41 protein-coding genes, 2 rRNA genes and 1 pseudogene (1 of these 44 only partly in view) are annotated in these 52216 nt (G+C 73.9%); 33 read left to right on the top strand and 11 right to left on the bottom strand.

The features are described 5' to 3' along the window. Both QBL21_RS22760 and rrf read left to right on the top strand, forming a co-directional pair. Window positions 1-1898: ribosomal RNA gene (locus QBL21_RS22760) — 23S ribosomal RNA — on the top strand (it extends 1232 nt beyond the left edge of the window). A gap of 113 nt (window positions 1899-2011) precedes the next feature. Beyond that, window positions 2012-2128, top strand: a 5S ribosomal RNA gene (rrf, locus tag QBL21_RS22755). A gap of 2 nt (window positions 2129-2130) precedes the next feature. On the opposite strand, the gene QBL21_RS22750 is transcribed toward rrf, so the two are convergent. Continuing rightward, complete coding sequence (locus tag QBL21_RS22750) at window positions 2131-3099, bottom strand: hypothetical protein (protein WP_407564069.1); 969 nt, start codon at window positions 3097-3099, stop codon at window positions 2131-2133. Window positions 3100-3348: 249 nt separating this feature from the next. Here QBL21_RS22750 and QBL21_RS22745 point away from each other — a divergent pair, with 249 nt between their 5' ends. Next, entirely contained in the window at window positions 3349-4149 is an 801-nt protein-coding gene (locus tag QBL21_RS22745) for a hypothetical protein (RefSeq protein WP_407566521.1), read from the top strand. Window position 4150: 1 nt separating this feature from the next. On the opposite strand, the gene QBL21_RS22740 is transcribed toward QBL21_RS22745, so the two are convergent. After that, window positions 4151-5422: a DUF1015 family protein gene (locus QBL21_RS22740; RefSeq protein ID WP_407564068.1), complete on the bottom strand. Its 1272-nt coding sequence runs from the start codon at window positions 5420-5422 to the stop codon at window positions 4151-4153. Window positions 5423-5497: 75 nt separating this feature from the next. Here QBL21_RS22740 and QBL21_RS22735 point away from each other — a divergent pair, with 75 nt between their 5' ends. The 9 genes from QBL21_RS22735 to QBL21_RS22695 all read left to right on the top strand — a co-directional run bounded on the left by QBL21_RS22735 (window position 5498) and on the right by QBL21_RS22695 (window position 15327). Beyond that, window positions 5498-6553: an HAD hydrolase-like protein gene (locus QBL21_RS22735; protein WP_407564067.1), complete on the top strand. Its 1056-nt coding sequence runs from the start codon at window positions 5498-5500 to the stop codon at window positions 6551-6553. A 50-nt stretch (window positions 6554-6603) separates the two neighbouring features. Then, window positions 6604-7653: a FecCD family ABC transporter permease gene (locus tag QBL21_RS22730; RefSeq protein ID WP_407566520.1), complete on the top strand. Its 1050-nt coding sequence runs from the start codon at window positions 6604-6606 to the stop codon at window positions 7651-7653. Further along, the gene (locus QBL21_RS22725; protein WP_407564066.1) at window positions 7650-8687 is read left to right on the top strand and encodes a FecCD family ABC transporter permease; all 1038 of its coding nucleotides are present in this window, start codon (window positions 7650-7652) and stop codon (window positions 8685-8687) included. Before QBL21_RS22730 ends, QBL21_RS22725 begins: the two co-directional genes overlap by 4 nt. After that, entirely contained in the window at window positions 8684-9526 is an 843-nt protein-coding gene (locus QBL21_RS22720) for an ABC transporter ATP-binding protein (protein ID WP_407564065.1), read from the top strand. The genes QBL21_RS22725 and QBL21_RS22720 overlap by 4 nt, the downstream gene beginning before the upstream one ends. A gap of 38 nt (window positions 9527-9564) precedes the next feature. Then, window positions 9565-10218, top strand: coding sequence for a hypothetical protein (locus QBL21_RS22715; protein ID WP_407564064.1), 654 nt, complete (start codon window positions 9565-9567; stop codon window positions 10216-10218). After that, entirely contained in the window at window positions 10215-11030 is an 816-nt protein-coding gene (locus tag QBL21_RS22710; RefSeq protein ID WP_407564063.1) for a TlyA family RNA methyltransferase, read from the top strand. The genes QBL21_RS22715 and QBL21_RS22710 overlap by 4 nt, the downstream gene beginning before the upstream one ends. Beyond that, window positions 11027-11920: an NAD kinase gene (locus tag QBL21_RS22705; RefSeq protein WP_407564062.1), complete on the top strand. Its 894-nt coding sequence runs from the start codon at window positions 11027-11029 to the stop codon at window positions 11918-11920. Before QBL21_RS22710 ends, QBL21_RS22705 begins: the two co-directional genes overlap by 4 nt. A gap of 146 nt (window positions 11921-12066) precedes the next feature. Next, a complete protein-coding gene (recN, locus tag QBL21_RS22700) occupies window positions 12067-13842 on the top strand; it encodes a DNA repair protein RecN (RefSeq protein WP_407566519.1) in 1776 nt (591 codons plus the stop codon). A gap of 336 nt (window positions 13843-14178) precedes the next feature. Beyond that, window positions 14179-15327, top strand: a complete 1149-nt coding sequence (locus tag QBL21_RS22695; RefSeq protein WP_407564061.1) for a glycosyltransferase family 4 protein — start codon at window positions 14179-14181, stop codon at window positions 15325-15327. A 73-nt stretch (window positions 15328-15400) separates the two neighbouring features. On the opposite strand, the gene QBL21_RS22690 is transcribed toward QBL21_RS22695, so the two are convergent. Then, the gene (locus tag QBL21_RS22690) at window positions 15401-17206 is read right to left on the bottom strand and encodes a glycoside hydrolase family 15 protein (RefSeq protein WP_407564060.1); all 1806 of its coding nucleotides are present in this window, start codon (window positions 17204-17206) and stop codon (window positions 15401-15403) included. 271 nt (window positions 17207-17477) lie between these two features. Here QBL21_RS22690 and QBL21_RS22685 point away from each other — a divergent pair, with 271 nt between their 5' ends. From QBL21_RS22685 to der, 13 genes are all read left to right on the top strand, one after another. Then, window positions 17478-19244: a CTP synthase gene (locus QBL21_RS22685; protein WP_407564059.1), complete on the top strand. Its 1767-nt coding sequence runs from the start codon at window positions 17478-17480 to the stop codon at window positions 19242-19244. Then, a complete protein-coding gene (locus tag QBL21_RS22680; RefSeq protein WP_407564058.1) occupies window positions 19244-19876 on the top strand; it encodes an NUDIX domain-containing protein in 633 nt (210 codons plus the stop codon). Before QBL21_RS22685 ends, QBL21_RS22680 begins: the two co-directional genes overlap by 1 nt. 117 nt (window positions 19877-19993) lie before the next feature. Then, complete coding sequence (locus tag QBL21_RS22675) at window positions 19994-22426, top strand: tetratricopeptide repeat protein (RefSeq protein WP_407564057.1); 2433 nt, start codon at window positions 19994-19996, stop codon at window positions 22424-22426. Between the two features lie 139 nt (window positions 22427-22565). Beyond that, the gene (gene ald / locus QBL21_RS22670) at window positions 22566-23681 is read left to right on the top strand and encodes an alanine dehydrogenase (RefSeq protein WP_407564056.1); all 1116 of its coding nucleotides are present in this window, start codon (window positions 22566-22568) and stop codon (window positions 23679-23681) included. A 267-nt stretch (window positions 23682-23948) separates the two neighbouring features. Then, the gene (locus tag QBL21_RS22665) at window positions 23949-25133 is read left to right on the top strand and encodes a ParA family protein (protein WP_407564055.1); all 1185 of its coding nucleotides are present in this window, start codon (window positions 23949-23951) and stop codon (window positions 25131-25133) included. Continuing rightward, window positions 25130-25864 carry a hypothetical protein gene (locus QBL21_RS22660; RefSeq protein ID WP_407566518.1) on the top strand — a complete coding sequence of 245 codons (735 nt, stop codon included), beginning with the start codon at window positions 25130-25132 and terminating at the stop codon, window positions 25862-25864. Before QBL21_RS22665 ends, QBL21_RS22660 begins: the two co-directional genes overlap by 4 nt. 119 nt (window positions 25865-25983) lie before the next feature. Next, window positions 25984-27387 carry a segregation/condensation protein A gene (locus QBL21_RS22655; protein WP_407564054.1) on the top strand — a complete coding sequence of 468 codons (1404 nt, stop codon included), beginning with the start codon at window positions 25984-25986 and terminating at the stop codon, window positions 27385-27387. Next, window positions 27384-28079: an SMC-Scp complex subunit ScpB gene (gene scpB, locus QBL21_RS22650; protein WP_407564053.1), complete on the top strand. Its 696-nt coding sequence runs from the start codon at window positions 27384-27386 to the stop codon at window positions 28077-28079. The genes QBL21_RS22655 and scpB overlap by 4 nt, the downstream gene beginning before the upstream one ends. A gap of 27 nt (window positions 28080-28106) precedes the next feature. Then, window positions 28107-29129, top strand: a complete 1023-nt coding sequence (locus QBL21_RS22645; protein ID WP_407564052.1) for a pseudouridine synthase — start codon at window positions 28107-28109, stop codon at window positions 29127-29129. 133 nt (window positions 29130-29262) lie between these two features. After that, window positions 29263-30348: a prephenate dehydrogenase gene (locus tag QBL21_RS22640; RefSeq protein WP_407564051.1), complete on the top strand. Its 1086-nt coding sequence runs from the start codon at window positions 29263-29265 to the stop codon at window positions 30346-30348. A gap of 91 nt (window positions 30349-30439) precedes the next feature. Next, entirely contained in the window at window positions 30440-31150 is a 711-nt protein-coding gene (gene cmk, locus QBL21_RS22635; protein WP_407564050.1) for a (d)CMP kinase, read from the top strand. Between the two features lie 53 nt (window positions 31151-31203). Further along, window positions 31204-31806, top strand: a complete 603-nt coding sequence (locus QBL21_RS22630; RefSeq protein WP_407566517.1) for a lysophospholipid acyltransferase family protein — start codon at window positions 31204-31206, stop codon at window positions 31804-31806. Between the two features lie 70 nt (window positions 31807-31876). Beyond that, window positions 31877-33367 carry a ribosome biogenesis GTPase Der gene (der, locus tag QBL21_RS22625; RefSeq protein WP_407564049.1) on the top strand — a complete coding sequence of 497 codons (1491 nt, stop codon included), beginning with the start codon at window positions 31877-31879 and terminating at the stop codon, window positions 33365-33367. A 78-nt stretch (window positions 33368-33445) separates the two neighbouring features. On the opposite strand, the gene QBL21_RS22620 is transcribed toward der, so the two are convergent. Next, window positions 33446-33673 carry a hypothetical protein gene (locus tag QBL21_RS22620; RefSeq protein ID WP_407566681.1) on the bottom strand — a complete coding sequence of 76 codons (228 nt, stop codon included), beginning with the start codon at window positions 33671-33673 and terminating at the stop codon, window positions 33446-33448. A gap of 93 nt (window positions 33674-33766) precedes the next feature. After that, window positions 33767-34750 carry a hypothetical protein gene (locus QBL21_RS22615; protein ID WP_407564048.1) on the bottom strand — a complete coding sequence of 328 codons (984 nt, stop codon included), beginning with the start codon at window positions 34748-34750 and terminating at the stop codon, window positions 33767-33769. A 355-nt stretch (window positions 34751-35105) separates the two neighbouring features. Here QBL21_RS22615 and QBL21_RS22610 point away from each other — a divergent pair, with 355 nt between their 5' ends. Next, window positions 35106-35792 (top strand): transglycosylase family protein, encoded by a 687-nt coding sequence (locus tag QBL21_RS22610; protein ID WP_407564047.1) that lies wholly within the window; start codon window positions 35106-35108, stop codon window positions 35790-35792. Between the two features lie 8 nt (window positions 35793-35800). Here the strand turns inward: QBL21_RS22610 and QBL21_RS22605 are convergent, their stop codons facing one another. The 3 genes from QBL21_RS22605 to QBL21_RS22595 are packed head-to-tail and all read right to left on the bottom strand — an operon-like array spanning window position 35801 to window position 39913. Further along, entirely contained in the window at window positions 35801-36472 is a 672-nt protein-coding gene (locus QBL21_RS22605; RefSeq protein ID WP_407564046.1) for an ABC transporter ATP-binding protein, read from the bottom strand. Beyond that, window positions 36469-39468, bottom strand: a complete 3000-nt coding sequence (locus tag QBL21_RS22600; RefSeq protein ID WP_407564045.1) for an ABC transporter permease subunit — start codon at window positions 39466-39468, stop codon at window positions 36469-36471. The genes QBL21_RS22605 and QBL21_RS22600 overlap by 4 nt, the downstream gene beginning before the upstream one ends. Window position 39469: 1 nt before the next feature. Next, complete coding sequence (locus QBL21_RS22595; protein ID WP_407566516.1) at window positions 39470-39913, bottom strand: hypothetical protein; 444 nt, start codon at window positions 39911-39913, stop codon at window positions 39470-39472. 208 nt (window positions 39914-40121) lie between these two features. Here QBL21_RS22595 and QBL21_RS22590 point away from each other — a divergent pair, with 208 nt between their 5' ends. From QBL21_RS22590 to QBL21_RS22575, 4 genes and pseudogenes are all read left to right on the top strand, one after another. Next, on the top strand, window positions 40122-40676 hold the full coding sequence (locus QBL21_RS22590) for a hypothetical protein (protein ID WP_407564044.1): 555 nt from the start codon (window positions 40122-40124) through the stop codon (window positions 40674-40676). 1 nt (window position 40677) lies between these two features. Continuing rightward, window positions 40678-42000: an ABC transporter substrate-binding protein gene (locus QBL21_RS22585; protein ID WP_407564043.1), complete on the top strand. Its 1323-nt coding sequence runs from the start codon at window positions 40678-40680 to the stop codon at window positions 41998-42000. A 137-nt stretch (window positions 42001-42137) separates the two neighbouring features. Beyond that, window positions 42138-43361, top strand: a complete 1224-nt coding sequence (locus QBL21_RS22580) for a glycosyltransferase family 4 protein (RefSeq protein WP_407564042.1) — start codon at window positions 42138-42140, stop codon at window positions 43359-43361. 87 nt (window positions 43362-43448) lie between these two features. Then, a pseudogene (locus QBL21_RS22575) lies at window positions 43449-44405 on the top strand (helix-turn-helix transcriptional regulator); the annotation flags it as partial. Between the two features lie 52 nt (window positions 44406-44457). Here QBL21_RS22575 and ctaD read toward each other — a convergent pair. Further along, the gene (ctaD, locus tag QBL21_RS22570) at window positions 44458-46158 is read right to left on the bottom strand and encodes a cytochrome c oxidase subunit I (protein WP_407564041.1); all 1701 of its coding nucleotides are present in this window, start codon (window positions 46156-46158) and stop codon (window positions 44458-44460) included. A gap of 409 nt (window positions 46159-46567) precedes the next feature. Here ctaD and QBL21_RS22565 point away from each other — a divergent pair, with 409 nt between their 5' ends. Then, entirely contained in the window at window positions 46568-46792 is a 225-nt protein-coding gene (locus tag QBL21_RS22565) for an I78 family peptidase inhibitor (RefSeq protein ID WP_407564040.1), read from the top strand. A gap of 6 nt (window positions 46793-46798) precedes the next feature. Here the strand turns inward: QBL21_RS22565 and QBL21_RS22560 are convergent, their stop codons facing one another. Then, entirely contained in the window at window positions 46799-47752 is a 954-nt protein-coding gene (locus tag QBL21_RS22560) for a phosphatase PAP2 family protein (RefSeq protein WP_407564039.1), read from the bottom strand. Window positions 47753-48280: 528 nt separating this feature from the next. On the opposite strand from QBL21_RS22560, the gene QBL21_RS22555 reads away from it, so the two are divergent. After that, a complete protein-coding gene (locus QBL21_RS22555) occupies window positions 48281-50140 on the top strand; it encodes an MFS transporter (RefSeq protein ID WP_407564038.1) in 1860 nt (619 codons plus the stop codon). Beyond that, window positions 50088-51278 carry an acyl-CoA dehydrogenase family protein gene (locus tag QBL21_RS22550; protein WP_407564037.1) on the top strand — a complete coding sequence of 397 codons (1191 nt, stop codon included), beginning with the start codon at window positions 50088-50090 and terminating at the stop codon, window positions 51276-51278. The genes QBL21_RS22555 and QBL21_RS22550 overlap by 53 nt, the downstream gene beginning before the upstream one ends. 56 nt (window positions 51279-51334) lie before the next feature. Here QBL21_RS22550 and QBL21_RS22545 read toward each other — a convergent pair whose 3' ends face one another. Further along, window positions 51335-51778, bottom strand: coding sequence for a cell division protein SepF (locus QBL21_RS22545; RefSeq protein WP_407564036.1), 444 nt, complete (start codon window positions 51776-51778; stop codon window positions 51335-51337). Window positions 51779-52216 lie beyond the last annotated feature (438 nt).

Genomic DNA, 52216 nt, shown 5'->3' with positions numbered 1-52216 from the left:
CAATGTAGCGGGGCTCAAGCGTACCGCCGAAGTCGTGTCAGCAGCACAATAGCTCTAACGGGTGTGTTGTTGGGTAGGGGAGCGTCGTGTGCCGGGTGAAGCCGCACTGTAAGGTAGTGGTGGACGGTTCGCGAGTGAGAATGCAGGCATGAGTAGCGATACACACGTGGGAAACGTGTGCGCCGATTGACTAAGGGTTCCTGGGTCAAGTTGATCTGCCCAGGGTAAGTCGGGGCCTAAGGCGAGGCCGACAGGCGTAGTCGATGGATAACCGGTTGATATTCCGGTACCCGCTGTGAAGCGCCAAACATCGAATCAGGTGATGCTAAGCCCGTGAAGCCCCCCGCCGGGTCCTTCGGGATGTGGTGGGTGTGGTGGAGCCGGTGATCCGAGCTTGTAGTAGGTGAGTGATGGGGTGACGCAGGAAGGTAGTCCAGCCCGGGCGGTGGTTGTCCCGGGGTAAGGGTGTGGCCCGTTGTGCAGGTAAATCCGCGCAACATTATGGGTGAGACCTGATGCCGAGCCGATTGTGGTGAAGTGGATGATCCTATGCTGTCGAGAAAAGCCTCTAGCGATGTTTCATGGCGGCCCGTACCCTAAACCGACTCAGGTGGTCAGGTAGAGTATACCGAGGCGTTCGGGTGAACTATGGTTAAGGAACTCGGCAAAATGCCCCCGTAACTTCGGGAGAAGGGGGGCCGCTTCCGGTGAACCACTTTACGTGGGGAGCTGGGGGTGGCCGCAGAGACCAGCGAGAAGCGACTGTTTACTAAAAACACAGGTCCGTGCGAAGCTGTAAGGCGATGTATACGGACTGACGCCTGCCCGGTGCTGGAACGTTAAGGGGACCGGTTAGTCACTCTTCGGGGTGGCGAAGCTGAGAACTTAAGCGCCAGTAAACGGCGGTGGTAACTATAACCATCCTAAGGTAGCGAAATTCCTTGTCGGGTAAGTTCCGACCTGCACGAATGGCGTAACGACTTCTCGACTGTCTCAACCATAGGCCCGGTGAAATTGCATTACGAGTAAAGATGCTCGTTTCGCGCAGCAGGACGGAAAGACCCCGGGACCTTTACTATAGCTTGATATTGGTGTTCGGTTCGGCTTGTGTAGGATAGGTGGGAGACTGTGAAGCGGCCACGCCAGTGGTTGTGGAGTCGTCGTTGAAATACCACTCTGGTCGTGTTGGATGTCTAACCTGGGTCCGTGATCCGGATCGGGGACAGTGTCTGGTGGGTAGTTTAACTGGGGCGGTTGCCTCCTAAAATGTAACGGAGGCGCCCAAAGGTTCCCTCAGCCTGGTTGGTCATCAGGTGGTGAGTGTAAGTGCACAAGGGAGCTTGACTGCGAGACTGACGGGTCGAGCAGGTGCGAAAGCAGGGACTAGTGATCCGGCGGTGGCTTGTGGGAGCGCCGTCGCTCAACGGATAAAAGGTACCCCGGGGATAACAGGCTGATCTTCCCCAAGAGTCCATATCGACGGGATGGTTTGGCACCTCGATGTCGGCTCGTCGCATCCTGGGGCTGGAGTCGGTCCCAAGGGTTGGGCTGTTCGCCCATTAAAGCGGCACGCGAGCTGGGTTTAGAACGTCGTGAGACAGTTCGGTCCCTATCCGCTGCGCGCGTAGGAGTCTTGAGAAGGGCTGTCCCTAGTACGAGAGGACCGGGACGGACGGACCTCTGGTGTGCCAGTTGTTCTGCCAAGGGCATGGCTGGTTGGCTACGTTCGGGAGGGATAACCGCTGAAAGCATCTAAGCGGGAAGCCTGCTTCGAGATGAGGACTCCCACCCCCTAGTGGGGTTAAGGCCCCCTGTAGACGACGGGGTTGATAGGCCGGATCTGGAAGCCCTGTGAGGGGTGGAGGTGACCGGTACTAATAGGCCGAGGGCTTGTCCATAGCTGCTTGCGTCCACTGTGTTGTTCCCAGACAACAAACCATTGTTTGTCAGGGTTGGCTTGAGTTTGTTCACTTAACTGAAGAGTGTGCTTGTTCGCTGACCCTTTGAGGGTTTCGGTGGTCATAGCGTTGGGGAAACGCCCGGTCTCATTCCGAACCCGGAAGCTAAGCCCGACCGCGCCGATGGTACTGCATGGGGGACCGTGTGGGAGAGTAGGTCACCGCCGAACAATTATTGAGGACCTGTGGGTCCCAGCGTGAGCGCTGGGACCCACAGGTCCTTTTTGTTTTGTCGTTCCGGTACCACCGGAGTTAGAGGAGCGTAGTGATGACCACCAACGAACCTGACCGGCGTGACGAGGACCGTGACGGCCGCGGCCGGCGTCGTGACGGTGACGGGCGTGGTTTCGACCGGCGGGACCGGGACGGAGAGCGGCGCGGGGCGCCGCGGCGTACGGACGGGGACCGGCAGGGGCGCGGATCGGCGTGGCGGCAGGATGACCGGCCGCGGCGGGACTTCCGCCGTGACGACGACCGTTCCCGTGGCCCCCGGCGTGAAGACGACCGCCCCCGGCGGGATTTCCGCCGTGACGACGACCGTCCGCGTGGGCCCCGTCGTGACGACGACCGGCGTGGAGACGACCGGTCGCGGGGGTTCCGGCGCGACGACGACCGGCCTCGTCCTGCCTTCCGGCGCGACGACGAGCGTCCGCGGCGCGACTTCGGCCGCGGTGACGACCGGCCGCGTCGCGACTTCCGCCGGGATGGCGATCGTCCCGCCGGTCCCCGTCGTGACGACGACCGTCCGCGGCGGGACTTCCGGCGCGATGACGATAGGCCGCGTGGCCCTCGTCGTGATGATGACCGTCCCCGTCGTGATTTTCGCCGGGATGATGACCGTCCGCGTGGTCCGCGTCGTGATGATGACCGTCCCCGTCGTGACTTTCGGCGTGATGACGACCGTCCGCGTGGTCCGCGTCGTGATGATGACCGTCCCCGTCGTGATTTTCGCCGGGATGACGACCGTCCGCGTGGTCCGCGTCGTGATGATGACCGTCCCCGTCGTGACTTTCGGCGTGATGACGACCGTCCGCGTGGTCCGCGTCGTGATGATGACCGTCCCCGTCGTGACTTCAGGCGTGACGACGACCGTTCCCGCGGTCCGCGTCGTGACGACGACCGTCCCCGTCGTGACTTCCACCGCGGTGATGACCGTCCGCGTGGTCCGCGTCGTGACGACGACCGCCCGCGGCGGGACTTCCGCCGTGACGACGACCGGTCCCGCGGGCCCCGGCGTGACGGGGACCGTGACGGGCGTGGAGGGCGCTTCGAGCGGCGTGACGATCGGCGGGGGGATCGGCCCCGTGGGCCGCGGCGTGAGGGCGAGCGGCCGCCCGTGCGGCGGTTGTTCATCCCCGAGGACGTCACCGGGTATGAGATCGACAAGTCCGTGCGGCAGGAGTTGCAGAGCCTGCCCAAGACCCTTGCCGAGGACGTCGCCAAGAACCTCGTCATGGTCGCCCGGCTGCTCGACGAAGACGCGCCCAGGGCCTACGAGCACGCCAAGGTGGCGCTGCGGCTCGCCTCCCGGGTCGGGGCCGTGCGGGAGGCCGCCGGCTTCGCCGCGTACCACACGCAGCGTTACCAGGAGGCGCTGGCGGAGTTCCGGGCCGCGCGGCGGATGAGCGGGCGTCCCGACCTCTGGCCGGTGATGGCCGACTGCGAGCGCGGCATGGGGCGACCGGAGCGTGCGCTGGCGATGGCCGGTGAGCCCGAGGTGCAGCGGCTGGACAAGGCCGGGCAGGTGGAGATGCGGCTGGTCGCCGCCGGGGCGCGGCGCGACCTGGGGCAGGCCGACGCCGCCGTCGTCACCTTGCAGAGCCCGGAGTTGGCGTCGACCGGTGTGCACCCGTGGACCGCGCGGCTACGGTACGCCTACGCCGACGCGCTGCTGGAGGTCGGCCGCGAGGAGGACGCGCGGGAGTGGTTCGCGAAGGCCGTCGAAGCCGACCACGAGGGGCTGACGGACGCCTCCGACCGGCTGGCCGAGCTGGACGGCATCGAGTTCACCGACGCGCTTGACCCGGATGCGGAGGAGATCGGGGACGCCGAGGACACCGCGGACGGCGAGGACGTCGAGGACCTGGGGGAGGAAGCGGAGGACTCGTCGGCGGAGGGTGCCGTGGTGGGTGACGCGGATTTCACCGACGAGGACGATCCGGCGGTTGCCGACGAGGACTCCCAGCGCTGACCTAACCCAGGTCCAGCGCCCTCAGCACCAGCCCCGTGGCCGGCTTCGGGCCGAACGACGTGGACTTGCGCGGCATCGTCACCCCGTCCCGCGCAAGCTCCCGTACGACGTCCTCCGCCACCGGCTTCATCAGCACCGCCGTGCCGCCCAGGCGCTCCGCCTGGGCGGCTGCGGCTGCCGCGTCGTGGACGTAGCCGATGTGCTCGGGGTCGTCGGGGAGTTGCCAGACGTGCTCGATGAGCGTGGCGTGCAGCACCGTGGCGTCCAGGTCGCGCCATGCCTCCGGGCGGTCGGTTCGTACGGTACGGGCCAGCAGGTCCGGGTCCGGGTGGTCGACCAGGTGCAGGCCGTCCGCGCCCGCGAGGAGGAAGGCGTTGCCCTTCGTCTCTTCGAGCGCCGTCAGCGCGGCGGGCAGCGGTACGGCGAGCGGCCGGACGCGGGCGGCGGGGCCGAGGAGGCGCAGTGCGTCGGCGGGCGGGAGCGTGCGCAGGACGCGGTGGATGCCGCGGACGACGAGCGGGTGGCGTGCCGTGTCGACCAGCAGGACGAGCCCGTAGCCCCACGGCCCGGCCGCGTCCGGGCCCGCCGGCTGCTCGGCCCGTAGCCGCAGGTACGTCGCCCAGCGGTGGTGGCCGTCCGCGATGAGCGCCTGCCGCCGCGCCAGGTCGGCGCGTACCGCCGCGATGTCGTCCGCGTCGGTCACCGCCCACAGCCGGTGCGCGAAGCCGTCTTCCGTCGTGGTGGCCAGCAGCGGGGTGCTCGCGGTCGTGCGGTCGACGACGGCGGCCGTGCCGGTGGCCGCGCCGTCGCTGCGGTACGACAGCAGCAGCGGTTCGAGGTTGGCGGCGGTCTCGCGCATCAGGCCCGCGCGGTCGGCGACGACCTCCTCCATCACGTCCTCGTGCGGCAGCACCACGCCCGCCGCCGGCTCGCTCAGCGCCAGCAAGCCGATGACGCCCCGCTGGAGGAGTCCGCCCCTGCGCTGCTCGTACACGTAGAGCGCGGGACGGGGGTCAGGCACGAGCACGCCTTCCGCGCGCCACCGGCGCAGGGTGTCGGCGGCCAGGCGGTGCCGGGTGGCGGGGGCGTCGGCCTGCGGGAGGATGAGGCGGACGATGTTGTACGGGTCGGCGGTCTCCAGGTGGTGCAGCCCGTCGGGCCGGACGACGACGTCGTACGGCGGGGACGTGACGGCGGCGAGGCTGCGCACCCGGGACGGCGCGTAGCGCAGCCCGCGGAAGGGGCGGAGGTCGAGGCCGGGTGAACGCTGCATGGACCGGATCGTATGCGCCGCGGCCGATGCGCGATGATCGAGGCGTCGATATCGTCCGTCCGAGGAGCCGCCGCCGTGACCAGCCCGCCCGTGAGGACCCGCACCGACGCCTGTGCGGAGCCGCTGTGCACGGCGTACGACACGGCGCTGCTGGACCTTGACGGCGTGGTCTACATCGGCGGCGCGGCCGTCGAGCACGCCGCCGGCGCGCTGGCCTGCGCCCGGGCGCGCGGGATGCGGCTGGCGTACGTCACGAACAACGCCTCCCGCCCCGCGGACGTCGTCGCCGGGCGGCTGACGGCGATGGGCGTGCACGCGGAGCCGGCGGACGTGGTCACCTCGGGGCAGGCCGTGGCGCGGCTCGTGGCCGAGGCGGTGCCGCCGGGGGCGCGGGTGCTGGTGGTCGGCGGGAAGGGGCTGTACGGGCCGCTGCGTGAGCGCGGGCTGCGGATCGTGGAGTCGGCGGACGACGACCCGGCGGCGGTGGTGCAGGGGCACGGCGGGCCGGAGATGACGTGGGGGCGGCTGAGCGAGGCGGCGTTCGCGGTGCAGCGCGGGGTGCCGTGGTTCGCGTCGAACGCCGACCTGACGATTCCCACCCCCCGCGGCATCGCCCCGGGCAACGGCGCGGCGCTGGCCGTGGTGCGGCTGGCCACCGGCGCGGAGCCGCGGGTGGCGGGGAAGCCGGAGCCGCCGATGCACCGGGAGACGATCATCAGGACCGGGGCGCGGCGGCCGTTGGTCGTCGGCGACCGGCTCGACACCGACATCGAGGGCGCGTACAACGGCGGTGTCGACGCGCTGCTGGTGCTGACCGGCGTCACCGGTGCCGCGGAGCTGCTGGCGGCGCTTCCGCGGCACCGGCCGGCGTATGTGGCGGCGGACCTGCGCGGGCTGTCGGCCGCCCAGCCGGAGGTGGCGGTGGCGGGCGGAGGCGAGGGCGGGGGCTGCGTCGCGCGGTGCGGGGGCTGGAGCGCGTCGGTTCGCGGTACGGAGCCGGAGCTGCGGCTCGACGGCGAGGGGCAACCGCTGGACGGGCTGCGGGCGTTGTGCGCGGCGGCGTGGACGTACGCGGGGGAGGGCTCCTGCGGCCTCGACCCGGGGAAGGCTCTGGCCCGCCTCGGGCTGTGAGCGTCCGCCCTCTCCACCGTATGATCAGGGTAGGCTAACCTAACTGGGTGTTGGTCGACGCCGCTCCCCGTACGGACTCCGCAATCAAGGACGCCCCGCCGCGCCGCCGGTGGTTCTCGCCGCGCGCCGCCGGACTGGTCGCCTCCGTGGCCGCGCTGCTGCTCGTCTGCGTGGCGAGCATCGCCATCGGCGCCAAGCCCATCCCGCTGGACCAGGTCTGGCACGGCCTCTTCGGCTACGACGGCAGCGACACCGACGTCGTCATCCGCGACATGCGCGTCCCGCGCACCGTCCTCGGCCTCCTCGTCGGCGCCGCGCTCGGCCTGTCCGGTGCCGTGATGCAGGCCCTCACCCGCAACCCCCTCGCCGAACCCGGTCTCCTCGGCATCAACGCCGGCGCCTCCGCCGCCGTCGTCAGCGCCATCAGCTTCTTCGGCATCACCTCCGTCGCCGGCTACGTCTGGTTCGCGTTCGCCGGCGCCGCCGCCGTCTCCGTCGTCGTCTACGCCCTCGGCGGCAGCCGCAGCGCCACGCCCGTGCGCCTCGCGCTCGCCGGGACCGCCGCCACCGCCGCGCTCTTCGGCTACGTACGCGCCGTCGAGCTGACGGACACCGCGGCGCTGGACAAGATGCGCTTCTGGACCACCGGTTCGCTCGCCTCCGCCAACATGACCACCATCCGGCAGGTGCTGCCGTTCCTCGCCGTCGGCATCGTCCTCGCGCTGCTGCTGGCGCGCCCGCTGAACGCCATGGCCATGGGCGACGACACCGCCCGCGCCCTCGGCGCGAACCTCGCGCGGACCCGCGTGACCGCCATGCTCGCCGTCACGCTGCTGTGCGGCGCCGCGACCGCCGCCTGCGGCCCCATCGTCTTCGTCGGGCTGATGATCCCGCACATGGTGCGCGCCGTGACCGGGCCCGACATGCGCTGGATCCTGCCGTACGCGGCCGTCCTCGCGCCCGTGCTGCTGCTCGGCGCCGACGTGCTCGGCCGGGTGCTGGCCCGGCCCGCGGAGGTACAGGTCGGGATCGTCACCGTGATCCTCGGCGGACCGGTGTTCATCCATCTCGTACGACGCCGGAGGATGGCGAAGCTGTGAGAACGCTCAACGTACGCGGCACGAAGGGCGATCTGTCGGTCCGCCTCGACCTGCGTGCCCTGCTCGTCTGCCTGCTGCTCACCGCCGCCGCGCTGGCCGCCGCCGTGGTCCTCGTCGGCACCGGCGACTTCCCCATCTCCTTCGGCGATGTGGTGCGCACGCTGCTCGGCGGCGGCGAGCCCGGGCAGGAGTTCATCGTCCGGGAACTGCGGCTGCCGCGGGTGCTGGTGGGACTGCTCGTCGGCGCGGCGCTGGGGCTGGCCGGGGCCGTGTTCCAGGCCATCTCCCGCAACCCGCTGGGCAGCCCGGACGTCCTGGGCATCTCGCACGGCTCCGCGGTGGGCGCGCTGGTGGTCATCGTGCTCTTCAAGGGCGGCTCGGAGGCGGTCGCGCTCGGCGCCGTCGCGGGCGGGATCGCCACCGGCGTGGCGATCTACGTGCTCGCCTGGCAGCGGGGCGTGGCCGGCTACCGGCTCGTCCTCGTCGGCATCGGCGCCGCCGCCATCCTCACCGGCGTCATCAACTACCTCCTCACCAAGGCCGACCTGGTCGACGCCGCCCGCGCCACCCTGTGGATCACCGGCTCGCTCGGCGGGCGCGACTGGACGCACGTGTGGCCGCTGGCCGCGGTCTGCGCGGTGCTGGTGCCGCTCGTGCTGGCCTGCGGCCGGCCGTTGCGGATGATGGAGATGGGCGACGACACGGCGTACGCGCTGGGCGTGCCCGTCGAGAAGGTACGGCTCGTGGTGCTGCTGGCCGCCGTGCTGCTCACCGCCGCCGCCACCGCCGCCGCGGGGCCGGTCGCCTTCGTCGCCCTCACCGCGCCCCAGCTCGCCCGCCGGCTGACCCGCGCGCCCGGCCCCAACCTGGTGCCCGCCGCGCTCATGGGCGCCACGCTGCTGGTCGTCGCCGACTGGGGGGCGCAGCGCGCCTTCGGTGCCGACCAGGTGCCCGTGGGCGTCGTCACCGGCGTGCTCGGCGGCGTCTACCTCCTCTGGCTGCTCGCCGCGGAACGACGGGCGGGCCGGATATGAAAGACCGTACGCCGAACAGGAGTCCCGCAGTGAGCCGTCTCGCCGCCGAGAACGTCACCCTCGCCTACGACAGCAGGGTCGTCGCCGAGCACCTGTCGGTGACGGTGCCCGACTCCTCGTTCACCGTCGTCGTCGGGCCCAACGCCTGCGGCAAGTCGACGCTGCTGCGGGCGCTGGCGCGGATGCTGAAGCCGAGCACCGGCGCGGTGCTGCTGGACGGCGACGCGATCGGCACGCTGCCGGCGCGCAAGGTGGCGCGGATACTCGGGCTGCTGCCGCAGTCGTCCGTGGCGCCCGACGGCATCACCGTCGCCGACCTCGTCGCCCGCGGGCGCTACCCGCACCAGGGGCTGCTGCGGCAGTGGTCGCGGGAGGACGAGCGGGTCGTCCAGGAGTCCATGGCCGCCACCGGGGTGGTGGAGCTGGCGGACCGCTATGTCGACGAACTGTCCGGCGGGCAGCGGCAGCGGGTGTGGATCGCGATGGCGCTGGCGCAGCAGACGCCGCTGCTGCTGCTCGACGAGCCGACGACGTACCTCGACATCCAGCACCAGATCGAGGTCCTCGACCTGTGCGCAGAACTCCACGAGACCCAGGGCCGCACACTTGTCGCCGTGCTGCACGACCTCAACCACGCCGCGCGCTACGCCACGCACCTGATCGCCATGCGCGAGGGGCGGATCGTGGCGGAGGGGCATCCGAACGAGATCGTCGACGCCGAGCTGGTCGAGGACGTCTTCGGGCTCAAGTGCCAGGTGATAGACGACCCGGAGACCGGCACGCCGCTGGTCGTCCCGGCGGCGCGCAAGGCGCGGGCGGCGGCGGCCGGCTGGGTCTGACCGGGGTCCTGTCAGTGGTTCGGGGTACGGTCTGTGGCATGAGCGAGCCGACGCCGATGCCCGCAGCGGAGCCCGAGACCGCGACCCTGCCGCCGTACGTGCGGCAGCCGGCGCCGCGGTGGCCGGAGCCGGGCGCGGGGGGCGCGGCGGAGCCGGGCGGCGGGGCCGTAGCGGAACGGGGCCACGGGGCCGTAGTGGAACCGGGCTTCGGGGGCGGGGCAGAGACCGCCGGCGGGCCCGCGGCGCCTGCCGCGACGGAACCGGAACCGGCACCGGAGGCCCGGCCGGAACCGGTGCCCGAGCCGGAGCCCGTGCCCGAACCGGCCGAGGCCGGGCCGGTGCCGCTCGGCGTCGGGCGCACCCCCACCGGCAACGCCGGCGTCGACGCCGCGCTCGACCGCCTCGCCGACGCCGACGAGCTGCCGACCGGCAGCCACCTGGAGGTCTACGAGGACGCCCACGCCCGGATGCGCGAGGCCCTGGAGGACCTGGACCGCGCCGAGGGGCCGTCCCCGCCCGCCCCCGCGCCGGGCGGCGCCCCGGCCGCGGCCCCCGCGCACGCGCCCGGGAGCCCCGCGCCGTACGGGCAGGGCCACGCCCGCCCCGCGCCGCCCGGCCCCCCGCCGCCCGCGCCCTACGGCCACACCCCGCCCCGCCCCGGCGCACACCCGTACCGCCCGGGGAACCCGTGAGCGGTGCTCGGCGGCGCCGGCTCGACGCCGAGCTGGTGAGCCGCGAGCTGGCCCGCTCCCGCGAGCACGCCGGGCGCCTCATCGCCGCCGGCCGGGTCACCGTCGGCGGCCTGGTCGCCAGCAAGCCCGCCACCCAGGTCGCGACGTCCGCCGCCGTCGTCGTCGTCCCCGACGACGCCGACCCCGACTACGTCTCCCGCGGCGGCCACAAGCTCGCCGGCGCGCTGGCCGCGTTCGGGCCCCGCGGGCTGCGCGTCGAAGGCCGGCGCGCCCTGGACGCCGGCGCCTCCACCGGCGGCTTCACCGACGTGCTGCTGCGCGCCGGCGCCGCCCACGTCGTCGCCGCGGACGTCGGCTACGGCCAGCTCGCCTGGAAGCTCCAGAGCGACGACCGGGTCACCGTCCGGGACCGTACGAACGTCCGCGAGCTGACGCTCGACCACCTCGACGGCACCCCCGCAGAACTCGTCGTCGGCGACCTGTCGTTCATCCCGCTCGGGCTCGTGCTGCCCGCGCTGGTGCGCTGCGCCACGCCCGACGCGGACCTCGTGCTGATGGTCAAGCCGCAGTTCGAGGTCGGCAAGGAGCGCCTGGGCAGCGGCGGCGTGGTGCGCAGCGCGGAGCTGCGCGCCGAGGCCGTGCGCGGTGTCGCCGGGCAGGGGGCGGCGCTCGGGCTCGGGGTGCTCGGGGTGGCGGCCAGCCCGCTGCCCGGGCCGAAGGGAAACGTCGAGTATTTTCTGTGGCTGCGCGCCGGGGCGCCCGCGCTGGACCCGGCGGACGTGGCACGTGCCGTGGCGGAGGGGCCTCCATGACAGACCGCACCGTGTTCCTGCTCGCGCATACCGGCCGGCCGGCGGCGATCCGCAGCGCCGAGCTGGTCGTACGCGGCCTGCTGCGCTCCGGCGTCGGCGTGCGCGTGCTCGCCGGCGAGGCCGCCGACCTGCCGCTGCCGCCGGAGGCGGAGCTGGTGGACGCGGGCCCCGGGGTGATGGACGACTGCGAGCTGCTGATCGTGCTCGGCGGTGACGGCACGCTGCTGCGCGGCGCCGCCTTCGCCCGTCGCTCCGGGGTGCCGATGCTCGGCGTCAACCTCGGCCGCGTCGGCTTCCTCGCCGAGGCCGAGCGGGACGACCTGGACAAGGTCGTGGACCGCGTGGTGACCAAGGAGTACGAGGTCGAGGAGCGGATGACGCTCGACGTCCTCGTACGCAACGAGGGCCGGACCGTGCACGCCGACTGGGCGCTCAACGAGGCGTCGGTGGAGAAGGCCGCCCGCGAGCGGATGCTGGAGGTCGTCACCGAGGTCGACGGCCGGCCCGTCTCGCGGTTCGGCTGCGACGGCGTCGTCTGCGCGACGCCGACCGGATCGACCGCGTACGCCTTCTCGGCCGGCGGGCCCGTCGTCTGGCCCGAGGTGGAGGCGCTGCTGATGGTGCCGATCAGCGCGCACGCGCTGTTCGCCAAGCCGCTGGTGACGTCCCCGGACTCCATCCTGGCGGTGGAGGTGCAGCCGACGAACCAGCACGGCGTGCTGTGGTGCGACGGCAGCCGCACCGTCGACCTGCCGGCCGGCGCGCGCGTCGAGGTGCGCCGCGGCGCGGTGCCGGTGCGGCTGGCGCGGCTGCACCACGCCTCGTTCACCGACCGGCTGGTGGCCAAGTTCGCGCTGCCGGTGGCGGGCTGGCGGGGCGCGCCGAACTGACGCGCGGCCCGTCCCACGCACGGTCCTTCCGCCCGCCGCCGCGGCCCGGTGCCGGGCGCCCGGCACCGGCTCCCGGCGGCCGGTGATCAGGACGCCCCTCGCAACCCGGTGCCGGAACCTCGTATGGTCGTACCGTGTTGGAGGAGATGCGGATCCAGTCCCTGGGCGTCATCGACGACGCGGTCGTCGAGCTGTCGCCCGGCTTCACGGCCGTGACGGGCGAGACCGGCGCCGGCAAGACCATGGTCGTCACCAGCCTCGGGCTGCTGCTCGGCGGTCGCGCGGACGCGGCGCTCGTACGGATCGGCGCCAAGTCCGCCGTCGTGGAGGGCAGGGTCGCCGTACCCGAGGGCTCGCCCGCCGCGGTGCGGGCCGAGGACGCGGGCGCGGAGCTGGACGACGGCGCCCTGCTCATCAGCCGTACGGTCTCGGCCGAAGGCCGCTCGCGGGCGCACCTGGGCGGCCGCGGCGTGCCCGTGGGGCTCCTCGGCGAGCTGGCGGACGACCTGGTCGCGGTGCACGGGCAGACCGACCAGCAGGGGTTGCTGAAGCCCGCGCGGCAGCGGCAGGCGCTCGACCGGTACGCGGGCGACGCGGTCGCCGCGCCGCTGGCCAAGTACTCGGCGGCGTACCGCAGGCTGCGCGCCGTCAGCGCCGAGCTGGACGAGATCACCACCCGGGCGCGTGAGCGGTTGCAGGAGGCGGATCTGCTGCGCTTCGGCCTGGAGGAGGTCTCCGGCGCCGAGCCGCGGGCCGGCGAGGACGTCGAGCTGGCCGCCGAGGCCGAGCGGCTCGGCCACGCCGAGGCCCTGGCCGCCGCCTCCGCCGCCGCACACGCCGCGCTCGCGGGCGATCCCGCCGACCCCGAGGCCGTGGACGCCGGCACGCTCGTCGCGGGCGCACAGCGCGCCCTGACGGCCGTACGGGCCCACGACCCGGCGCTCGCCGGGCTCGCCGACCGGCTCACCGAGGTCGGCATCCTCCTCGGCGACGTGGCGCAGGAGCTGGCGGCGTACGGCGACGGCATCGACGCGGACCCGCTGCGGCTGGCCGTCGTGGAGGAGCGCCGCTCGGTGCTCACCCACCTGACCCGCAAGTACGGCCACGAGCCCGCCGCCACCGCCGGCGGCGAAGGAGCACCCGGCGACGGCAGCGTCTCCGCCGTCCTCGCCTGGGCCGAGGCGGGCGCCGCCCGGCTCGCCGAACTGGACGGCGACGACGACCGCATCGAGGAGCTGACCGCCGAGCGCGACGCGCTCCGCGGCGAGCTGGCGCAGCTCGCGGAGGCGCTGACCGAGGCGCGCGGGGACGCCGCGGAACGCTTCGGCGCCGCCGTCACCGACGAGCTGACCGAGCTGGCGATGCCGCACGCGCGGGTGACGGTCGACCTGCGCCGCACCGAGGTCGCCGAGGACGCCGACGGGCTGGAGATCGGCGGCCGCAACGTCGCCTACGGGCCCACGGGCGTGGACGAGGCCGAACTGCTGCTCGCCCCGCACCCCGGCGCCCCGCCGCGGCCGATCGCCAAGGGCGCCTCGGGCGGCGAGCTGTCGCGCGTGATGCTGGCGGTCGAGGTGGTCTTCGCCGGCTCCGACCCCGTGCCGACGTACCTCTTCGACGAGGTCGACGCGGGCGTCGGCGGCAAGGCCGCCGTCGAGGTGGGCCGCCGCCTCGCCCGGCTGGCGCGCGGCGCGCAGGTCGTCGTGGTGACCCACCTGCCGCAGGTCGCGGCCTTCGCCGACCGCCAGTTGCTGGTGGAGAAGACCAGCGACGGCTCGGTCACCCGCAGCGGCGTCACCGTCCTGGACGGCGAGGCGCGGGTGCGGGAGCTGTCCCGCATGCTGGCGGGCCAGGAGGACTCCCAGACCGCCCGCGCGCACGCGGAGGAGCTGCTCGCGGCGGCCCGCGCCGGGGCGGAGTAGCCGCGCGGTGTGACGGCGGCGTGTGACGGCGGCGTGTGACGGGGGCCACGCGCGGGGCGGGACACCGCGTGTGGGCCGAACGGGTGTCGTGGGGCAACCCGGCCCGATCGCGGTGCGTCTACCGAAGTGGTCGGCCCGCTGGACCGCGGTGTCCGCCCCCGTTTGCGCACCGTCCCGGTGCGCGACGGGCGTGCGGGGCATCGCCCGGAAGGGTGGTGCATGTCTGACCTGTACGCCCGTACAGAGCGGTTGACGGCGCCGAGCCGGGCCCGGCGACTCCCCGGGAGTGGCATCCTGGGCAGGCCCTGCGACGCCACGGACAGGAGTTCCGGCCCAGTGAGCAGCACCCCCGCACCGCCCCACGGCCCCACCGCGCTGCACGCCGTGCAGCTCGTCGGCCGTGGCGAGGCCGGCAGCGGCGTCCATGTGCGCTCGCTGGCGGCCGGGTTGGTGGCCCGGGGCATCCGGGTCACGGTGGTCGCGACCCCCGCCACCGCCGAGCGCTACGGATTCGCCGCCGCCGGCGCGAACGTCGCCCGGCTGCCCGAGCGCGGCGGGCTGGCCACCGCGCCGCTGTGCACGGCAACCGCCCTGCGTGCGGCGTGCGCGGGCGCCGACCTCGTACACGCGCACGGCCTCCAGTGCGGGCTGATGGCGTGCTCGACGATCCTCGGCCAGCGCCGGCCGCTGGTCTTCACCTGGCACACGAGGAACCACCCGGACGGGGTACGGGGCCGGATGGTGCCCCTCCTCGAACGGCGGGTGTCCCGCTCGGCCCGCGTCGTCCTCGGCGCCACCACCGATCTCGTCGACGGCGCCCGCCGCCGCGGCGCGCGCGACGCCCGGCTCGCGCCGATCGCCGTCCCCGCGCCCCGGCAGCCGCACCCGGGCGGCGCCGGCGCCGCGCTGCGCCGGCAGCAGGTGCGCGCCGAACTCGGCGCCCTGGACCGGCCCCTGGTGCTCACCGCCGCCCCGCTCGCCTCCTACGGCGCGCACGACCCGCTGCTCGAAGCCGCCCGCATGTGGCGGGCGCTGCCGGAGCGCCCGCTGCTCGCCGTCGCCGGCGAGGGCCCGGGGCGCGGGCGGCTCCAGCGCCGTATCGATGCCGAGAAGCTGCCCGTACGGCTCCTGGGCAGCCGCGACGACCTGCCGCGGCTGCTGGCCGCCGCGGACGTCGCGGTGCTCTCCAGCCCGTGGGAGGCGCGCCCGGTGCTGGCCCAGGAGGCGCTGCACGCGGGCGCCCCGCTGGTGGCCACCGCGGTCGGCGGGGTCCCGGAACTCGTCGGCGAGGCGGCGGAACTCGTGCCGTACGGGGACTCCCGCGCGCTCGCCGACGCGGTGACCGGCCTGCTCCACGACCCGGCGCGGCGCGCGAACCTCTCGGCCGCGGGCCGCGCGCAGGCGAGCACCTGGCCGACGGAGGACGACACCGTCACCCAGGTCCTGTCGATCTACGACGAGCTGATGACGTACAGCCACTCGTGACGGCCCGCGCGGCTCCGGCGGCGCATCGGAGCACCCGGCACCGCCGCCGCGCCCCCACGCGCCCCCCGCGGAGCTACCCGTACGCTCCCGACGCGCTCAGCCGCAGCGCCGTGTCGATCAGCGGCACGTGGCTGAACGCCTGCGGGAAGTTGCCCACTTGGCGCTGGAGCCGCGGGTCCCACTCCTCCGCGAGCAGCCCCAGGTCGTTCCGCAGCGCCAGCAGCTTCTCGAAGAGCTGCCGCGCCTCCTGCACCCGGCCGATCATCGCCAGGTCGTCCGCCATCCAGAACGAGCAGGCCAGGAACGCCCCTTCGTCGCCCGGCAGCCCGTCGCTGCCCGTCTCGTCGCCCGCGGTCGGATAGCGGCGGATGAAGCCGTCGGGGGTGCCCAGCTCGCGCTGGATGGCCTCGATGGTGCCGATGACGCGCTTGTCGTCCGGCGGCAGGAAGCCGACCTGCGGGATGAGCAGCAGCGAGGCGTCCAGCTCCTTCGAGCCGTACGACTGCGTGAAGGTGTTGCGCTGCCGGTCGTAGCCCTTCTCGCAGACGTCGCGGTGGATGTCGTCGCGCAGCCGCTGCCAGCGCTCCAGCGGGCCGTCGGCCTCGCCCGACTCGATGAGCTTGATCGTGCGGTCGACGGCGACCCAGGTCATCACCTTGGAGTGCACGAAGTGCCGCCGCGGGCCGCGCACCTCCCACAGCCCCTCGTCGGGGCGGTCCCAGTTCTCCTCGACCCAGCGGATCATCTTCAGTTGCAGCAGCGAGGCGTAGTCGTTGCGGGTGAGGCCCGTCATGTGCGCGAGGTGCAGCGCCTCGACGACCTCGCCGTAGACGTCGAGCTGCAACTGCCCCGCCGCGCCGTTGCCGGCGCGCACCGGGCGGGATTGCTCGTACCCCGGCAGCCAGTCCAGCTCCGACTCGCCCAGCTCGCGCTCGCCGGCGATGCCGTACATGATCTGGAGGTTCTCCGGGTCGCCCGCGACGGCGCGCAGCAGCCACTCGCGCCAGGCGCGCGCCTCCTCGTGGTAGCCGGTGCGCAGCAGGGACGACAGGGTGATGGCGGCGTCACGCAGCCACGTGAAGCGGTAGTCCCAGTTGCGCACGCCGCCGATGTCCTCGGGCAGCGAGGTGGTGGGCGCGGCGACGATGCCGCCGGTGGGCTCGTACGTCAGGGCCTTGAGCGTGATCAGCGAGCGGATCACGGCGTGCCGGTAGGGGCCGTGGTACGTACACTGCTCGGTCCACTCCTGCCAGAAGTCCTCGGTGGCGGTGAGCGCCGCCTCGGGGTCGGCGGGCTGCGGCGGCTCGCGGTGCGAGGGCTGCCAGCTGATCGTGAACGCGAGCCGGTCGCCGGGGCCGACGGTGAAGTCGGAGTACGTCGTGAGGTCGCGGCCGTACGTCGGCACCGGGGCGTCGAGCCACACCGAGTCCGGCCCGGCGACGCCGACGGTGCGGCCGTCGTCGGTCTGGTGGACCCAGGGCACGATGCGGCCGTAGGAGAAGCGCATGCGCAGCGCGGAGCGCATCGGCACCCGGCCCGTGACACCCTCCACGATGCGGATGAGCTGCGGCGCGGCGCCGTCGCGCGGGGGCATGAAGTCGATCAGCCGGACCGTGCCGCGCGGGGTGTCCCACTCGGACTCCAGCACCAGCGAGTCGCCCCGGTAGCGCCGCCGGGTGGCGGAGGGCGGGCCGGACTCCGGGGCGTACGCGGGACCGAGGCGCCAGAAGCCGTGCTCCTCGGTCCCGAGTAGGGCGGCGAACACCGCATGGGAGTCGAACCGGGGCAGGCAGAGCCAGTCGGCCGTGCCGTCGCGACGGACGAGCGCGGCCGTCTGCATGTCGCCCAGAAGTGCGTAGTCCTCGATCCGCCCGGCCACGTGCCTCTCCAGCTAGAAGTGCGTTCCGCAGAGGATAGAGCCTTCGCGTGCGCGCGTGCGCCACGGTCGCGGATTCCTCCTGGTCCGATCGGGTTGGGCGGATGGACAGCGGTTGGCCGCGGGCGGTGACCAGGGGATCCCTGATACCCTGGTAGCCCGTGGAGCGGAGGGCCGGCCGGGCATGTGGCGGCGGCGCTTGCCGAGCGACCCACCTCGATCTGGGGCACCCCGCCACGCACCTCGTCAGCGACCACGGGAGCCCCTCTTGGCCATGCCATCCACGACGTCAAAGCACATCTTCGTCACGGGAGGCGTCGCCTCCTCGCTCGGCAAGGGGCTCACCGCCTCCAGCCTCGGTGCGCTGCTCAAGGCGCGCGGGCTGCGAGTCACCATGCAGAAGCTCGATCCGTATCTGAACGTCGACCCCGGCACGATGAACCCGTTCCAGCACGGTGAGGTCTTCGTCACCAACGACGGCGCGGAGACCGATCTGGACATCGGGCACTACGAGCGCTTCCTCGACGTCGACCTCGACGGCTCGGCGAACGTCACCACCGGCCAGGTCTACTCCACGGTGATCGCCAAGGAGCGCCGCGGCGAGTACCTGGGCGACACGGTCCAGGTGATCCCGCACATCACCAACGAGATCAAGTCCCGTATCCGGCGCATGGCGTCCGACGACGTGGACGTGGTGATCACGGAAGTCGGCGGCACCGTCGGCGACATCGAGTCGCTGCCGTTCCTGGAGGCCGTCCGCCAGGTGCGGCACGAGGTCGGCCGCGACAACGTCTTCGTCGTGCACATCTCGCTGCTGCCGTACATCGGCCCGTCCGGCGAGCTGAAGACCAAGCCGACGCAGCACTCGGTCGCCGCGCTGCGCAGCATCGGCATCCAGCCCGACGCGATCGTGCTGCGCGCGGACCGCGAGGTGCCGGCGGCGATCAAGCGGAAGATCTCGCTGATGTGCGACGTCGACGAGGCCGCCGTCGTCGCCGCCATCGACGCCAAGTCGATCTACGACATCCCCAAGGTGCTGCACGCGGAGGGCCTGGACGCGTACGTCGTCCGCAAGCTGGACCTGCCGTTCCGGGACGTGGACTGGACCGAGTGGGACGACCTGCTGCGGCGCGTGCACCAGCCGGCGCACGAGGTGACGATCGCGCTGGTCGGCAAGTACATCGACCTGCCCGACGCCTATCTGTCGGTCACCGAGGCGATCCGCGCCGGCGGCTTCGCCAACAACGCCCGCGCCAAGATCAAATGGGTCACGTCCGACGACTGCCGCACCCCGCAGGGCGCCCGCAAGCACCTCGCGGACGTGGACGGCATCGTCATCCCCGGCGGCTTCGGGGAGCGCGGCGTGGAGGGCAAGATCGGCGCGATCACGTACGCCAGGGAGAACCGCGTGCCGCTGCTCGGCATCTGTCTCGGCCTGCACTGCATCGTCATCGAGGCGGCGCGGAACCTCGCGGGCATCGCGGGCGCCAACTCCACGGAGTTCGACCAGGCCGCGACCGACCCGGTGATCTCCACCATGGAGGAGCAGCTCGACATCGTCGCGGGCGAGGGCGACATGGGCGGCACGATGCGCCTGGGCCTCTACCCGGCCAAGCTGGCGGAGGGCTCGGTGGTACGCGAGGCGTACGCGGACCAGCCCTACGTCGAGGAGCGCCACCGGCACCGCTACGAGGTCAACAACTCCTACCGCAGCGAGCTGGAGAAGAAGGCGGGACTCGCCTTCTCCGGCACCTCCCCGGACAACAAGCTCGTGGAGTACGTGGAGTACCCGCGCGAGGTGCACCCGTACCTGGTCTCCACCCAGGCCCACCCCGAGCTGCGCTCGCGCCCGACCCGGCCGCACCCGCTGTTCGCCGGGCTGCTCAAGGCCGCCGTCGCCGGGCAGGAGCGGGCGAGGCACGAGGGCGCGGGGCACACGGGAGCGGATCAGCAGGGCCCCGTACGGCAGCAGGCCGGGCCGCAGGGCGCGCGCGCCGGTGCGCAGCATCCGGTGACCGTCGTGCGCGAGGGGGGCAAGTGATGGCGGAGCAGTTGCGGGACACCGCGGCCGAGTGGGAGGTCGTCGCCTCCGAGGTGCCGTTCAAGGGCGCCAAGACGGCCGTGCGCACCGACGACGTGGTGATGCCGGACGGCACCGTCGCCCGCCGCGACTACCAGGTCCACCCCGGCTCGGTCGCGGTCCTCGCCCTGGACGACGAGGACCGCGTGCTGGTCCTCAACCAGTACCGCCACCCCGTACGGCACAAGCTCTGGGAGATCCCCGCCGGGCTCCTCGACGTGCCCGGCGAGAACCCGCTGAGCGCCGCCCAGCGGGAGCTGTACGAGGAGGCGCACGTCAGGGCCGACGACTGGCGCGTGCTGGTCGACGTCTACACCACGCCCGGCGGCTGCGACGAGGCCGTGCGCGTCTTCCTCGCCCGCGGCGTGGCCGAGGCCGAGGGCGAGCGCTTCGCCGCCGAGGGCGAGGAGCTGGACCTCACGATCGACCGCGTCCCGGTGGCCGATCTGCTGCGCGGCGTCCTCGCCGGTGACCTGCACAACAACTGCCTCATGCTGGGCGTGCTGGCGCTCCAGGCCGCCCGCGCGGGCGGCGGTCTCGACGCGCTGCGCCCGGCGAACGCCCCCTGGCCGGCCCGCCCGTTCACGCCCTGAGCGACCCGGTGGGGGGCCGCCGGGCGGTTGATCCGATGCGGTGATTTTCGTTCCGGCGTTCGGCCATGTGCCGTCACGTGACCCGACCTTCACGCTGGGTGAATTACGCTCACCGGCGTGACGGAACAGGCCGCCCCCCACCGGTTCGTCGGCAGGACCCGCGAGCTCGACGCGCTGCGCGCCGACATCGCGCGCGCCGGGCTCGACACCCTCGCCGGCCGCCCCGCCCCGCGCAGCCGCGTGCTGCTCATCGCCGGGCGGCCGGGCTCCGGGCGCAGCGCGCTCGCCGCCGAGCTGGCCCGCGACGTCGCGGGCGACTACCCCGGCGGCGTGCACACCGCGCGGCTCTCCGGCCCCGGCGGCGAGGCGGTGCCGCTGGAGCGGGCCGTACGCGACCTGCTCGACGCCCTCGGCGTGCCGCCGGTCGCCGGCGCGGGCCCGGAGCACCTGGCCGGGGAACTGCGCGCCGCGCTGGCCGAGCGCTCGGCGCTGCTCGTCCTGGACGACGTCACCGCCCCCGAGCAGCTTCTCGAACTGGTCCCCGAGTCGCGTGACTGCCTCGTCGTCGCCGTTGCCGAGGGCCCGCTGAAGGGCGTCCCGGACGTACGGCCGTGCACCCTGGGCGGGCTGGAGCCCGCGGCGGCGCTGGCGCTGGTCGCCTCGTACGCCGGTGAGACGCGGATCGCCTGCGACCCCGAGGCCACGCACGTGCTGGCCGAGGAGTGCGCAGGCCACCCCGCGGCGCTGGTGCTCGCCGGCGGCTGGCTCGCCGGGCACCCGCAGGCGTGCGTCGCCGACGCCGTACGGGAGCTGCGCCGCAAGGGCGACAGCACCGAGGGGTCCGCCGGGCGGCCGTCCGGGCCGAAGGCGCTGGCGCGGGCGTTCCGGCTCGTATACGAAGCGCTGCCGCCGCAGGTCGCGCACTTGCTGCGGCTGCTGCCGCTGGCGCCCGCCGGGCTCGTCGACGCCCACTCCGCCTCCGCGCTGGCCGGCTGCACGGTCGCCGCGGCCCGCACCACGCTCGCGGACTGCGCCCGCCAGGGGCTGCTGCGTCGCGTGCCGCAGCCCCGGCCGGAAGCGGAAGGCGAGGAGGAGCCGGAGCAGGAGAGCCTGACGCAGTACGAGGTGCCCGGCTGTCTCCAGCCGCTGCTGCGCGGGGTGCTGGAAGCCGGCGCGGCGGACGAGGAGGTGCTGCTCGCCCGGGCCCGGATGCTGGAGCGGTACGTACGCCTGCTCCAGTCCTGCCGGGCCGTGACCGAACCCGCCGGCTCCGCGGTGCACGCCCGGCTCGCCGGGCTGCCGCGGGCGCTGCGCTTCCCGTCGCCGGAGGCCGCCGCCGCGTGGCTGCGCAGCCGGCTGCCGTCGCTGCTGGCCGGGGCCCGGATGGCGGTCGCCGACGGGGAGCTGGACACCCTGGCGCGGCGGCTGGTGGCCGCGCTGTCGCGGGCGCTGGGGGCGCACCGGGGCGAGGCGGACGCCGCGCCCGAGCAGTACCGGCTGCACGAGCTGGTGCTGGGCGTCGCCGAGCGGCGCGGGCTGGTGTGGGAGCAGGCGGCGGCGCTGCTCAACCTCGGCGACCTGGACCTGCGCGCGGAGCGGCCCGGAGAGGCGCTCGGCCGGTACCAGGGGGCGCTGGCGGCGGCGCGCGAGGCGCGCGACCCGCAGCCGGTGGGGCGGGCGCTGGAGTCCGTCGGGGCGGCGTACCAGGAGCTACGGGACTGGGGCCGGGCGGCGGACTGGTTCGGGCGGGCGCTGGCGCTGCGGCAGACGCGCGGCGAGCTGGCGGACGAGGCGCGGCTGCGGGCCCGGCTGGGCGCGGTGCACACGTACGCCGGGGCCTGGGGCTGGGCGCTGCGCGAGTGGCGCGGGGCGGTGGCCGCGCACCGCAGGCTCGGGGACGTCGGCGGGCAGGCGCGGGCGCTGGGCGAGGTGGCGCGGGTGCAGATGTACGCGGGGTACCCGCGGGAGGCCATCAGGACGTGCACCCGCGCGATGGACATGGCCCGGCTCTTGGGTGACACGGCGCTGCGGGCGGCGGTGCAGCTCCGGCTGGCGGACCTCGTCGACGGCGTCGGCGACCCGGGAGCCGCGGAGCTGCACCGGGCGGCGGCGGAGCGGCTGGCCGAGCAGGTCCCGGAGGCGGCCGAGGGGCCTGTCGTCGTGCCCGTGGCGGAGCCGGAAGCGGAACCCCGGGCGGAGGGCGCGGCGGCCGGGCCGGACCTCGCGCGCGAGCCGGACGCGGAGCCCGCGTCCGAGCCGCTCGCGAAGCCCGTGTCGGAGCCCGTTTCGGAGCCCGTGCCCGAGCCCGTACCGGTGCCGGAGCGCACGGCCGACGCGGCACCGGGCGGGGCCGGGGAGCGCGCCCCCGAGGGCGCCTCCGAGGACGTCGGCGAGGCGGCCCCGGAGGCCGTTCCGGACGATCCGGCAGAGCCCGTTCTCCAGCCCGTCGAGGTCGCCGCGGAGGCCGTCGCCGACGAGGGCCGGCAGGGCGCGTCCGGGGAGGGCCCGAAGGCCGGGCCGGCTCCCCGACCGGCCGCCGCCGACCTGTGAATCCATCGACACATCGCAGAAATCTGTCTGTTTCAAAGGCTGGACTCAGAGGATCCCTTCATTAAGAATGGCCAAGCCGCGGCGGACACCCCGACCGGGGCCTGACGAGATCCCCTCACCCCAAGGACCGTGATCCATCGTGAAGGTCGGCATTCCACGCGAGGTCAAGAACAACGAGTTCCGGGTGGCCATCACACCCGCCGGAGTGCACGAGCTGGTCCGCCACCGCCACGAAGTCGTCGTGGAGCAGGGCGCGGGACTCGGCTCGTCCCTCACCGACGAGGAGTTCGTCGCGGCCGGCGCGCAGATCCTGCCCACGGCCGACGACGTGTGGGCCGCCGCGGACATGGTGCTGAAGGTCAAGGAGCCGATCGCGGAGGAGTACCACCGGCTCCGCAAGGGCCAGGTGCTCTTCACCTACCTCCACCTCGCGGCCTCCCGCGCCTGCACCGACGCGCTGCTGGACTCCGGCGCCACCGCCATCGCGTACGAGACGGTGGAGACCGCGGACAGGCAACTGCCGCTGCTCGCCCCGATGTCGGAGGTCGCCGGCCGGCTCGCGCCGCAGGTCGGCGCGTACCACCTGATGCGCTCGCAGGGCGGTCGCGGCGTGCTGCCGGGCGGCGTGCCCGGGGTGGCGCCGGGCCAGGCGGTCGTGATCGGCGGCGGTGTCTCCGGCTGGAACGCCACGCAGATCGCCGTCGGCATGGGCTTCCACGTCACGCTGCTCGACACCGACGTGCGCAAGCTGCGCGAGGCGGACAAGGTCTTCGGTACGAAGGTACGCACCCTCGTGTCCAACTCCTACGTCCTCGGACAGGCCGTCCTGGACGCCGACCTGGTGGTCGGCGCCGTGCTCATCCCGGGCGCGAAGGCGCCCAAGCTCGTCGACAACGAACTGGTGTCGCGGATGAAGCCGGGAAGTGTTCTTGTCGACATTGCGATCGACCAGGGCGGCTGCTTCGCCGATTCGCGTCCGACGACGCATGCGGAGCCGACGTTCCGGGTGCACGACTCGGTCTTCTACTGCGTCGCCAACATGCCCGGCGCGGTGCCCAACACGTCCACGTACGCCCTGACCAACGCCACCCTGCCGTACGTCGTCAGGCTCGCGGACCTCGGCTGGCGGGCGGCGCTGCGCGGCGATCCCGCGCTCGCGCTCGGCCTCAACACCCACGAAGGGCAGGTCGTTTACGGTCCCGTGGCGGAGGCGCACGGTCTTCCGGCAGCCGAACTCGCGCGCGTACTGGGCTGATTTCGCGCAGGTGCGCGGCACATCGACCACATCGGCGACACCGTCAACTCCGCATCACCGGCCGAACCTTGTCACCAGGGGTTCGGCCGGCCGCCGTGCCGCCGCGCGGGGCGCCCGAAGTGGCGTTCCGCACCCGACACATCGTGCTCTGTCTGCGGGATTGTGTTGCTGAGGGACCCCGACACGCCATAGAGTCGCCAATCGTCGGCATGGTGCCACGCTGACCAATCGAGAAGTGCCCTGGTCACCAAGGAGGTAGGACGACTTGTGAATGAGTCGACATTTGCTCCCGGGGGTGGTCGTCCAGGCACGCCTGCGCGGAACCACGGATCCTCGGGGGTGGAGGCGCCTGTCGGCTCCGTCGCCGTCCACACCTTCTCGGCACACGCACACCAGGGCGGAAACGTATACCAGAGCATGGACGGTCATCACGTGAACGCCATGACCGGCAGCCAGAGCGGCGGCGAGGACAGCACACGCCTCGCCGCATCCGCCACCTCCGACTTCGAGGACCTGTCAGAAGGTCACTTCTACGATCCGGACGCGGACTACGAGCCGGATCCCGAGTACGCCGCGACGCTCGCCCCGGACGCAGCCCGGCAGCGCCGGGAGCGCATCGGTCCCACGGGCCGCCCGCTGCCGTACTTCCCCATCCCGGGCCCGGTCACCGACCACGGCCCGGCGAAGGTCATCGCCATGTGCAACCAGAAGGGCGGCGTCGGCAAGACCACGTCCGCCATCAACCTGGGCGCGGCGCTGGCCGAGTACGGACGCCGCGTGCTGCTCGTGGACTTCGACCCGCAGGGCGCGCTCTCCGTCGGCCTCGGGGTCAACCCGATGGAGCTGGACCTCACCGTCTACAACCTGCTCATGGAGCGGGGCATGTCGGCCGACGAGGTGCTGCTCAAGACGGCCGTGCCCAACATGGACCTGCTGCCCAGCAACATCGATCTGTCCGCCGCCGAAGTGCAGTTGGTGAGCGAGGTGGCGCGGGAGCAGACGCTCCAGCGCGCGCTGAAGCCGCTGCTGCCCGAGTACGACTACGTCGTCATCGACTGCCAGCCGTCGCTCGGTCTGCTCACGGTCAACGCGCTGACCGCGGCGCACAAGGTGATCGTGCCGCTGGAGTGCGAGTTCTTCGCGCTGCGCGGCGTCGCGCTGCTCACCGAGACGATCGAGAAGGTCCAGGAGCGGCTCAACCCCGACCTGGAGCTGGACGGCATCCTCGCCACGATGTACGACTCGCGGACGGTGCACAGCCGCGAGGTGCTGGCGCGCGTCGTCGAGGCTTTCGACGAGCACGTCTACCACACGGTCATCGGGCGCACGGTCCGCTTCCCCGAGACCACCGTGGCCGGCGAGCCCATCACCTCGTACGCCTCCAATTCCGTGGGCGCGGCCGCCTACCGCCAGCTCGCCAGGGAGGTGCTCGCCCGGTGCCACGCCGAGTGAGCCTGCCCGGGGCCGACGAGCTTTTCCGCACCACCGGGGGGACCGCGCTCCAGTCGTCCACGCCGCAGCAGGACCGGCAGCGGGCCAACGGCGAGGCACCCGGCGGCAGTACGCGCGTCCCGGGGCCGAGCCGGGAGGGCGACTCGGAGACCGCGGCCGCCGGTGCGGACGCGGAGTCCGGCGACGCCGAGGAGGCGGGCGCGGAGGATCCGGGCGACTCCGGCGGTACGGGCGACGGCGCGCGGGGCGTGCGCACGGGCGCGGGCGGCAAGGCCGGCCCGGCGGCTCCGGCGGGCGGCAAGCGCACCGCGGGCGGCCCCGCGGCCCGGCGGGACCCCGAGGCGACGGAGCACGGCGGCCGGGAGGCGAACGCGGAGACCGCCACCGGCGGGCGGACCCGGCAGGGCGAGCGGGAGCCGGCCGGCCAGGCGCGTACGAAGTCCGCGCGGCAGAGCGGCGGTTCGGCCGCGGCGGCCCAGCCCAGACGCGGCCGCGGACGCAGCGCGGCGCGGCGGCCCAGCGGCCGGGAGCGCCACGACGAGAAGATCACCGTCTACGTCTCCGCCGAGGAGCTGATGGACCTGGAGCACGCCCGGCTCGTGCTCCGCGGCGACCACGGCCTGGCCGTGGACCGCGGCCGGATCGTCCGCGAGGCCGTCGCGGTGGTGCTGGCCGACCTGGAGTCCCGCGGGGACGCGAGCATCCTCGTACGCCGCCTGCGCGGCCGCTGACACCCGCTCCCGTACGTCCGGGCCGCCGTCTGCCGCGCGGCCCCGTACCGGAAGACCGTGCCGCCGCCCCGCCGGTCGGCAACCCGGCGTGAACCGCTCCGAGCGATACGCTGCGAGCGATGGACGACAGGCACCACGACGACCCGCAGCGCCCCGCGCCCACCGCCCGGCGCTCCCTCGGCCGCGGCCCCGGGGTCGCCGCGACGCCCACCAAGCCCGCTCCGCGGCCCGCCGACCCGGATCCGGTGCGCGAGCCGTACCCCGAGCCCATGCCGCTGCCGCAGCCGGATCCGGCGCCCGTCCCCGGCCCGGCGGAGCCGCCGCTGCCCATCCCGGGCCCCGCCCCGCGCCCCGGCGAGCCGAGCCCCGCGCCGGCCCCGCCGGAACCCGACCCGGGGCCGCTGCCCGACCCCGAGCCGGAGACCGAGCCCGCCCCGGCGGGCCCCGGTGGCGCGGACCCCGCCGAGGAGCCCGGCGCGGACCCCGCCGAGGAGCCCGGCGAGGAGCCCCCCGGGCCAGGCCCCGTGCCCGACCGCAAGCCCGGCCCCGTACCCGGTCCGGAGCCCGGCCCGGCGACCGGCGGGGACGCCGCCCCCGCCGGCGAACCCGACGACGAGCCCGCCGGCGAACCCGACGACGGTGCCTTCCGGGTCCGGCTCGCCAACTTCGAGGGCCCCTTCGACCTCCTCCTCCAGCTCATCTCCAAGCACAAGCTGGACGTGACCGAGGTCTCCCTGCACCGCGTCACCGACGACTTCATGGTCCACATCCGCGCCATGGGCCCCGACTGGGACCTCGACCAGACCACCGAGTTCCTCGTCGTCGCCGCCACCCTCCTCGACCTCAAGGCCGCCCGCCTGCTGCCCGCCGCCGAGGTCGAGGACGAGGAGGACCTCGCGCTGCTGGAGGCCCGCGACCTGCTGTTCGCGCGCCTGTTGCAGTACCGCGCGTACAAGGAGATAGCGGGCATCTTCCACCGCCGGCTGGAGGAGGAGTCGCAGCTCCACCCCCGTACCGTCGGGCTGGAGCCGCACCACGCGGAGCTGCTGCCCGAGGTGGTCATCAGCATCGGCCCCGAGGGCTTCGCCCGGCTCGCGGTCAAGGCGATGCAGCCCAAGCCCGTGCCCCAGGTCTACGTCGACCACATCCACGCCCCGCTCGTCAGCGTCCAGGAACAGGCACAGGTCGTCGTCTCCCGGCTGCGCGAGCACGGCTCCGCCAGCTTCCAGGACCTGATCGCCGACGCCCCCGACCCGCTGACCGTCGTCGCCCGGTTCCTGGCGCTGCTGGAGCTGTACCGGGAGAAGGTCGTGGCGCTCGACCAGGAAGGCGCGCTGGAGCCGCTGACGGTGCGGTGGACGGGACGGGAGGATGCGGTGCCGGTGGTGACCGACGAGTTCGACACGGCGCCCGGCGACGCGGACGCCGCCGCGGCCGACGGCGCCGGCCAGGACCGGGTCGAGGCCGGCGCCAACGACCAGGCCGACGACGAGGTCGAGGACGAGGGCGAGGACGAGCGATGAGCGACGCAGTGACGGACGCGGCGGGTGTGCCGGAGGGGACGGACACGGAACCGCGGCCTGAGGAGACGCAGGAAGAGGAGGCGCCGAAAGAGGCGACGGAGGCGAGCCCCACCGCCGAGCTCCCGCTGCGCCCCGCCCTCGAAGCCGTCCTCATGGTCGTCGACGAGCCCGTCACCCCCGAGCACCTGGCCAAGGTCCTCGACCGCCGCCCCCGCGAGATCGCCGACGCCCTGCACGAGCTGTCCGACGAGTACACCGTCCAGGGCCGCGGCTTCGACCTGCGCCACGTCGCCGGCGGCTGGCGCTTCTACACCCGCGCCGCCTACGCGCCCGCCGTCGAGGGCTTCGTACTCGACGGCCAGCAGGCCCGGCTCACCCAGGCCGCGCTGGAGACCCTCGCGGTCGTCGCGTACCGTCAGCCGGTCTCCCGCTCGCGCGTCTCCGCGGTCCGCGGCGTCAACTGCGACGGTGTCATGCGCACGCTCCTTCAGCGCGGGCTTATCGAGGAGGCGGGCACGGAGGACGGAACAGGTGCGATCCTGTACAGGACGACGAACTACTTCCTGGAGCGGATGGGCCTGCGCGGTCTGGACGAGCTCCCCGAGCTGGCCCCGTTCCTACCGGACGCGGACGCGGTGGAGGGCGAGTCCCAGGAGGGTGTCCCGTCGTTCGACGTGGATGACGAGACCTGACCAACCCAACGGACTGACGGTAGCTCGATGCGAAGCAGCGGCGGCAGGAACAGCAGGAAGCCCTCGGGCGCCAACTCCCGGGGGGCGGGTGGCAAGCGCGACGCGCCACAGCGCCGGCAGGGCACCCCCCGCCCCGAGGAGCGGCGGTACGAGAAGTCCGGCGCCCCCCAGGGCGAGCGCCCGGGCGGCCCGGGGAAGGGGGGCCGGGGGCGCGGCGGTACGCCGAGCAGGCCCGCGCGCTCCCGCGAGTACGAGGCGCAGTTGGAGGAGCGGACCAGGGCCCGGCACACCAAGCCGCAGCGCGCGCTGCCGAAGACCTTCGGCGAGCCCGAGGGCGAGCGGCTCCAGAAGGTGCTGGCGCGGGCCGGCATGGGGTCGCGGCGCGCCTGCGAGGAGCTGATCGACCAGGCGCGGGTGGAGGTCAACGGGCGCATCGTCACCGAGCAGGGGCTGCGCGTCGACCCGGAGAAGGACGAGATCAAGGTCGACGGGCTGACCGTGGCCACGCAGTCGTATCTCTTCTTCGCCCTCAACAAGCCCGTCGGCGTCGTCTCCTCGATGGACGACCCGGAGGGCCGGCAGAACCTCGGCGACTACGTGGACAACCGCGAGACGCGGCTCTTCCACGTCGGCCGCCTGGACACCGAGACCGAGGGCATCATCCTGCTCACCAACCACGGCGAGCTGTCCCACCGCCTCACCCACCCCCGGTACGGCGTGAAGAAGACCTATCTCGCCGCCATCCAGGGCCCGCTGCCGCGCGACCTCGGCAAGCGGCTGCGGAACGGGATCCAGCTCGACGACGGCTACGCCAAGGCCGACGACTTCCGGGTGGTGGAGAACACCGGCAAGAACTACCTGGTCGAGGTGGTGCTGCACGAGGGCCGCAAGCACATCGTGCGGCGGATGCTCGCCGAGGCGGGCTTCCCGGTCGACAAGCTGGTACGGACCCGGTTCGGCCCGATCGCGCTGGGCGACCAGAAGTCCGGCTGGCTGCGCCGGCTCAGCAACACCGAGGTCGGGATGCTGATGAAGGAGGTCGGGCTCTGACGGCCCGGCCCGCCGGGCCCGTACGCCCGTAGCGCGGCCGGCGCGCGCACGGCCCGTACGCTCGCACGGCCCGTAGGCGGGGTCCGGCGGCCTCCCCGCGCCTCGCGGGCGGGCCGCCGCGTATCCTTGCGCCGTGCGTACCGCCCTCGTCATCGGCACCGGCCTCATCGGCACCTCCGCCGCGCTGGCGCTGACCCGCAGAGGTGTCACGGTCCATCTCCAGGACGAGGACGCCGACCAGGCCCGTACCGCCGCCTCCCTCGGGGCCGGTACGGACCGGCCGCCCCCCGCCCCCGTGGACCTGGCCGTCGTCGCCGTGCCGCCCGCGCTCACCGGCCGCACCCTCGCCGACGCCCAGCGCCGCGGCGCGGCCCGCGGCTACCTGGACGTCGCCAGCGTCAAGGGCGGCCCCCGCCGCACCCTGGAGGAGCTGGGCGGCGACCTCACCCGCTACATCGGCAGCCACCCGATGGCCGGCAGCGAGCGCTCCGGCCCGCTGGCCGCCACCGCGGAGCTGTTCGAGGGCCGCCCCTGGGTGCTGAGTCCCGCGGCGACCACCGACACCGAGGTGCTGAACCTCGCGCTGGAGCTGGTGGCGCTCTGCCGCGCCGTGCCCGTGGTGATGGACGCCGACGCCCACGACCGCGCGGTCGCCCTCGTCTCGCACACCCCGCAGCTCGTCTCCAGCATGGTCGCCGCCCGGCTGGAGGACGCCGAGGAGGCCGCGGTGCGGCTGTGCGGGCAGGGCATCAGGGACGTCACCCGCATCGCCGCGTCGGACCCGGCGATGTGGATCGACATCCTCTCCGCCAACCCGGGCCCGGTCGCCGAGGTGCTGTCCGAGGTCGCCGCCGACCTCGACGAGACGGTACGCGCGCTGCGCGCGCTCCAGGCCGCCGACGACGACAAGCGCCGCAGCGGCGCGGCCGGCATCGAGGACGTGCTGCGCCGCGGCAGCGCCGGCCGCGAGCGGGTGCCCGGCAAGCACGGCGCCGCCCCCGCCGACTACGAGACGGTCACCGTGCTCATCGGCGACCGGCCGGGCGAGCTGGCCCGCATCTTCGCCGACGCCGGCGCGGCCGGGGTCAACATCGAGGACGTACGCATCGAGCACGCCACCGGCCAGCAGGCCGGGCGGGTGCAGCTCATGGTCGAGCCGCCGGCCGCGCGCGCGCTCACCGCGGCGCTGCGTGAGCGCGGGTGGCCGCTGAGGCAGTGACCAAGGCCCGCACGGCTACCAGTAATCTGGTCCCGCACAAGTCGGCTCGGTCAACCCCGTCGTCAACCTGAGGAAGGGTGTCGTACACCCCGTGGACAGCGCTGCCAGGCCCCAGCGGGCCCCCGTGATCGTCGCCATCGACGGCCCCGCCGGCACCGGCAAGTCGAGCACGTCCCGGGCCGTCGCCGCCCGCCTCGGCCTGCGCTATCTCGACACCGGTGCCCAGTACCGGGCCGCGGCCTGGTGGATGCTGGGCAACGAGGTGGACGTACGCGACGCCGCGGCGGTCGCCGCCGCCGCGGAGAAGCCGCAGATCGTCTCGGGCACCGACCCGGGGGCACCCACGATCACCGTAGACGGCGCGGACGCCGCGGGCCCGATCCGTACCCAGGAGGTCACCGCCGCGGTCAGCGCCGTCAGCGCGGTGCCGGAGGTACGGGCGCGGATCACCGCGCTCCAGCGGTCGATCGCGGCCGAGTCCGCGAAGAGCGGCGGGATCGTCGTCGAGGGCCGCGACATCGGCACGACGGTGCTGCCGGACGCGGACGTGAAGATCTTCCTCACCGCCTCGGAGGAGGTACGGGCCGCCCGCCGCAGCGGCGAGCTGAAGGGCAGGGACGCCCGCGACCTGGCCGCCACGCAGGCGTCGCTGGCCCGGCGCGACGCCGCCGACGCCGGCCGCAAGGTCTCGCCGCTCGCCAAGGCCGCCGACGCCATCGAGGTGGACACGACGGAGCTGACCCTGGAGCAGGTCATCCAGTGCGTCGTGGCCCTCGTCGAAGAGAAGCAGCAGGGTCGGTGACCGAACCGGCCGGCGCGGTGCCGGAGACACGGGGTGCGCTCGTCGGGCGGCGGATGTCCGCGCCCGTCATGCACGGCTACTTCCGGCCGCGGATACTCGGCGCCTGGCGGGTGCCCGCCAGCGGGCCGGTGATCCTGGCCGGGAACCACTCGCACAACGTGGACGGCCCGCTGCTCATGGGCACCTCGCCGCGGCCGGTGCACTTCCTGGTCAAGCAGGAGGCGTTCGTCGGGGTCGTAGGCTGGTACCTGCGCACCATCGGCCAGGTGGCCATCGACCGCACCACGGTCGACCGGGCGGCGATCACCCGCGCGCTGGGGGTGCTGGACGAGGGCGGGGTGCTCGGGATCTTTCCGGAGGGCAGCAGGGGAGAGGGCGACTTCTCCTCGATCCGCGCCGGGCTCGCGTACTTCGCGGTGCGCTCCGGCGCCCCGGTGGTGCCGGTGGCGGTGATGGGCACGGCGGAGCGGCGCAGCCGCGTGCTCAGGTCGCTGCCGCCGGTGCGCAGCCAGGTGGACATCGTCTTTGGCGAGCCCTTCCAGGCCGGGTCGTCCGACGGGCGGCGCACCCGCAAGGCGATGGACGAGGCGACGCTGCGCATCCAGGACCGGCTGACCGCGCACCTGGCCGCTGCCAGGCGCGACACCGGCCGCTAGACCAGACTTGAGGCTGCGTGCCCGGCCGACCGGGCCGCGCGCGGCCGTAAACGCAAGGACGAGGAACGTGATGAGCGAGACCGGCAGCTCTCCGGAGCAGGGCCCGCACGGCGGGGCCCACGGCGACGAGCACGGGGAGCTGGGCGACGCCGAGTACGCGGAGTTCATGGAGCTGGCCGCCGAGGAGGGCTTCGACCTCGACGAGGTCGAGGGCGACCTCGCGCGGGCCGGGCACGGCCCGCTGCCGGTGGTGGCGGTCGTCGGCCGGCCGAACGTCGGCAAGTCGACTCTGGTGAACCGCATCATCGGCCGCCGCGAGGCCGTCGTGGAGGACCGCCCCGGCGTCACCCGCGACCGGGTGTCGTACGAGGCCGACTGGGCGGGCCGCCGCTTCAAGGTGGTCGACACCGGCGGGTGGGAGCAGGACGTGCTCGGCATCCACGCCTCCGTGGCGGCGCAGGCCGAGTACGCGGTGGAGGCGGCGGACGCCGTGGTCTTCGTGGTCGACACCCAGACCGGCGCCACGGACACCGACGAGGCCGTCGTGAAGATGCTGCGCCGGGCCGGCAAGCCGGTGGTGCTCTGCGCCAACAAGGTCGACGGGCAGTCGGGCGAGGCGGAGGCGACGTACCTGTGGTCGCTGGGCCTCGGCGAGCCCCACCCGGTCTCCGCGCTGCACGGCCGCGGCACCGGCGACATGCTCGACGCGGTGCTCGCCGCGCTGCCGGACGCGCCCGCGCAGTCCTTCGGCGGCGGGCTCGGCGGGCCGCGCCGGGTGGCGCTCATCGGGCGGCCCAACGTCGGCAAGTCGTCCATGCTCAACAAGGTCGCCAGGGAGGACCGCGTCGTCGTGGACGACGTCGCGGGCACCACCCGCGACCCGGTGGACGAGCTGATCCAACTGGGCGGGAAGACCTGGCGATTCGTCGACACCGCCGGCATCCGGCGGCGCGTCCACCTCCAGGAGGGCGCCGACTACTACGCCTCGCTGCGCACCGCCGCCGCGCTGGAGAAGGCGGAGGTCGCGGTCGTCCTGGTGGACGCCGGCGAGACGCTGACGGTGCAGGACACCCGGATCATCTCCATGGCCGTCGACGCCGGGCGGGCGCTGGTCATCGCGTACAACAAGTGGGACCTGCTGGACGAGGAGCGGCGCTTCTACCTGGAGCGCGAGATCGAGCGCGATCTCGTGCAGGTGCAGTGGGCGCCGCGGGTCAACGTCTCGGCCCGTACCGGACGGCACATGGAGAAGCTGGTGCCGGCGCTGGAGACGGCGCTGGCGGGCTGGGAGGCGCGGGTGCCGACCGGCAGGCTGAACGCCTTCCTCGGCGAGCTGGTGGCCGGCCAGCCGCACCCGGTGCGCGGCGGCAAGCAGCCGCGGATCCTCTTCGGCACCCAGGCGGGCACCCGGCCCCCGCGGTTCGTGCTCTTCGCCTCCGGGTTCATCGAGGCGAACTACCGGCGCTTCATCGAGCGGCGGCTGCGCGAGGAGTTCGGCTTCGAGGGCAGCCCGATCCGGATCTCGGTACGGGTGCGGGAGAAGCGGGGCCGCAAGAAGTAGCGGTCCCGGCGGCTCCGGAGGGGTTCTCGTGCCGCGTACGCTCCTGTCGCGTACGCGGCCCGGGGCGGGGCTCCGCGCCTAGTCGTCGGCCGCGCGGTGGCGGTGCACCTGGAGGTGCGACCGCAGGCGCCCGGTGGACGGCAGTGACGGACGGGCGTTCATGATCGCGTCGAAGCGGAGCCCCTCCTCGCCGGAGCGGTCCCCGGGCAGCGCCCGGAAGAGCCGGCGGTACTCGGCGAACAGGGCGTCGTAGATCGGCGTCCCCGAGGTGCGGGCGGCCGCGTGGGGCTCGTGGGCGGGGCGCATGCCGGGAATCGCGTGGTATCGGTGCACACCCGTGCAACGAAGGCGCGGTACGGAGGGATGCGGGTGCGCATTGCTCCGATCAGGTACCGGTGATCAGGTTCCGGTCAGGGGCATGGTCGCGCCGACGAGCAGTCCGCGTGCCGCGGCCTGCGCCAGCGCCTCGCCGAGCAGGTCCTCGCGCGGCTGCCGCCCGACAGCGCCGGCGGGCGCGGCGTACACCAGCACCTCCTGCTCCTTCGCCGCGGCGGCCCGCCAGCCGTCCGAGACGTGCAGCGGCTGGTGCGCCTGCCACCAGGCGGTCGGCGGCTGGCCGGCCGCGCCGGGCTGCATCACGGCGTGCAGGTGGCCGGCGACCAGCAGCACGGACCAACCGGCGGCCGGCGCGGGGGGCTTGACCATGTCCATCACGGGCAGGAAGCCGCTCTCGATGAGCAGCGGGAGGAAGTCGTCGCCGGGGCCCTCGGAGCCGGGCCGGACGACGGGAGCGGTGGGCTCGACGACCAGCGCGGGCCGGGCGTCGTCGCCGCACATCACCAGCCCGCAGGTGACGCCGAGCACCGCCTGCGCCTCGCCGTGGTCGCCGCCGCCGGCGGGGACGGCGGGAGCGCCCGGCGCGGCGGCTCCCGCGGAGGACGCGATCGCGGCGGGGGAGGCGGCGGCCGGGGCGGAGACGGGGACCGGCGCGGGGGGCGCCGCCGAGAGCGCCGGCGCGAGGGTGTGCGCGGGGGCGTGCGGTTGCGCGGGCACCGGCGCCTGCGCCGCCCGGCCGTCCGCCGTGATCGACCGTACGGCGCCCTGGAGCTGGTCCTCGGAGACCGGGACGACCTGCGAGGGGATGCAGGTGGCGTGGGCGAAGGCGAGCACCGCGGTCTCCTCGCCCACGAAGAGCACGGTGCTCGTCTGCTCCTGCCCCGAGTCGCCGGGGGCGCGGCAGGAGGTGCAGTCGTACGCGCCGGGGGCGGAGTCGCCGGCGACGAGCCTGTCCGCCTCCTCGTCGCCGATCTCGGCGCGTACGGCGTCGCTGACTTCGAGCATGCGGGGCACGAGTCGCTCCTCGGTGTCGTGGTGCGGGTTCATCTGGGCACAACGGGCGACCTGTGTGCGGAGTCACGCCCCCGGCGGCGATTGCCGGAACGGTGTGTACGGACCGTAGGGAGTTGATCGGAAATTCTCACTGCGGGTCAACTGATGTGCGGATCACGGTCGTTGGTGCCGTGAGCCGAGCCACAGCGAGACCGAAGATTTGCCGGACAAAGTCGTATTTGACCGGCGAGGCGACCTGTCCGGTATTGATCGATACCCGCGGTAACCAGCAACTGGCCTCGAATGACGTGGTCTTGGTTGATTACGCCCGACAAGGATGCCTAGATTCGGCCGCCGCGTGCACCGAGCACCGACCGGGCAGGGGACCCGGGCCCACCGAGAGGAACGTATGCCTTTCCCGAAGGGCGACATACGAGCCACCCGCAGTGACCGAACGACCAGTGAGGCAGGCACCACCATCAGCACCAACAGGACACGCAGGAACGCCGCCGTCGTCACCGGAGCCGCCGCGCTCCTGACCCCCCTCGCGCTCCTCGCCTCCGCCGCGCCGGCGGGCGCCGCGGACAGCGGGGTGTGGGACCGTATCGCCCAGTGCGAGAGCGGCGGCGACTGGTCCATCAACACCGGCAACGGCTACTACGGCGGGCTCCAGTTCGCCGCCTCCACGTGGGAGGGCTACGGCGGCACCGCCTACGCCGCCACCGCGGACCAGGCGAGCCGGGAGCAGCAGATCGCGGTCGCCACCAAGGTGCAGGCCGCCCAGGGGTGGGGCGCCTGGCCGAACTGCTCCGTCGAGGCCGGCGCGTCCGGCGGCGCGCCCGCGGTGGCGCAGCCGGAGCAGCAGGAGCAGGAGGAGCCCGCCGAGCCCCGTACGGAGCCGCGGGCGGACCGCGGCGAGGGGCAGCGGCAGCCGCTCAAGCGCGGCGACGGCAACTACACCGTCAAGGCCGGCGACACGCTCAGCCGCATCGCCGACGCCCACGGCACGCCGTGGCGCGAGGTCTACGAGGCCAACCGCGACGTCGTCGGCGGCGACCCGGACGTCATCGTCCCGGGCCAGCGGCTGCACGTCTGACGGGTCTCTCAGCGGGCCGCCGTGCGCCACGGCGACCCCACTTCGGCGGGCTCGCCGCTGAACACCACGTTTCCGCGACGGAGTTCGTGCACCACCGTCGCCGCGGCCGCGAGGCCGGGCGGCAGGCTCTGCTCCGCGACGACGACGGTGGCCGCGAGCCCGCCGAGCAGTTCGTGCGTACGGGCCGCCACCGCGGCCGACATCCCCTGGCCCGGCTCGTCCAGCAGGACGAGCCGGGCGGGGGACAGCAGCGCGCGGGAGACGGCCAGCATCCGCTGCTCGCCGCCCGACAGGGTGCCCGCGCGGTGCGTCAGCAGCCGCGCCAGCTCCGGGTACGCGGCCAGCGCCGGGCCGGTGTCGCCGTCGCGGGCGGCGAGCCGCAGGTTCTCCGCGACGGTCAGCGAGCCGAACACGGCGCGCACCTCCGGCGTCAGCGAGAGCCCGCGGCGGGCACGGGCGTACGCGGGCATCCGCGTGACGTCCTCGCCGCGCCACAGCACCCGGCCGGCGGCCAGCGGCACGGTCCCGGCGAGGGCGCGCAGCGCCGTGGTACGGCCGGAGCCGTTGCGGCCGAGCAGCACGGTGAGCCGCCCTGCGGGCACGGCGAGGCCGACGCCGTGCAGGGCCTCCAGCGGCCCGTAGCGGACCCGGGCGCGGTCCAGCGCGATCTCGACGCTCACGGCGCCTCCGCGGGTGCCGGGGCGGTGCCGGTCGCCGCGAGCACCTGGGCGGCGGTGCCGGAGGCGACGATGCGGCCGGCGGCCATCGCGTGGACGGTGTCCGCGAGTTCGCCGACGAGGTCGAGGTCGTGCTCGACGACGAGCAGGGCCATGCCGTCGGCGGCCAGCGCGCGCAGGATACGTACGAGCGCGGCGGTCTCGGCGAGGTCGAGGCCGGCGGCCGGCTCGTCGAGCAGCAGCACGCGCGGCCCGCCGGCGAGCGCGCGGCCGAGTTCGACGCGGCGCAGGGTGCCGGTGGGCAGGTCCTCGGCGGGCGCGTCGCGCAGCGGCCCGTCCAGGCCCAGGAGCCGCAGCACCCGCTCGGTGGCCGCCGGGTCGCGGACGCGGCCCTGCTCGGCGCCGATGCCGACGTTCTCGGCGACGGTGAGGGACGGGAAGACCGCGGGCTGCTGAAACGTCCGCGCCAGCCCGAGCCGCGACCGCGCGTGCGCACTGAGCCGCGTCGCGTCCCGCCCACCGAACACGACCTGCCCGGCCCGCGGCCGGAGGGTCCCGGCAAGGCAGTGGAACAGGGTCGACTTCCCGGCCCCGTTGGGCCCGACGAGGGCGGTGACCTGCCCGGGGGCGACGCGGAGGTCGACACCGGAGAGCACGGAGAAGTCCCCGTACGAGACCGCGATGCCGCGGGCGACAAGCGCTCCGCGTGGCCCGCGGGCGCCCGCGGCGGCCGGACCGGGCGCGGTGGTGCGGCGGCGGCCGGGCCCGGGCAGCCGGGCCGGGGCGCCGACCGGCCTCGGGCGGGCGGCGCGCCCGGAGCCCCGCGGGCCCCCGGCGTCGCCGCGCGCCTGTCGCGAGGCTTCGCCCGCGCCGGCCCCGCGTCTGTGCCACCCGCCGGACTCCCGTACACGCCCCCGCGTCGGTGCCGGAGACACCGCCGCCTCCGCGTCCGCACCATCCGCCCCGTGCGCCCCGGGCGCGGCGGCCGCCGTGGCGCCCGCACCCCGCACCGGGCCCGGCCCGGCGGCCAAGCCCGTGCCGGTCGTACGCGCCGGCGGCGGCCCGGCACCCGCGACGCCCGCCGCAGGCGCTTCGTGTTCCGCCGCCACCGCCGGCGGCCGACCCGCCAGCCTGGTGCGTACCCGCAGGCCCAGCGGTGTCGGCTCCGGTGGGCGCAGCCGGCGGGACGCCGCCGTGCGGGCCGCCTCGTAGAGGCCGCCCGGGAAACGGCCCAGCAGGACCGCCAGGACGCCGACGACCGCCGCCGCCATGCCGCCGCGGGTGCCCGCGTCCAGGCCCACCAGCAGCGCCGCCGCCAGCAGCGCGCCCAGCATGCTGTCCGCGCCCACCACGACCACCGCCGCGAACCACAGCAGGCCCACCACCGGGTCGAAGGCGTGGGGGTCGAAGGCGCGGGCGCCCATGGCCAGCATGCCGCCGCCCAGCGCCGCCAGCGCCGCGCCCGCCGCGAACGCGGCGACCTTCAGCGACGGCACCGGCACCCCCGCCGCCGCGGCACCGGACTCGTGGTCCCGCATCGCGGCCAGCGCACGGCCCGCGCGGCCCCGGCGCAGCGCCCACGCCGCGGCCACCGCGCCGGCGAGCAGCAGCAGTTCGAGTACGTAGAACGCCCGGTCCCCGGTGAAGCCCGCGGGGCGGCCCAGCGTCAGCCCCGACGTCGCGTACGGCTGCGCGAAGACGAAGCGGCTCACCGCCACCCCCACCGCCAGCGTGACCAGCGCCAGCGCCAGGCCCTGCCGCCGGATCGCCGGATACCCCGTGAGCAGCCCCAGCGGCGCCACCAGCAGCACCGCGACGCCCAGCGCCACCAGCTCCGGCAGCTCGGGCAGGCCCGGGAAGCGCCCCGCCGCCAGCAGCGCCGTGAACAGCGCCCCGAGCCCCGCGTACGCCGCCTGCCCCAGCGAGACCTGGCCGCCGCGCCCCGTGACGACGACGAGCGACAGCAGCACCACCGCCAGCGCCGGCACCTGGACCGACGTGGTCAGGTCGGAGCCCGCGAAGCCCAGCGGCAGCAGGAACAGCACCCCGGCGACCAGCCACGCCCGCCCGTCGCCGGCCGCCGAGTCCAGCGTGTCGGCCGGCACCCGGAGGAACCCGTCGCCGCCGCCCGACCACACCCCGATCCGCGGCAGCGCCAGCGCCGCCACCAGCAACAGCACCGCGAAGAGGTTCGCGCCCAGGGCCTGCACCAACTGCTCGCCCCAGCCCTGCGGATGCAGCCGGGTGAGCTGCGCCTGCCCCACGCCGACCGCCAGCGCCACCGCCACCACCGCCGGCAGGCTCCGCAGCCCGGCCGCGACCGCGACCCCGATGACGGCCATCACCAGCAGCGGCAGCCCGTAAGGGTCCAGGCGGTACTCCGGTGCCAGCAGCACGCCCGTGACGCCCGCGGTGAACGTGCCGAACGCCCAGCCCGCGTCGGCGACCCGGTCGGCGTCGATGCCGCTGAGCGCGGCGAGCCGGCGGTTGTCGACGACCGCGCGCAGCTCGCGCCCGAACCGGGTCCACCGGGTGACCGCCGCGACCGCGCACGCCAGCGCCACCGCCGTACCGAGCTGCACCCACGGGTCGGACGGCAGCGGTTCGGGCGCGTCCGTGCGCGCGCCCGTACCCCACAGGAGCCCCGCCGCGCCCATCAGCAGCACGAACACCCCGAGCGAGGCCACGAGCGCCTGCGCGCCGCCCGCGCCCGCCCCGCCCGACTTCTGCACCGACAGCGGCCGGAAGACGAACCGCCCCATGAACAGCCCGATCCCGGGGGCGACGACGAGCAGGCTGACGGCCGCCGCCGCCCACAGCGGCCAGTCCCAGCCGACGGCGAGCTGGCGCATGACGTACGCGGTGACCATCGCGACCGCGCCGTGCGCCAGGTTGAGCACGCCGGTGGCGCGGTACGTGACGACGACGCCGATGCCGGAGAGCGCGGCGGCGCTGCCCACCGCGAGCCCGGCAAGCGTCAGTTCGTACGTGAGCGACACCTCACGCCTCCGGCGCGGGGCCCGGCTCGCAGACCGGGCACGGCGTCAACGCCCGCCCCTCACCGGCGGCTTCGGCGGGACCGGCGGGACCGTCAGGACCGGCGACCGGTACGGCGCCGGGCTTGCCGTCGACGAGGGGGCAGTCCGCGCGGTGGTAGAGCGTGCCGCCGGGCACCGCCAGGTACGGCCCGCCCCCGCCCGCCTCCGCCGCCGGCCCGGGTCCCGGCGCGGGACCGGCGCCCGGCCCGCCCCCGCCCACCGCCACCAGCAGCCCGTACAACTCCTCCACCCGCGCCGCCGCGAGCCCCTGGTCGCCGCGCGACAGCAGCACCGCCCCGGCGACGATCAGCGCCGCCCCCGGGATCGTGCACGACGCCAGATACGGGATCTGCCGCTCGGCGAACCGCTCGCCCGACACCCCGTACCAGCCGACGGCACACAGCACGGCCCCGGTGGCGAGCGCGGCCCAACTGCCCCAGGTCAGGGCGATGGCCTTCAGCGAGTGCCCGCGCGCCGGGCCGGTTTGCCGCATTCTGCCCCCTGTGCATCTCCGCCGCTTGGGAGGCACTATGCCGTGTGTGGTTCTCCTACGCAGTAGAGCGCACGCATCGGCGGGACACTCGACGCATGACGACGTTCAGGGGTGAGGACGGATGACCCGAGGAGCACGCACGCGCAGCGCCGCGTGGCTGGCCGCGGCGGTACTGCTCACGGGGCTGGGCGCGGCCGGCTGCGGTGACGACGGCGGGGGAGCGGACACGCCGGAGAAGGCGCCGAGCGCGCCGGCGTCGGAGAGCAGCCCCGCCGCGGAGGAGAGCGAGGGCGCGGACGACGGCGCGGGCGGCGCAGAACCGGCCGACCCCGCGGCGGCGGAGAAGGAGATCGAGGAGAACTGGACGACCTTCTTCTCGCCGGACTCCGACGCCGACGCGAAGCTGGCGGTGCTGGAGGACGGCGAGGCGATGCGGCCACTGATGACGGCGTTCTCCGACGACAAGCGCTGGAAGCAGGTCTCCGCGGAGGTCACGTCGGTGGAGTTCGACTCCGCCGAGGAGGCGGACGTGACGTACGACATCGCGCTCGAAGGTCAGACGGCCGTGCCGGGCGCCACGGGCGTCTCGGTGCTCCAGGACGGCACCTGGAAGGTGTCGAAGAAGGCGATCTGCACGCTCGTCGAGATGAGCGGGTCGCCGGGCCCCGGGTGCTGAGTTGAGCAGGCCGGGGGGCGCCGCGCTGGCGGTGGCCGCGCTGGTGCTGCTGACCGCGGCGTGCGGCAGCCGGGTGCCCGAGAGCGAGTTCACCGAGCGGCCCGCCGGCCCGCCCGGCGGCGCCGCGCCCTCGGGTAAGGCGCGCGGGGAGCCGGTGCGGGTCGGCCTCATCGCCAGCGAGACGAGCCCGGTGGGAGACGCGTTCAGCGGGCCGCAGGAGGGCGCGCAGGCCTACTTCGAGGCCCTGAACGCGCGCGGCGGCGTGCACGGCCGCCCGGTCGAGGTCGTCACGTGCGACGACGGCGGCAGCGGGCTGGGCAACAGCGACTGCGTCCGCGAACTGGTGCTGAAGGAGAAGGTGTTCGCGCTCGTCGCCACCACCTCGCTGAACTACGCCGGCGCCCCGCAGGTCAGCGACGCCGGCGTGCCCGACATCGGCGGCCAGCCGATCGGGGCCGCGTACGAGACGTACCCGCACCTGTACGGCATCTACGGCAGCCGCGCCCCGCGCACCGGCGGCAAGGCCGGCTGGGGCGGCGACCTGTACGGCGGCACCGAGGTCTACCGGTACTTCAAGCGGGAGCACGGCGCCCGCACCGCCGCCGTCGTCTCGTACAACCAGGCGGCCTCGGCCTCGTACGCCCGCAGTGTCACCGCCGGGCTGGAGGCCGAGGGCTACGACGTCGTCACCGAGCAGGTCGACTTCTCGCTGCCGAACTTCGACGCGGTCGCCGCCGACCTGCGCGCACGCGGTGTCGACCTCGTCTTCGACGCCGTCGACACCGGCGGCAACGCCAAGCTGTGCGAGGCGCTCGACGAGGCCGGAGTGGAGCTGACCGCGAAGGTCACCAACGTGCAGAACTGGAACTCCACCGTCCGCGAGGACTTCGCGGACGCCGAGCGCTGCCGCAACTCCCTCTGGGTCACCGGCTCCAGCCGCAACTACGAGGACACCGGCGACCGGGCGGTCAAGGCGTTCCGCGACGGCATGGACCGCTACGCAGACACCGGCACCCGCTCCCAGTGGCAACTGGAGGGCTGGGCCGCGGCGATGTGGTTCGCGGACGCCGCGCAGTCGTGCGGCGCGGAGCCGACGCGGGGGTGCGTCGAGGACTTCATGGCGCGCGCCGAGCCGTACGACGCCGGCGGGCTGCTGCTGCCCGCCCGCTTCGAGGAGTTGCCGGACCCGCCGAAGACGCGGCCCACGTGCGTGTCGGCGGCGCGCTGGCAGGACGACGCGAACGACGGCGCCGGCGGCTGGGTCAGCCAGGGCGAGATGACGGAGAACTGCTTCACGGTGCCGCAGCTCCCGTACCGGCCCTGACCGCCCTGACCGCTCTGGCCGCCCCGGCTGCCCTGACCGCTCTGGCTGTTCTGACCTGCCGTGATGCCGGGTGGCGGCGGCTGTGCGACGCTGGGGCGGGGAACTGTCCGCCACCCGTCCCGAGGTACACGATCGCCATGCGGATCTCTTTCCTGATCAGCAACGCGTACGCCGTCGGGGGCACCGTCCACACCACCTTCACCCTCGCGCGCACGCTCGCCGAGCAGCACGACGTGGAGATCGTCTCGGTCTTCCGCCGCGAGGACGAGCCGTTCTTCGACGCCGGGCCCCACGTACCCGTACGCGCCCTCCTCGACGCCCGCCCCGACAGCCCCGGCTACGCGGCCGGCCACCCCGACCACGCCCTCCCCGCACGCCACTACCCGCCCGCGGACGGCCGCTACGACCAGTACAGCGCGCTCACCGACCACCTCGTGGCCGAGCACCTGCGGAACCTGGACGCCGACGCGGTCGTCGGCACCCGCCCCGGGCTCAACGTCGCCGTCGCCCGGCACACCCGCCGCGGGGTCCTGCGCATCGGGCAGGAGCACCTGACGTTCGCCGGCCACCCCCGGCAACTGCGGGTGGCGCTGAGCGCGGCGTACCCGCGGCTGCACGCCGTCGTCACCATGACCGAGGCCGACGCCCGCGCGTACCGCGAGCAACTGCGGCTGCCGGGCGTGACGGTGACCGCCATCCCCAACGGCGTGCCCGCGCCGCCCGTGCCGCCGTCCGACAACACCGCGAGATCCGTCATGGCCGCCGGCCGGCTCGCGCCGCTCAAGCACTTCGACCACCTGGTCAAGGCGTTCCGCCGGGTCGCCGACGCGCACCCCGACTGGGAGCTGCGGATCTACGGCAGCGGCCCCCGCCACGACGCGCTGCGCGCCCAGATCGACCGTCTCGGGCTGTACAACCACGTCTTCCTCATGGGCGCCGTGCACCCGCTGGAGACGGAGTGGCCGAAGAGTTCGATCGCCGCGCACACCTCCGTGCTGGAGTCGTTCGGGCTGTCCATCGCCGAGGCGATGCGCGGCGGGCTGCCGGTCGTCGCGGCGGACTGCCCGCTGGGCCCGCGGGAGATCATCCACGACGGCGTGGACGGCCTGCTCGTGCCGCCGGGCGAGCCGGCGGCCGTGGCCCGGGGGCTCCTGCGGCTCATCGGCGACGAGGACCTGCGCCAGGAGATGGGCACGGCGGCGCTGGCGAACGCCGCGCGCTTCGACCCGGCACGCGCCGCCGAGCGCTACGACGACCTCTTCGCCCGGCTCCACGCCCACCGCCCGACGCTCCCGCTGACGGGCACGGTGCTGGGCGGGCTGTACGCCCACCGCACCCGGGAGGGCGCCGGAGCGGCCTGAGAGCCGGCCCACGGGCCTGCGGGCCGAGCACCGGGCCGCGGGGATTGAGGACCGTAGCTGACCGCAAGCCGTGCCACACTCGGGCCCATGCTCGACACCTCCGCGCGGCTGCTGAAGCTGCTCTCCCTCCTCCAGGCCCACCGCGAGTGGTCCGGTGCGGAGCTGGCCGGCCGGCTCGGCATCAGCGCCCGCACCGTACGGCGCGACGTCGACAGGCTCCGCGAGCTGGGCTACCCCGTGCACTCCGCCACCGGCACCGCCGGCGGCTACCAGCTCGGCGCCGGCGCGCAGATGCCGCCGCTGCTCCTCGACGACGACGAGGCCGTCGCGGTCGCCGTCGGGCTGCGCCGCAGCGCGGGCGGCGGCATCGAGGGCATCGAGGAGACCTCGGTGCGGGCGCTGGCCAAGCTGGAGCAGGTGCTGCCGAACCGGCTGCGGCGCCGGGTCGGGGCGCTCACCTCGTACACCGTCCCGATGATGGGCGGCGGCACCGGCCCGGCCGTCGACCCCGAGGTGCTCACGGAGCTGGCCCACGCCTGCCGGGACAGCGAGCGGCTGCGCTTCGACTACGCCGGCGCCGACGGCGCCGTCACCCGCAGGACGGCCGACCCGCACCGGCTCGTCTGCTCCCGCTACCGCTGGTACCTGGTCGCCTGGGACGTCGAGCGCGACGACTGGCGCACGTTCCGCGCCGACCGCATCACGCCCCGGCCGCCGCACGGCCCGCGCGTACCGCCCCGCGACCCGCCCGCCGAGGACCTGGCCGCGTACGTCTCGCGCGGCGTCGCCGTCTACGCGTACCCGACGCGCGCCACTGTCCGCCTCCGGGCGCCGCACGAGGAGGCGGCGACCCGCATCTCGCCGTCCGCCGGGGTGCTGGAGCCGGACGGCGAGGACACCTGCCTGCTGCACACCGGCTCGTACGGCATGCAGGCCATGGTCGTGCACCTGCTCCTGACCGGCTACGACTTCGAGGTCGTCGACCCGCCGGAGCTGACCGGGCACATCAGGGAGCTGGCCGACCGGCTCGGCCGCGCCCTGGCCTGACCCGCGCCGGCCAGCGCCCGCCGGCGCCGGCCCGCGCCAGCCCTGCTCCTCATTCCGCGTCCGGGTCGACCACGTCCCGCTCGCCGCCCGGCCCGCGCTGCTCGTGCGACACGGCGTACGGGTGGTGCAGGTCGAAGGCCGGCGACTCGGAGCGGATCCGCGGCAGGGCGACGAAGTTGTGCCGAGGCGGCGGGCAGGAGGTGGCCCACTCCAGGGAGCGGCCGAAGCCCCACGGGTCGTCCACGTCGACCTTCTCGCCGTCCTTCGCCGTGATCCAGAGGTTGTACAGGAACGGCAGCGTGGAGGCGCCGAGCAGGAAGGCGCCGATGGTGGAGACCGTGTTGAGCGTGGTGAACCCGTCGGCGGCCAGGTAGTCCGCGTACCGCCGCGGCATGCCCTCCACGCCCAGCCAGTGGTGGACCAGGAACGTGGCGTGGAAGCCGACGAACAGGGTCCAGAAGTGGATCTTCCCCAGCCGCTCGTCCAGCATCTTTCCGGTGAACTTCGGCCACCAGAAGTAGAAGCCCGCGAAGGTCGCGAACACCACCGTCCCGAAGACCACGTAGTGGAAGTGGCCCACGACGAAGTACGTGTCCGTGACGTGGAAGTCCAGCGGCGGCGAGGCCAGCAGCACGCCCGTCAGCCCGCCGAAGAGGAAGCTGACCAGGAACCCGATCGACCACAGTATCGGCGTCTCGAACGACAGCGAGCCGTTCATCATCGTGCCGATCCAGTTGAAGAACTTCACCCCCGTGGGCACGGCGATCAGGAACGACGTCGCGGAGAAGAACGGCAGCAGCACCGCCCCGGTGGCGAACATGTGGTGCGCCCAGACGACGATCGACAGGCCGGTGATGGCGATGGTGGCGGCGACCAGCATCACGTAGCCGAAGATCGGCTTGCGGGAGAAGACCGGGATGATCTCGCTGATGATGCCGAAGAACGGCAGCGCGATGATGTAGACCTCCGGGTGGCCGAAGAACCAGAACAGGTGCTGCCACAGCAGCGCCCCGCCCACGGACCCGTCGAAGACGACCGAGCCGAAGCGCCGGTCCGCCTCCAGCACCAGCAGCGCCGCCGCCAGCACCGGGAACGCCATCAGGATGAGGATCGAGGTGAACAGGGTGTTCCAGGTGAAGATCGGCATCCGGAACATCGTCATACCGGGCGCGCGCATCCCGACGATCGTGGTGAGGAAGTTGACCGCGCCCAGGATCGTGCCGAAGCCCGCCAGCGCCAGGCCCATGATCCACAGGTCCGCGCCCACGCCGGGGGAGTGCACCTCGCCGTTCAGCGGGGCGTACGCGAACCAGCCGAAGTCCGCGGGTCCGCTCGGCGTCAGGTAGCTGCTCACCACGATCAGCCCGCCGAAGAGGAACAGCCAGTACGACAGCATGTTCAGCCGCGGGAACGCCACGTCGGGCGCGCCGATCTGGAGCGGCATGATCTCGTTGGCGAACCCGGCGAAGGTGGGCGTCGCGAAGAGCAGCAGCATGATCGTGCCGTGGATCGTGAACGACTGGTTGAACTGCTCGGGGCTGATGAGCTGCATCCCCGGCCTGGCCAGCTCCGCCCGCATCAGCAGCGCCAGCAGGCCGGCGAAGAGGAAGAAGGCGAACGAGGTGATGAGGTAGAGATGTCCGATCTTCTTGTGGTCCGTGGTGGTCAGCCAGTCCACGACCACCGAGCCGTGCCGCCGGGCGCGCGGGCGGGCGGGTGCCGGTGCCGGTGCCGCCTCTGTCGTCCCCATCGCCTCTGCACCTTCCGTTCGTAGGTCACGTGTGACGACGCGACGCGTCCACGGCACGACGGTGCCACCGGTGTACGGATCCGGCGCGCTACGCGCGTTCGCCCGGTGTGTCGCGGGAGCCGCTCGGGGGATTTATGCGGAGCTGACACCGGGCACCGCCGGAAGGGGGAAATTCGATGAATTCCAGGGGGCCCCGCGGGTAAACAGCGGGTGTGTTTAGGGCCGCTGACAGCAATTCCCGATAGCCCGTCAGGAGGTGCCTCTCGGACGCATGTACGGGGCCTCTTCCGGGCCCCTCGGCGGCCGGCGGGCGCTGTGACAGAAGTGTGACCCGCGGTGAACAGGCCCGCGACATCCCCGTGCGACCCGGGCCTACCGCGGCCGTGACCAGGGGCATAGCGTGGGCGCCATGGCAACTCCACCGAACCTGCCGACACCGCCCTCGAACCCCGACGACGACACCGAGAACTACGTCGGCCTGGCCGCCGCCGACGCCGAGGAGCAGGCCAGGGGCCGCGGCTGGACCACGGTCCGCTCGCTGCCCCCGGGGGCCGTCATCACCATGGAGTTCATGGGCGGACGGCTCAACTTCACCGTCCAGGACGGCACGGTCACGCGCTGCTGGGTCGGATAGTGCGGGTCAGCCGCCCGCACGCGCCTGCGGACGGCCGCCGGGGCGGTCCGACTGCGGCGGGCGGCGGTGGCCGGCCGGGCGCTCCTGCCGCGCGGTGTGCGGGCGCGGGGCCAGGTGCGGCCAGGTGTCCGGGCGGGCGGCAGGCGCCGGTCCCGGGGCCGTTCCCGAGCTGACGCGGGCCATCTCCCGCGTGTCCCGCGTGGTCGGCGCACCGGTGCCGGTCGGGCGCTGCGAGACGATCGAGACGCGCGTGGCCAGCGGTGACAGCGAGGCCGGCGCGGCCGGTCCGGCGGCCGGCGAGCCGCGCAGCCGGTCGCGCACGTGCAGCAGCCACGCCTCCGCGCGGGCCACGACGGGCTCGAACCAGGGCAGGGCCAGCAGCACGAGCAGACCGGCGACCCAGCCGAGGAGCACGTCGCTGAGCCAGTGCGTACCGAGGTAGACCGTGGTGCCGCCGACGCCCAGCGCCACCATCGCGCAGACCACGGAGGCGGTCCTGCGGGCCCGCGGCGTCGTCGCCAGATAGGCCACGACGCCCCAGGTCACGACGGCGTTCGCGGTGTGACCCGAAGGGAATATATCGCCGCCGGCCCACATCTCGTTCGAGCCGATCTCGGTGGCGTAGTGTGGGCCGAGCCGGCCCATGCCGATCTTCGCCGCCCCGACCGTGAGGTTCAGCAGGAGCAGCGAGCCGGCCAGCATGAACAGCGGGCGCAGGGTGTGCTGCCGCCAGGCGCGCCAGCCCAGCCAGGCCAGCACGGCCACGGCGGTGGGCGCGCGCTGCCCGAGGACCACGAAGTAGTCCAGGAAGGCGTGGAACTCCGGCCACTGCTTGTACGGCCGGAAGAGCATGAGCTGCCAGTCGAGGTGCACCAGCCACGACGTGGTCACCACGGCCGCGACGATCGCCGCGTAGACGGCCAGCGACGACCAGAACAGCCAGAGCCGGGTCCTGGTCATACGCGGCCGCCGGCCGCTGTGTGTGGTCGGACGCTCCGCTCCCTGCGGACGTCTCTCTTCGGTACGCACGGAATCGACGCTACATCGCCGGGTGCCGCGGATTGACCAATCGGCCGGATTTGTAATGCCTATGTGATGTGGGCCGGGTCGTCAACGGCACTTACCCCACCGCCTTTTCAGGACTCATGTCTTCCGCTTTCTGGGAATATCTGAGTACGGCCAATCGGTCAATTGTTTTTCGCGCTCCTCCGTTTATCGGAGATTCAGCGTGCCGTTGCGGACCGTTCGCCTGGCGGGCGGCCGGCCCGGGGCGTGTGACGGGCGTCACACATCGTGCGTTAAGCCCTCAACCAGTGACTTCCCGGACCGGGGGCGGGCAATCATGGCACGTCAACGGACCGGTGCGAACACGAGGGGGGAGGGCCCCGCGCGGCCCGTAGCGCCGTCACCCGCAACGGGTAGTGCCGCCACGTGCGGCCCGCGGACTCGCGTACGCTGTCGACTCGCGCGAGTCCGGGAGGTGCGTAGATGTCAGGGACGGCCACGGCCACGAGCCCGCCGCGGGACGTCCCCGGGGCCTGTGGCGCCGACGCCGGCCGCTGGACCGTGCTGGCCGTCCTCTGCTCCAGCCTGCTGCTCGTCGCCCTCGACGCGACCGTCCTGCACGTCGCCGTCCCGGCGCTCACCGAGGACCTCAAGCCCGGCGCCGTCGACCTGCTGTGGATCGTCGACGCCTACCCCCTGGTCGCCGCCTCCCTGCTGATCCTCTTCGGCACCCTCGGCGACCGCGTGGGCCGCCGCCGCGTGCTGCTTCTCGGCTACGCGATCTTCGGCCTGGCCTCCGCGCTCGCCGCCGCGGCGAGCGACCCGCACGTGCTGATCGCCGCCCGCGCCCTCCTCGGCGTCGGCGGCGCCATGATCATGCCGGCCACGCTGTCCATCCTGCGCCAGGTCTTCCCCGACCGCCGCGAGCGCGCGGCGGCCATCGGGCTGTGGAGCGCCACCGCCGCCGTGGGCGCGGCCATCGGGCCGCTGCTCGGCGGCTTTCTGCTGGAGCACTTCTGGTGGGGCTCGGTCTTCCTGATCAACATCCCGCTGATGGTGATCGCCGTGCCCGTGGGCCGCTGGCTGCTGCCGGAGTCCACCGCCGACTCGGCCGGCCCCTGGGACGTCCTCGGCGCGCTGATGGCGGCCCTCGGCCTCTTCGGCGTCATCCTCGCGCTCAAGCAGGCCGGCGCCGGCGACGGGCCGCTGCATCCCTCCGTCGTCGCGCCGCTGCTCGCCGGCTGCGCCCTGCTCGCCCTCTTCGTCCGCAGGCAGCGCCGCCGCGCCCACCCGCTCGTCGACTTCGACGTCGTCTCCTGCCGGTCCTTCGGCACCGCCGTCGGCTGCATCGTGCTCGCGCTGCTCGCCCTCGTCGGGCTCCAGCTCGTCGCCGTGCAGTACATGCAGCTCGTCCTCGGCCTCAGCCCGCTGGAGACCGGGCTGCGGCTGATCCCGCTGACCGTCGCCGCCGTGGCCGCGGGCCTGGCCGGCTCCCGGATGGTCGCCAGGCTCGGGCCGCGCGCCATGGTCGCGCTCGGCTTCCTGCTCACCGCCGTCGCCGTCACCGGGCTGATCAGCCTGGGCCAGGAGGACCGCCCGCTGGTGCTCGGCGCGGGCTTCGTGCTGCTGGGGTACGGGCTGGAGACGACCATCTTCGGCGCGTACGAGTCGATGCTCAGCGAGACGCCCGCGGAGCAGGCCGGCGGGGTCGCGGCGATCGGCGAGACCTCGTACCAGCTCGGCGCGGGCATCGGCATAGCGCTGCTCGGCAGCGTCATGAACGCCGTCTACCGCCCCGCCCTGGGCACCGTGCCCGGCGTGCCGGCCAGCGCGACCGACGCCGCGGGCAACTCGCTGGGCGAGGCGTACGAGACCGCGGGCGAGCTGGGCGGCGCCGCGGGCGCCACGCTGCGGGCCGCCGCGCGGGACGCGTTCGTGCACGGCATGCACGTCACGCTGGCGGTCAGCGCGGGACTGCTGCTGCTCGGGGCGCTCACGGCGCTGCGGCTGCCGCGGTCGATGGAGTGCGGGGAGCCCGGCGGTGCGGCGGACCGCCCGCCGGCGAAGGCCGCCGGCAAGGTGCCGGGCGCCCGGCCGGTGGCCCCGCTCGGCGTGCGGCGGCAGCGCCCGGCGGCGGACGGCGGCGGCCGGGAGCGCGAGCGCGGCGCGGGCCGCGGGCGCGCGCGCCGTGTGCAAGACGTCACGCCGCGCGCGGAGAGGCTGGACGACGCCGAATACGCGCAAGTAGCGTCGGGCCGTGACCCCGACGGCCCGCCGGAGGACGACAGCCATGCCCGCAAGCACTTTGCCGCCGTTCAACCCCGGCGATCCGCTGGGAGTTGACGACCTCCTCAGCCCCGAGGACCTCGCCGTCCGCGCCACCGTGCGCGACTGGGCGGCCGACCGGGTCCTGCCGCACATCGCCGAGTGGTACGAGCGCGGCGAGCTGCCCGGCATCCGCGAACTGGCCCGCGAGCTGGGCGCGATGGGGGCGCTGGGCATGTCCCTCACCGGCTACGGCTGCGCCGGCGCCTCCGCCGTGCAGTACGGGCTGGCCTGCCTGGAGCTGGAGGCCGCCGACTCCGGCATCCGCTCGCTGGTCTCGGTGCAGGGCTCCCTCGCGATGTACGCGATCCGGCAGTTCGGCTCCGAGGAGCAGAAGCGGCAGTGGCTGCCGCGGATGGCGACCGGCGAGGTCATCGGCTGCTTCGGCCTGACCGAGCCGGACCACGGCTCCGACCCGGCCGGGATGCGCACGTACGCCAAGCGCGACGGCTCGGACTGGGTGCTGACCGGCCGCAAGATGTGGATCACCAACGGCTCGGTGGCCGGCGTCGCCGTCGTGTGGGCCCGTACCGACGAGGGCATCCGCGGCTTCGTCGTGCCGGCCGACGCGCCCGGCTTCGCCGCGCCCGAGATCAGGCACAAGTGGTCGCTGCGCGCCTCGGTCACCAGCGAGCTGGTCCTCGACGGGGTGCGGCTGCCCGCCGACGCCGTGCTGCCGGAGGCCACCGGGCTGCGCGGGCCGCTGAGCTGCCTGAGCCACGCCCGCTACGGGATCGTGTGGGGCGCCATGGGCGCGGCCCGGTCCTCCTTCGACGCGGCGCTCGAATACGCCCGTACCCGCGAGCAGTTCGGCAAGCCCATCGGCGGTTTCCAGCTCACCCAGGCCAAGCTCGCCGACATGGCCGTCGAACTGCACAAGGGCGTGCTGCTCGCACACCACCTGGGCACGCGGATGGACGCCGGCACGCTCCGTCCGGAACAGGTCAGCTTCGGCAAGCTCAACAACGTCCGCGAGGCGATCGAGATCTGCCGGACGGCCCGCACGATCCTGGGGGCGAACGGCATCTCGCTGGAGTACCCGGTGATGCGGCACGCCACGAACCTGGAGTCGGTGCTGACGTACGAGGGCACGGTGGAGATGCACCAGCTCGTGCTGGGCAAGGCGCTGACGGGGCTGGACGCGTTCCGGGGCTGAGCCGTACGGCCCAGCCCCGGTACTGCTTTTGCGTCGTCTTTCCGCGGTCGTTCGGCTCAGCTCTGGTTGAAGAACCCGCCCTGCGTGGAGCGCGGCACCTCGCCGGGGACGATCGCGTACTCCGCGGGGGTCAGCAGGAACACCCGCGTCGCCACCCGCTCGATGGAGCCGCGCAGCCCGAAGGTCAGGCCCGCCGCGAAGTCGACGACGCGCTTGGCGTCGGCGGCCTCCAGCATCGTGAGGTTCACGATGACGGGGACGCCCTCGCGGAAGAGTTCGCCGATCCCGCGCGCGTCGCGGAACCCGTCCGGCGACACGGTGGCGATGCGGCGCCCCTTCTCCTGGGCGACCTGGGAGGCCACGCGCACGCGCGGGTCCGTCGTCCAGGCGGCGTCTCCCTGGGGCTCTGCGCTCTCGTCTTCGTACCCGTCGTAGTAGCGCTCGTCATCGTTGTCGTCGACGAGGCCGAGCCAGGCACTAGCCCTGCGTACCGATCCCATGACGCCTCCTCTCTCTCCCGCGGCGTGGGCTGTCCCCGGAGCAGTCCGGGGATGTCTGTCCGCTCACCTATGGTCATCCATGATGCGGATGATGTGCCAATCAGATAGAGGGCACGCGCCGGGTTCGTGACAGTACTGGCACAGAAACGGCTGTCGCTACGTCAGAGTTCCCCCGGCGCAAGGGGTCTGACGGGGTGACAGGAGATTCCCGCGGGGCCGGACGGGTGTTTCGGCCTCCGCTCGGGTGGTTCCCGCGCTGTTCGAGTGGTCGGGACCGGGGCCGGGCCGGTCGGGCGGGGCGGGGGGCGCGTTTGCGCCAACATGAGCCAGTGCCTACTTGTGCACACCTGTCATCGTCTGAATACTCTCAGCAGCGCTTGTCAGGGGCACGACGAAAATAAGGGGCCGCACCCCCACGGCCGGACGCATCGAACCCGG

It is taken from the genome of Streptomyces sp. 184 (genome assembly GCF_045781775.1).
Lineage (GTDB): Bacteria > Actinomycetota > Actinomycetes > Streptomycetales > Streptomycetaceae > Streptomyces.
Note: the sequence above shows the minus strand (reverse complement) of the source record. Positions and strands in the feature narration are given on the sequence as shown.

What these genes read in the sequence shown, in the direction of transcription:
- recN (WP_407566519.1), top strand. Translation starts at nt 12,067, where the DNA reads ATGCGGATCCAGTCCCTGGGCGTCATCGACGACGCGGTCGTCGAGCTG.
- QBL21_RS22545 (WP_407564036.1), bottom strand. Translation starts at nt 51,778, where the DNA reads ATGGGATCGGTACGCAGGGCTAGTGCCTGGCTCGGCCTCGTCGACGAC.
- QBL21_RS22560 (WP_407564039.1), bottom strand. Translation starts at nt 47,752, where the DNA reads ATGACCAGGACCCGGCTCTGGCTGTTCTGGTCGTCGCTGGCCGTCTAC.
- QBL21_RS22680 (WP_407564058.1), top strand. Translation starts at nt 19,244, where the DNA reads ATGGCGGAGCAGTTGCGGGACACCGCGGCCGAGTGGGAGGTCGTCGCC.
- QBL21_RS22705 (WP_407564062.1), top strand. Translation starts at nt 11,027, where the DNA reads ATGACAGACCGCACCGTGTTCCTGCTCGCGCATACCGGCCGGCCGGCG.
- QBL21_RS22550 (WP_407564037.1), top strand. Translation starts at nt 50,088, where the DNA reads ATGCCCGCAAGCACTTTGCCGCCGTTCAACCCCGGCGATCCGCTGGGA.
- QBL21_RS22590 (WP_407564044.1), top strand. Translation starts at nt 40,122, where the DNA reads ATGACCCGAGGAGCACGCACGCGCAGCGCCGCGTGGCTGGCCGCGGCG.
- QBL21_RS22645 (WP_407564052.1), top strand. Translation starts at nt 28,107, where the DNA reads ATGCGAAGCAGCGGCGGCAGGAACAGCAGGAAGCCCTCGGGCGCCAAC.
- QBL21_RS22610 (WP_407564047.1), top strand. Translation starts at nt 35,106, where the DNA reads ATGCCTTTCCCGAAGGGCGACATACGAGCCACCCGCAGTGACCGAACG.
- QBL21_RS22620 (WP_407566681.1), bottom strand. Translation starts at nt 33,673, where the DNA reads ATGCGCCCCGCCCACGAGCCCCACGCGGCCGCCCGCACCTCGGGGACG.
- QBL21_RS22630 (WP_407566517.1), top strand. Translation starts at nt 31,204, where the DNA reads ATGTCCGCGCCCGTCATGCACGGCTACTTCCGGCCGCGGATACTCGGC.
- QBL21_RS22740 (WP_407564068.1), bottom strand. Translation starts at nt 5,422, where the DNA reads ATGCAGCGTTCACCCGGCCTCGACCTCCGCCCCTTCCGCGGGCTGCGC.
- QBL21_RS22565 (WP_407564040.1), top strand. Translation starts at nt 46,568, where the DNA reads ATGGCAACTCCACCGAACCTGCCGACACCGCCCTCGAACCCCGACGAC.
- QBL21_RS22655 (WP_407564054.1), top strand. Translation starts at nt 25,984, where the DNA reads ATGGACGACAGGCACCACGACGACCCGCAGCGCCCCGCGCCCACCGCC.
- ctaD (WP_407564041.1), bottom strand. Translation starts at nt 46,158, where the DNA reads ATGGGGACGACAGAGGCGGCACCGGCACCGGCACCCGCCCGCCCGCGC.
- QBL21_RS22580 (WP_407564042.1), top strand. Translation starts at nt 42,138, where the DNA reads ATGCGGATCTCTTTCCTGATCAGCAACGCGTACGCCGTCGGGGGCACC.
- der (WP_407564049.1), top strand. Translation starts at nt 31,877, where the DNA reads ATGAGCGAGACCGGCAGCTCTCCGGAGCAGGGCCCGCACGGCGGGGCC.
- QBL21_RS22715 (WP_407564064.1), top strand. Translation starts at nt 9,565, where the DNA reads ATGAGCGAGCCGACGCCGATGCCCGCAGCGGAGCCCGAGACCGCGACC.
- scpB (WP_407564053.1), top strand. Translation starts at nt 27,384, where the DNA reads ATGAGCGACGCAGTGACGGACGCGGCGGGTGTGCCGGAGGGGACGGAC.
- QBL21_RS22720 (WP_407564065.1), top strand. Translation starts at nt 8,684, where the DNA reads ATGAAAGACCGTACGCCGAACAGGAGTCCCGCAGTGAGCCGTCTCGCC.
- QBL21_RS22555 (WP_407564038.1), top strand. Translation starts at nt 48,281, where the DNA reads ATGTCAGGGACGGCCACGGCCACGAGCCCGCCGCGGGACGTCCCCGGG.
- QBL21_RS22685 (WP_407564059.1), top strand. Translation starts at nt 17,478, where the DNA reads ATGCCATCCACGACGTCAAAGCACATCTTCGTCACGGGAGGCGTCGCC.
- QBL21_RS22615 (WP_407564048.1), bottom strand. Translation starts at nt 34,750, where the DNA reads ATGAACCCGCACCACGACACCGAGGAGCGACTCGTGCCCCGCATGCTC.